Source organism: Chryseobacterium indologenes, assembly GCA_016025055.1.
Lineage (GTDB): Bacteria > Bacteroidota > Bacteroidia > Flavobacteriales > Weeksellaceae > Chryseobacterium > Chryseobacterium indologenes.
The window spans coordinates 57672-115342 of the sequence record CP065590.1; the positions used below are offsets into that span (position 1 = coordinate 57672).

Consider the following 57671-nt stretch of genomic DNA (forward strand, 5'->3'; position numbering starts at 1 on the left):
TAGACGCAGTTGTTATTGCTACTCCATGGGAATGGCACCTTCCTCAGGGTGTAGAAGCCATGCGTGCTAAAAAAATTGTGGGAATGGAAGTCTCAGGAGCTATAAAACTTCAGGACTGCTGGGAGTTTGTAAAAGTATATGAAGAAACTAAGGTTCCTATTTTCATGATGGAAAATGTATGCTACCGCAGAGATATCATGGCTATCCTGAATATGGTTCGCAAAGGAATGTTCGGCGAGCTGGTACATGGAAGAGGTGGTTATCAGCATGATTTAAGAGGTGTACTTTTCAATGACGGAGTAACCCCTTACAATTCCGGAGCTGAATTTGGAGAGAAAGGCTTCAGCGAGGCTAAATGGAGAACGGAACATTATGTAAAGCGCAACGGAGAACTTTATCCTACCCACGGATTAGGACCGGTAGCCATGATGATGGACATCAACCGTGGAAACCGTCTGACCAGACTTTCATCCTTCTCTTCCAAGTCTGTAGGACTCCATAAGTATATTGTTGAACATGCTAAAGGTGGAGAAAATCACCCGAATGCCAAAGTAAAATTCAATCAGGGAGATATTGTTACGACCCAGATTGCCTGTGAAAATGGAGAAACCATTCTCCTTACCCATGATACCAGCTTACAAAGACCTTATGATTTAGGATTCAGAGTACAAGGTACAGAAGGGCTGTGGCAGGACTTCGGATGGGGAGATTTCAACCAGGGGCATATTTATTTTGAAAAAACAATGAACCATACCCATCGTTGGGACAATACCGAAAAATGGATGAAAGAGCACGACCATCCCATGTGGAAAAAATTCGAAAATACAGCTGCAGGAGCAGGACATGGAGGAATGGATTTCTTTGTGATGAATACTTTCATTGAATGTATCAAACGAAACATAGAATTCCCGATGGATGTATATGACCTTGCTCTATGGTATTCAATCACCCCATTAAGTGAAGAATCTATTGCTAAAGGTGGTCAGGTTGTTGATATTCCTGATTTTACCAATGGAAAATGGAAAACCCGCAAACCTGTATTTGGTATGACCGATGAGTTCTAAAAAGACCTTACTTATATTAGCCGGTGGATTAGGAAGCCGTTATAAAGGATTAAAGCAAATAGACGGAATACTCGACAACGGATCCCCGATTTTGGAGTATTCTGTTTATGATGCTCTGGAAGCGGGATTCCAGAAGATTGTTGTTATCATCAACAAACTGATTCCTCAAAGTTATATTGAAAGACTGAACGCTATATCCCAGGCAAAAGGTTTTGAACTTCACTGGATTTATCAGGAAGTCAACAGTATCCGGTTACAAGGTTTTGATTATCCTGAACGTGAAAAACCATGGGGAACCGCACATGCCGTCCTTTGTGCTAAATATGCAATACAGGAACCTTTTGTCATGATTAATGCTGATGATTTTTATGGTAAAGAAGCCTATCTTCTTGCTGCCGACGAAATTGACCATCACCGTATTTCCGAGTCACAGTTTGGTATGGTAGCCTACCCCGTTGAAAGTACGCTGAGCAGCTATGGGACAGTGGCAAGGGGAATCTGTACTTTAGATCCTGAAAACTACCTGATCAAAGTTGAGGAACAGACTTCGATTCAAAAAATAAACGGTTCTATCATTTATACAGAAGACGGAAAATATATTCCGATATCCCCCGACACTCTGGTATCGATGAACTTCTTTATTTTCCATCCGCATATTTTCTGTTCTCTGGAGGCGTATTTCTATGATTTCATTGAATCTGATCCTGCGCCTAAACAGGAGTTTTATATTCCTTCTGCGGTACAGAGAATGATGGACGATGAACAGGTAAAAGTATTGGTAAAAGCGTCAAATTCTCCATGGATGGGAGTTACCTATGCAGATGATAAAAAGAACATCAAGGATTTCCTGAAATCGCAGATTCAAAAAAACAGCTATCCGGAAGATTTATGGAAATAAAAGATATTGTTACTCAATTTATCCATACAGAAAATTACAGTCTTTCTCCTATTACAGATGGACTGATCAATACAACTTACCTTTTGGAAGACAGGGATCGGAGAGAAAAGTTTATCCTGCAAAAGATCAATGACAATGTTTTCAAACAGCCGCAGGTTGTTGTGAAAAATCATTTACTTATTAATGAACTTCTCCAATCCAATAATTATCAATTTCAGATTATAGAGATTATTCCTTCTCTTGACGGTAAACTTTTGGTAAAAGATTCAAATGGTCAGCCATGGCGTATGTTAAGTTATGTTGAAAACAGTATTACCTTTCTTACTGCTCCATCCTTACAAACTGCTTTTGAAGCAGCTAAAACTTTCAGCTATTTCCTTGCTACCATAAATACTGAAAAATTACCTGATATTGAAGATCCGCTTCCTGATTTTCTCAATTTTGAAAAAAGGATTACAGATTATAGAAATTCATTAAAAAATGCTGCTCCTCATTTAAAAGAAAACGCAAAGGCTGAAATTGAAATGACCAACCAGTTTCTTTCGTTGCCTGAACAATGGAAAGAAATGGAAAGAAGTAAGCAGGTGCCCAAAAGAATTATCCATGCAGATGTAAAAATCAGCAATATCCTTTTCGATCAACATCATAATCCTCTGGCTGTGATTGATTTGGACACCATGATGATTTCTACCATTTTATATGATTTTGGAACCATGGTCCAGTCTTATACCAATAAAACCAAAGAAGATGACGGAAGTGCCAGAAACAATTTCAACCCTGAAATGTATGAAGCCGTAAAGGAAGGATTTTTATTCCATCTGAAAGATAAATTAACTCCAAAAGAATCTGAAAACCTGGACTATGCGGCACAGGTTGCCATTTATATCCAGGAAGTTCGTTTTTTAACCGATTATCTGAACGGAAGCACCTATTACTCTATCACACATCCTGAGCACAATCTGGATAGAACCAGGAATCAACTGGAACTGTTGAAAGGGTTGAGGGAATATTTAGAGGTTGAATAAATCACAAAAGTTTTTTGAACACTTAAGTTATTTAAGTGACAAGTTTACGCATAAAAAGTGCACTAAAGTTTCTTGAAAATCTCAGATTTTCTCTGGAATGAACTAAAGTATTTAAAAGAAATATGTATTATCAGTATTACTCTCTGGAAAATTAAAAACAAAATTCTGTAGTACCAGTTCAATCTCCAAGAGTTTATCATTTCAGAAAATCAAGAATCTTTGCCCAACCTTCAAGTTTTTTTCAAACGGAATGGTATATGCCGGGCTTGTTGATGGCAGTAAAAAAACCGGTAAGTTATTTTTCTTTCCTAACAGTTTGATCAGATTTTTATACGATTTCCCGCCATTACAAAACAGCGCTTTGATATTCGGATGTTTTTCAAGCAATTCAGCAATCTGGTTGGCTTCTTCATTTTTGATTTCCGAATCAAGGCTTCCTTTTCGTTCACAGGAATCAATAACGTCCCAAAGAGCGATGTGATGTTTCTTTATTGTTTCAATTCTCTGAGTATAGTCTTCTGTAAATTCTTCTTCCATCAATTCAAAGATAATCCGCCAGAATTTGTTCTGAGGATGGGCATAATATTGTTGTTTTTCCAGTGATTTACCGCCAGGAATGGAGCCCAGGATCAATATTTCAGACTGAGAATCAATAATGGGAGGAAAAGAAAAAATACGGTTTTGCATCATCAAATATATACATTTTGGCTAAAGCCATTGGAATTTTTTATAATAAAAAAGCGGGCTAAAGCCCGCTTCTATTGATATTTTTTATAATGTTTCTTTCAACCAGTCAAAGAATTCTCTCTGCCATACCAATCCGTTTTGTGGATGAAGTACCCAGTGATTCTCATTCGGGAAGTATACCAGTTTTGATTTTAAACCTCTTAGTTTTGCAGCCTGAAAAGCTTCCTGTCCTTGTTCGTAAGGCACACGGAAATCGATTCCTCCCTGAACAATCATGATAGGTTTATTCCATTTTTCCACGAAATTGCTTGGGTTGAATTCTGTATATGCTTTGGGTTGTGGCTTGTCCCAAGGAGAACCGATATCCCAGTTCGCAAACCAAAGCTCTTCAGTAGTCAGGTACCATGATTTCATATCAAATAATCCATCGTGGGCAATAAATGTTTTGAATCTGTTTTCGTGAATTCCTGCCAGCATAAATACACTATAACCTCCATAGCTGGCCCCTACTGCTGCTACTCTGTCACCGTCTACATAAGGTAATGTTTTAGCATAATCTGTAGCGGCAAGATAATCTCTCATCGGCTGTCCGCCCCAGTCTTTTGAAATATCTTCGTTCCATTTGGTGCCCCATCCCGGCATACCTCTTCTGTTTGGAGCAACTACGATATAGTCATTGGCTGTCATTAAAGCGAAGTTCCATCTTACACTGAAATATTGTGTCAGTGCAGATTGTGGACCTCCCTGGCAGTAAACCAATGTAGGATATTTTTTATTTGGATCGAAATTAGGCGGATAATGGAACCAAACTCCCATTTCTTTACCGTCGGAAGTTTTCACCATTTTAAGTTCAGATTTTCCTTGAGCCAGCTTAGCATAAGTATCCTTATTGGCTTCAGTCACCTGCTTCATTTCTCCGTTTTTTAGGTTTACAGAGAATAATTCCGTAGCATGGTTTACGTCTGTTCTTCCTACTAAAAGAGAGGTCTTATTGTCGGTAAAAATTTCGTTAACATCGAAATCTCCTTTTGTAATCTGCTGCACTTTTGCTGATTTTGAATCAAGAGAAAAAAGTTGCTTTGTACCTCTGTGCGCTGCCGTAAAATAAATAGTTTTTGAATCTGCTCCCCAAAGAACATCTCCTGAAACGCTGTCATCCCAGCCTGCGGTAAGGTTGGTTGTCTTTCCGGTTTTCCAATCCATGATTTTCACATCATTCTTATCCGCTTCATAGCCGTCTCTGGCCATACTCTGCCAGATCAGTGATTTACCATCCGGGCTGAACTTAGGATTGATATCGTACCCTTTATTCGGCTCAGTTAAGTTTTTGGTAACCCCTGAAGCCATATCATAGGCAAAAATATCCGTATTGGTACTTGTTGCATATTCTTTACCACTTTTAGGCTTTGTCACATACAGAAGCTGTGAGGAATCCGGACTCCAGATAAAGTCTTCTGCTCCACCGAAAGGTCTTTGAGGGGAATCCCATGTTTTTCCTTCCAGCAGATCTTTTGCAGCCTCAACTTTATCGGATGTATTGACTACAAACACGTGATTGTATTTCCCTTCGTTGAAGTAATCCCAGTGTCTGTGGTTCAGATCTGTGTATACCTGTGCCGTTGTTTTAGGTGTATCGGCATATTTATCTTTGCCCATTAACTTTTCAACCAAGACCTGCCTGCTGAAAGCAATTCTTTTACCATCCGGAGAAATAACTATATTGTCAACTTCACCGATCGTGTAAAACTCAGTCCATGTTTTCCCTGCATCTTTGGAAAGATAAATTTTGTCTCCTTCCTGGGCATAAATTCCGTTTTTATCCCATTGGATCAGAGATTTTTTACCTAAATCAATTTTTGCAGACTGATTATTAAGAACATTCAGAAAATAGTTTTCACTTTTTGTTTTTTCTGTTTTCAGATCTACCTGTCCTACTTTGTAAATAAGGGAAGCCTGATCCGGTGAAACTGCCTGTACTCCCACTTTTTTCAAAGTCCAAAGAATTTCAGGCGTCATTACTTGTTGTGCATTCATTAAAAGCGGAGCTGCCAGCGCCAGCAGACTGTACTTAAGTTTCATATGTTACTATTCATTTTTAGCGGAATGAGAGAATCCGCAGATTCCTTCATCCCTTTATTACATTCAAAGATTGCCAAAGTTAATATTTAAAATAAAAACAGCCGAAAGAATTAACATTTAAGTTTCCTAAAATTGAAATAAATATCATATTGATGGGTATATTTCAGTAATTTTATAAAAAACTAAATTCCATTGACCATGAAAAAAAATCTACTTTTAGCGTCTTGCTTTGTATCATCTTTTCTTTTTTCTCAAATCACAATGCTCCCCGCGGGAACTCATTATTATGATCCTTACCAGGCTACTGTTTCGGGAAACGGAACGATTTATTATACTACAGACGGAAGTACACCAACACTCAATTCAAATTCAGCAATCAACACCGTACAAGTTTCTATTGATCAGAATAAGGAAATCAAAGCATTCCTTGTTGACGGCCAGGGAAATTCTTCAGCTGTCATCGCTAAAAAATATCACACGGGAGCTATTCCCGCCTCGGCTATTTATTTTAAAGCTCCTTCCACATGGACCTCGGGAAGTTGTGTCATGATTGATATGGTTCGTCCCAATTCCATTAACGGATTTGCTATTGACACTTTCTGGCCAGGACTACCGATGCAGCCCACAGGATGTGAAACCTGGTACAAGATCAGCAGGAATTTTGAAAATGCCAATGTACGCTTCAATAATTGCTCTCCTTTTGAGAATATTCCACAAACCGTCAGTACTCATCTGATTCCAATGGGAAGTACTTTGTATTATGATTTTACAGATGGAGAGATCACCAATCCGCCTTCATGCTTGTTTCTGGGAACCAGTGAGGCCTTGCTAAACTGCAAAGATGTCTTAATCAAAGTATATCCGAATCCTGTTTCCGATATTTTAAAGATCAATACCCAAAGGGATTTCCTGGAGTATGAAATTATAGACATTAATGGAAAAACCGTCTCAAGGAATGGATATAAAAAGGAAATTTCTATTAGGCATCTGATTTCGGGAAATTATTTTTTAAAGCTAAAGGATCACCGGGGAAGTTTAGTCGTACTGAAGTTTATAAAGAAATAAAAAATCCGCTCATTGAGCGGATTTATATTTTGATCTGAATTTTCATTCTTTAGTCTCCATCTGAGAACATTGAGTTTGCCAGAGAGGTTACGATTGATAACAGGATACTGAATACAAATGCCCACCAGAAGCCATCTACAAACATACTGTCTATAAAATAGTCGGCAATCAGGATAATGGCCGCGTTGATGACCAAGGAAAAGAATCCCAGGGTAAGAATAGTCAGCGGAAGTCCGAAAAGGCTTAAAATTGGTTTTACAAAGATATTCAGTACTCCGAGTACAAGAGCAAAAATAATGGCTGATGAAAATCCTTCAAACTGTACTCCCGGTAAAATTTTGGTTAAAAGATAGGCAACTATGGCCGTCACAAACAATCTGATAATTAAGTTCATTTCGTTATTTTTTTAATGTTTATGGGGTGTATGGAGCAAAAGCTATTCCATTTTCATGAAAAATTTTCAATAAAATTGATCGTTTAAAGGATATTTTAATTCCTTATTTTATTTTCATCATGGTTACCAATGAAGTAGCCGCATGACTTTCTGATCCTGACCCTTCCTGTACCACATAAATTTCTGTTCTTACCACACTAATTTTTGTCCCACCTTTTATCACATATGATTTAGAAACTAAAGCATCTCCCAGTGCCGGACGAAGATAGTTAACTTTCAACTCTACTGTCACCACATAGCAATCCTCCTCATAATGGCTTACTGCGGCATATCCTGAAGAAACATCTACCAGGGAAGCGATCATAGCCCCGTTGAACATACCTGCTTTTCTGGTCATCATTTCCATTTTAGGAATTTTCATGGAAATAAAATCGGTTTCCACTTCCAGTAATTCTGCACGGTAAAATTTCAATGTTTCTGAACGGTTGAAGCTGTCTGTGATGAGTTTTCTTTTTTCTGGTGTCATGAATTTATTTTTAACAAAGGTAAGTGCTGTAATGTTTTAATCCTTATTCAATTTTAAATTTCATCAAAAAAGCCGTTCCATCTGAGATGAAACAGCTTCTTTTTGAGTGTAACTCTATTTATACGAACGATAACTTTCCTGATGAATTTTCTGTTTTCAGCTGATGATCTTCTTCGATCATATCTGCGGCTTTCTCTCCGATCATTATGGTAGGCGCATTGGTATTTCCGGAAACAACGTCCGGCATAACGGAAGCATCGGCAACCCTGAGTCCCTTTATGCCGTAAACTTTTAACCTCGGATCGACAACAGAAAGACTGTCGATACCCATTTTACAGGTTCCGGTCATATGGTGGTAGGTAGAACATGATTTTTTGATATAATCGATTACTTCTTCTTTGGTTTTGCCTTCACCCGGATAAATTTCACCATCATTCCATTCTTTCATGGCTTCAGTTTTCCCCATTTCACGGCATATTTCCACACATCTGTACAATGCTTCGAGATCTGATTCTTCGGAAAGGTACATCGGATTTATTTCTGCAGGCGCTGCAGGATCGGAAGAGGTCAATTTAATATAACCTCTACTCGCGGGTCTGATAAATCCGGCACAAAATGTAAATGCATTTTCCGGCCCTGTGAATCCGGGACTGTAATAAGGAAGCCCCATAAATAGAGGCTGCAAATCAGGAAAAACCATTTCGTCCTTGCTTTTCCAGAATAACTGTGCTTCCAGTAAATTGGCTTCCGGAGCAGGAATTTCTTTTTTCGCTTTAAAAATAACACTGGTCAACAGGTGATCCTGAAGGTTTTTACCCACTCCTTTCAAATCTTTTACCACCGAAACTCCCACTGATTCCAATTCTGCCTTATCCCCGATTCCTGAAACCATCAGTAACTTGGCCGATTCAATCGTCCCACAGGAAACAATTACTTCTCTTTCTGCTCTTGCTTCTACCAGCTTACCATTCTGAAGGTATTGAACGCCTACGCAACAGTCGCCTTCAAAAATTAATTTCTGTACCAGTGCCCCGGTTTGTACAGTAAGATTGCTTCGGGAAATTACAGGATCTAAAAAGGCTTTTGACGTAGAACATCTCTTACCGTCTTTTCCTACGCTCAGATGATTCAATCCGGCACCCCAGATCTCCTTATTAAAATCATCTGTTAAAGGATATCCCAACTCTTTACATGCTTCAATAGCGCTTATCGAAATGGCATTCGGGTTTTTAATCCGGCTTACAAATAAAGGCCCCTCTCCGCCGTGTATCTGATCTTCACCGTCTTCGTGGGTTTCGGACTTCTTAAAATAAGGCAACACACTTTTCCAGTCCCATCCCGTACATCCGTTATAAGCCCAATGGTCATAATCCTGCTGATGTCCTCTGATGTAGATCATTCCGTTGATAGAGCTGGATCCTCCCAGCGTTTTACCACGAGGCCAGTATCTTGTATTTCCTCCGGCATGTTCCTGAGGAACGGTATGATACGCCCAGTCCCTTTCTGTATTCCATATGGCGGGCCATCCGGCCTGTTCCTGCACTTCAGTCACTTTATCATCGGGACCAGCTTCCAGCAGGAGTACATTTATATTTTCAGTTTCACTGAGCCTGTTGGCTATGACAGCTCCTGCCGAACCGGATCCGACAATTATAAAATCGTATTTCATGAGTTTTTATTTTATTTTTACTTTTTAATGCTGATTACTTTAGGAACTGTCACAGCTTTTAACCCTTCAATTCCAAATTCCACTCCATAGCCGGATTGTTTGGCCCCTCCAAATGGTACAAACGGATGAATAGCGCCATGCTGGTTGATCCAAACGGTTCCGGCTTCCAACTGTGTTGCCACTTTCTGTGCCTGACCGACATCATCGCTCCACACTGAAGCTCCCAGCCCGTTATCTGAGTCGTTGGCTTTCTCAATTGCTTCTTCTACAGTTTTATATTTAATAATTGGCAACACGGGTCCAAATTGTTCTTCATCCACAATTCTGTCTCCGTTATCAACATTTCCAACCAGCGTTACCGGAATAAAATATCCTTCAAGATCCGGTTTCTGTCCTCTGAATATAAAATCGGCTCCTGTATTTTCAGTATCACGGATCAGATCCTGAATTTTATCGTACTGCATTTTATTTTGTATCGGTCCCAATACCGCATTCTCATCGGCTCCATTGCCCATGGGAATCCTGGAAGAATAATCAGCCAGAGCCTGTACTGTTTTTTCATAATCATCTTCATGAACATATAATCTTTTTAAGCAGGCACAGGTTTGTCCCATATTCAGGAAAGCTCCCCAGAAAATATTTTCTATGTGTTTTGCAAGATCAAGTCCGGGCAGAATAATTCCCGCATCATTTCCGCCGCACTCCAGCGTTAAACGCGCCATATTGTTAGCAGATGCTTCAACCACTTTTTTCCGGTGGCGATAGAACCTGTAAACATAATTTTTCCGATTTCCGGATGGCTTGTAAGATATCCGCCTACCTCTCCCCTACCGGTTACCACCTGTAAAAGATCTGCGGGAAGTACGGTATTGATCAGATTGATCATTTCTATACTACAGTACGTTGTATACTCAGAAGGTTTGATGATCACGGCATTTCCCATTCTGAGGGAAGGTATAATCTGCCATATGGCGATCATTAAAGGCCAGTTCCAGGGAGCAATTGCTGCGACAATTCCAATCGGATTTCTATATAAAACATCTTTTCTTGTATCATCTTCGAATACCACTTCCTCAGGTAAATCTAGGGAGGCGGGAACCTGTGTCCAGCCTACACAAGCCTGCATTTCAAATTGGGAGCCAGGTCCGTTGAGGGGTTTTCCCTGCTCGCGGGTAATCCATTCTGCGAGGTGTTTTGAATGAGTCTGCAATACATCAGCTACCTTCAACAAAATATCTTTTCTTTCCGCATCCGGCCTGGCTGCCCATTGCTTTTGGGCTTTTTTTGCTTTTTCAATTCTGGCATCTATTTCTTCCCTGGAAGTGTTAACAACCTCACCGATAACCTCTAATGTAGAAGGATTTAAGGATAGAAAAGCAGTATCTGTAGTATGGGTTTCTTTTGCAAATGACATATTTTCCATTGTTTTAAATTATTTTGTATTTTACGTAGTTCTAAAATGGCAAAAACATGATGTAAATCATTTACCTATTCTCTATTTTTTTTAACCTAAACTCTACCTCTATGGAAAAGATCGAAGAAAGAACTGTTTTCAGCATTCCTTTTGGTGAATTGAATATATTTGAAACAAATGTCGTTTGCCATGGTTTTCCTTTCTTTTTTGAACAGCCAGTCATCACGCTAATGCTGAGTGGCAGTAAAATCATTCGCAGTGAAGACGACACTTTTGAGTTTAAGGAAAGGAGTGTATTTATTCCTCCATGCCATAAGGAACTGAGTATAGATATTCATCCTTCGTTCCGTGAACCTACGAAATGTCTGGTGTTGAATATAGAGCAGGAATATATTGACAGCGTATTCTCTGAAGTGATTGAAAACTGGCATCCTGACTGGGAAAGAACGGGTATTATGATGAAGGAAAATGCTGTAAAAAAATTTTTAAGCTCTGATGAATCTTTATGGAAAAGTCTTACCAACCTTTATAACAGGAGAATTGACGGAAATTATCATGGATCCTCAGATTTTCTCTTAAGCTTAAGTCTTAAGGAACTGATCTATGAATTGATGAAAACGAATGCAAAAAATCTGCTGCTTCATTCTGATAAAACTGAGAATATGCAAAACGGTCTGGAGGACGTAGTGCAGTTCATCAGACAAAATTACAGAGAGCCTATTACCATAAAAAAACTGGCTTTAGTAGCGGGAATGAGTGAAGCGAATTTGTTTAAAAAGTTTAAGCATTCCTATACCTGTACGCCGGTTGAATACATCATTCAGCTAAGGATAGAACATGCCAAAGAACTGCTGATCAGTCATCCTGAAATGGGGATTAAAAATATCTGTTTTGAATCCGGTTTCAATACGTTGGAATATTTTTACAGAAAATTCACCCAAATCACGGGAAAATCACCGAAGAGATTTACAATAAACTAAGAGATATGGCTTTCAAAAAAACGTTTTTATTTTTATGCTTTTTAATGACCGGTATTGTTCAGGCACAAACACTGCATTTGTACGGTGGTGCTGACCAGGACCAATATCTGGGGTGTCTTAATTGTGATACTTTTGATAAAGATTCTGTGTGGAACGAGTTCAGTGATTACGGAAATGTATTCAGTTCCAAATCCATATGGAATACAAACGGAAACTATGGAAGCATCTACAGCACTTATTCTCCCTGGAGTACATATGCATCCTATCCTCCGGCTATTCGTGATCAGGATGGCAATTTTTATGGTTTCCTGACTTTAAATCCTTATAAATCTGAAAGGTCTGAACTGGAGCTGGCTGTGATCCTGTATACGCATCATGAAGATATTAAAGCTGATATCGGAGGATGGTATGATAAACTATTCCGGTATTGATCCCTGAAGAAAAGATGAATCCCTTACTAAATCTTTGATTTGTCAGGTCAAAGAGTGAACTTATATTATGCTTAAAAAGGCAGTGCGTTAGACTGGCAGTCAAAAGATCACGGGTTCAATCCCGTATTATCCGCTTTTTATTTCATACCAGTCTGCTCTTTTCTATATTTTGCCTTCAACCATCGGTTTGTCTGAAATTTCTTTGATTCTTGCTTTTCAATGCCACCAATTCTCATAAATCCTAATAAAAATCAGGTTTCTCAGGTGAAATAAAGCTTTATCATTGTTTAGAATTACTATAAATAAAGGTATATTTGCTACTTCTTTATTTTTAATAAGACTAAATAATAATAAAATGCAACAAGCTGGTAAAAAGAGATCTAAAGGTACCTTCAAAAAATATATTCTGAAAGCTCATTTGTGGCTGGGATTACTTTCCGGTATTATTGTCTTGATAGTTTCTTTATCAGGGGCATTTTTTGTTTTTAATGAAGATATCACTGCTGCATTGCGTAAAGAACATATATTTCATGGGGAGAAAGATATTCAGCATAAAAAACCTATCCCTTTACGTGAGTTAAAAGACCTTGTAAATGCTCAGCTGAAAAATGAAATCGTAAAAACAGATGAAGTCACCATTCCTATAGACCCATCCCGCTCTTATCAATTCGGACTGATTAAAGGGAACCCTGATGGCTGGAATCATTTCAATAGCATTCTTGTTTATAAAAACGTTTATGTGAACCAATATACCGGCAAGGTACTCTCTATATATGATGTCAAATACAATCCTTTTTTTATATGTATGGCTCTGCATCGATCACTGTTGCTAACGGACAAAGTGGGAGGTACTATTGTTGGAGTGTCCAGCATTATCTTTGTGATCATGCTAATCACGGGTATTATCTTGTGGTGGCCGAAGAATAAAAAAATGCGCAAACAGCGTCTATGGTTCCAATGGGAAAAAGTGAAAGGCTGGCGACGCAAGAACTACGATATGCACAATATCCTTGGCTTTTATGCATCTTTTATTGCTATTATTGTAGCGATTACGGGGATTATGTATTCGTTCCGCATTACTCAGATGTGGGTTTATTTTGTACTCAATGGATTTTCCTCTGCTACACCTGATTACAGTCAATACAAAACCACTGCTCCGGAGTCAGTTGAAACAGCAACTACGATAGACCGCATTATAGATCAGGTCAAAATATATTATCCAAAAGCCAATTCTTTTGGTGTTGATCTTGAAGACCATTCTGAAGCAGACCATAAACACGATAATTTGAGCATCCGGATCAAAGAAAAAGAATTCACTTATGGAGAATCTTCGCTGATGATCTTTGATGAACATTCAGGGAAACTTCTGTTTAATCGACCTCATGAACACAAACTGATGGCTCAAAGAGCGACAGATGCTACTTATGATTTGCACGTAGGAGCCTTCTTCGGAATGCCCGGAAAAATACTTGCATTGATCATAAGCCTGTTTTGCGCTTCATTACCAGTAACCGGTTTTATGATCTGGTGGGGAAGAAAAAAAAAAAGAAAACAACAATCTAAACTATTATCATGAAGAAACACTACATATGGCTCCCTTTAATGGCGAGCCTGAATGTCTACGGACAAACAGAGAGCCTGAATGATTCTTTACAAACAGAAAAAGTTTCAGAAATCAGTGGTATCGTAGTAAAAGGAAACAAAGCAATCTTTCAGCAGAAAGCTGACAAAATGATTTTTAATGTAGAAAATAGTGTATTGTCTGATGGTACAACTGTGCTCGAAATCCTAGGTCAGACGCCAGGTGTAGTTGTTTCTCAGGAAGGCGAACTCTCTTTACGTGGAAAGAAAGGAGTAAGTATAATGATTAACGGGAAATTAAGTTCTCTCTCCACCAAGGAACTGGCCAACCTATTGCGTTCTACCAACTCTACCTTGGTAAAGAATATTGAAATTATCGCTAATCCTTCTTCAAAATATGATGCTGCAGGAAATGCCGGTATCATTAACATCGTGCTTATAAAGAGTTCACTCGAAGGCATTAGTGGTAACTACTATCTGAATGGCGGAAGAGGCCGAAAAAACAGGATTAATACCGGTATGAGCCTGAACTATACCCATAAAAGACTATCCTTGCACGGTGATTATAGTTATACCTTCCGTGGCGAGGAAGAAAGGCGGGAATTCAGTCAGGTATTCTTTGATGAAAAACAACCTCAACTCATAACGAGAAAAACGGATCAGAACTCAACAACCAATGAGCCCTTAACCTCCAATAATTTTAAATTCGGAGCAGATTATACGATCAGTGATAAAACGACTATCGGTGCTTTATTCGATGCCAAAATAGGTCGGTATGAAGATTTTTCGAAAGGAGAAAACAGAATATTTCAGCCTGCAGACCATCTTTTTGCTCATGTTCTTTCAGATAATGGCAGCAAAGAAAACTGGTATGATTATACCTATAGCCTAAAAGGGACACACCTTTTTAACGACAAGGATTATAAACTAGATGTAGATCTGGAATACGAAACTTCTCGTTTCAGCTCCCGCCAGAATCAGTTTTCAAATGCCTTAGTCAATCTTGGAACGGAGCAATTTAACAACAGAAGAGGTACCATTGCTTCCCGTCTGAAAGTTTTCAATGCCAAGGTAGACTTTACACTACCGTTTAGTGAGATGCATAGTCTGGAAACAGGGCTGAAATCTACCATAAAGTCTAATAATAACCCTTCGGAATATCTTATACAGCAAGATCAGGAATGGATTAACGATGATAAAGCAAGCAATGAATATGCATACAAGGAACAAATACATGCATTGTATGCCAATTACAAATTAAATCTGACAAAGTGGACATTCCAGCTTGGATTAAGATCGGAAATGACTCATACAGACATTAACCAGAAAACATCCAATGAGCAGCGAAGAAGGGATTATACCAACATATTCCCAAGTGCATCGATCAAATATCAGATGAATGATCAGCATGGATTTTATGCCTCTTATAGTAAAAGGATCAACAGACCAAGCCACTTTGACCTGAATCCTTTCCGTTTCTACGATGATCCTTTCAACTATTGGCAAGGAAACCCTAATCTGAATCCGGAGTTTACCCATGCAACAGAATTAGGATATACCTGGGGGAAATACATTATTGCATCGGCTTACTTTAGTGTAACAAACGATGTCATCACAGAAGTCTACAACTACCAGCCGGACACCGGAATTCTGGTTAAGACTCAGGACAACCTGAACAAATCTTATGTATATGGTGCCAATATAACAGCCACTACAAAACTTTTCAGTTTCTGGTCGCTTACTTCTATGTTTAATGTATTTAATACCGAGTATAAGGGCAATTACCAGAACTATTCCGTCAACAATTCACAACTGGCATTTACGCTCAATGCTCAAAACAGTTTCACCATTGCCAAAGGTATAAAAGCGGAAGCGAATGCACAGTATTTTTCAAAATCAAATATTGGTTTGTTTATCCGCGATGCCTACTTTGACCTGACGATTGGAGTTTCAAAAACAGTATTGAAAGATAAAGCTACTGTAAAACTAGCCGTGACGGACTTACTTAAAACCAACAATTACCGGGTAACGGGAAATAACTTCAGCTCTGCCATCCGACAAAAGTATAATCTGGACAGCCGTGTGGTAACGTTGTCATTTAATTACAAACTTTAGTCTGGGAGCCTTGTCAAGTTTTAAAACCTTGACAAGGCTCTAAGTAGATAAAAAAAGCTGTTCTCAAAATTTGAGAACAGCTTTTTATGAAGTGAATACACTGATTAATCATAGAACTTTTCAAAGCGGGCAAAACCGGAAATATTATCAGGAAGCTTCATTCCTTTGGTAATCTTATCCGTTTGCAGATCATATATCCACACATAGTTTCCTCCCTTGCTGGCATTTAAGGCAATGTACAGCTTTTTATTCTGAACAAAAGCCCCTTGTTCGTAAGGTTCATCACCAGGCAACTCTTCCAATACTCTAACCAATTGTCTGGTTTCAATATCTATAATAGCATAACGACCATTATAGCTGTTTCCTAATGCAGGGTCACGATATAAAACCACCATCTTGTTATTACCGATGTAATCGATCATCGTTTCCAGCGTTTTGTTTCCTACCATATCAGTAAGATTGATCTGATATCCCGGATCCGGTGAGGTAGCTCCTTTCAAAACTCTGAGGAGACTAATTTTACTAGTTCCGGCTCCCACACGCGGAAAACACGCATAATAAAAAGCTTCGTTATCTTTTCTGAAAGCAGTTTTAAAATAAGGAGAACCATTAGCCACACCCGAGCTGCGGTTATCACCTGCGGAGTGCTTTACTTTAAATGTTTTATAATCTATTACTGCGAAATTGTAATATTCGGGAGTAAGCCACTTCCCGTTGCGGAAGCTGTACTGCAAATAAATATCTCCGTCCATATAGGTCACAGCGCCTACTGTATAGAAATTATAAGCATTGGGGAAAGGTTCGAATCCTTCTATTTCTCCCTGACGGATAATGCTAAGATCGGATCCATTGAAAACCGTATAACGGATATGCTGACCATCTCCTGTTTCTCCAATCAATACCAAAGTATTGTCATCTATCCATACATAACTGGAAATATCACTGATATAGGTAAAAGGAACTTCTTTAACAGTAGTCAGCCTGTCTTGAGTATATTTAAACTTTTTGAAAATTCCCTGATCGGTTTTATAATTATAAATAAACCCATTTTTTACAATGTAGGAGTAGGTTCCTTTAGAATTAATTTCATCCCCTTCTTTGGTAATATCCATTTCGCCTTTTGAAAGGTCGTTAGTGGCCGTCATATAATGAACAGTATTAGGCCAGCTTCCTAAAGCGGAAAGAAGAAAATATTTATAATCTTTTTCACCACTTCCTGAGTCGCCGTACCCCGGCTCCCTTTCACAGCTCACAATGATTAGACATGTGAGTACTAGAAATATACTGTTTCTGAAATATTGTGTCATAGTCATTTACTTAAATAGATATCTGAATTTTACATAGAAAGCGCGTCCTTGCTTCTGAAGTTTAAAATTATCATATGCCAGAGCGTCGGTAAGATTAGTTACGTCGAATGCGAGATTATACCTTCCATTCTTCATTGAATAACTTATTCCTATATTGTGGAGGGTCTGTCTCGGAATGATCGGAATATTTCTTGGGTTTCCATAGGTTTTCCAGTTTTTATAAAACCACTCAGTCATTTGAAGTCCATAATATAGCTCTACGCGGCTATCTTTCTGAAACCAGTCGTCTTTACCAATGCTTACATTCACATTTCCAAATAGCCAGGGTTGGTTAGGAACATCTTTTTTGTAAGTTGCCGAGATTACATCTTCGCTATTGTTGGCAAATTTTGTATTGTCATAAGCTTTATTGTAGCTCACATTCATTAACACATTCAGGAGCCTTTTGTACTGGTAACTCACCTCTCCCTCCAGCCCACGGGTAAAGATATTGGATAGGTTTTCATATTTGAAAGTACTGTTATACAAATTAGGAACGGTAAAAATAAAGTCCTTTGTATCACGGATGTATCCGGCACCTTCAATGCGAAAAGCATGTTGTCCCCAATGATGGTTGTAGTAAAAACCAACATTTATATTATTGCTTGTTTCAGGTTTCAGATTCATGTTACTGGTTACTGCAACGCCATCCCCGAAGATTTCCTGCGGTTCTACCAAGCGGTAAGAACGTTCAAATGATCCTTTCAGACCAAGGTTTCTGGAAATTTTCACGGTAGTGGCAAAGCCATATCCCCAGCTACTGAAATTATCTTTTACAGGATTATCAGTTCTGGTTACCTGATCGAAAACCATCTTCTGAAGTCCTACCTTGTAATATTTAGCAAAGAAAATATTGGTCCAGTGTTTATTAAAAAAGTCCTGTTGATAAGCCATAGATAAGATCTGTTTAGTCATCTTTGCCGGAACTACATCATCTTTTTCCTCTTCCAGTTTATTGAATGTAGTATTTTTAAGATAATCGAGAACATAATTAAATATAAGCTTATGATGGTCAATGATTTTGTACGTAGCCCCTAGCTGTGAATAGAGGCGGTCTTCATGCTGCATGATGATACTTCGAGCTCCTTTTTCACTGGTGGCAGAAGGTTCAAAAGTACCATCCCAGCTGTATTTACGCATAAGAGTATCGGTTGCTTTCTGGACACTTCTGGAAAAACCGACATAAAGATTCACGTCCAGGTGGTCATTAAAGAGATTGGCTTTTTTGTACTTCATCAAGTAATTCTGAGCTTCTCCGCTTTGTTTTACCCCACCATATACTACATCCTGGTTGGAACCGGTCTGTATCTGTTTGTTAAACACTGATTGTGAAGCCCCTATAAAAAAAGAATCTGCCCAGCTTTTGTTTTCAATACCAAGTTCGGCCATGCCAAAAACAGATTGATACCGGTCATTAAAACGTTTAAGATTTCTTAGTTCATACTCGTTTTTAGCAGAATTCCAAATTTTCATATCCTTCATCAGATAATTATTATCCGAGTGGTTGTAAAAACTGTTGACGCGCAGGATAAGTCCTGTTTTATCATCTTTAAACTGTCCGTTCAGGTTGATACGCTGCGTATTAAAAGACCCTAAACTGATCCCTGCATCCAGATAATTTTTGCTGCTTCCGGGAGTAATAATATTTACCGCACCTCCCATGGCATCCGTACTTAGATGGATAGGAACGACCCCTTTATAAATCTCCACACGCTCAGCCATATTTACAGGCAATGTACTCAGGTCTACCCCTTTTCCAAGCATTTCCAGAGGCACACCATCGATAAAGAATTTTACCGCTTTGCCGGACATTCCGTTGATAGAGAAGTTGTAATCAGAGCCTATACCACCTTGCTGGCGAACTTTAATCCCTGTGGTTCTGTTCAGAACCTGATTAAGATCAGCAGTAGTATTGGCCAACTTAGCTACGTCTATGGCATTAACAGTAAAAGCTCCATCCTGCAGTGTCTTCACCTTACTTTTTCCATGTACGATAACTTCTTTTACGACTGATTGATCTTCTGTTAACTGGATAATCACGTCTGGGCTTTCGCTACCAAAGTTCATTTTCTTTCTGACTTTTTTATAGCCATCCAGACTGAACACCACGGTTGCTTCTCCTTTTTTGTAACTGATTTTAAAATTTCCGTTTTGATCAGTTTGCGTTTTTATTTTTGTATTTTCGACAAAAACAGCAACTCCTTTTACTCCCTGTTTTGCGTGGTTCTGCACAATCCCCTGAATCAGAAAATCATTATCCTGTGCAGTAATGAGAGAAATGGATAGCGTAAAAATGAGAAAAATAAAAATACGTTGATATAATTTCATTATTTATAATTATTATAGATAGCAAAATTAAAGGGTTCTTATGAATGATCAAAGAAAATGGCTTAATTATTTTTAATTATTCTAATTATAATTAATATTTTTCATCATATGTCTTAAGTCAAACGCTTTAAAGTGCTCAGGTTCATCTACAAGCATTTAAAAAATTACAATAGCTTATCTATTGAACATGAAAAATATCATCCGATCGATCAAGCCTCATCAATTGGATTTTTCAGTTTTTTAAAGAATTATTAATAAAAACAAACAAGTTTCACCATTTATCAACTCAGGTAATACTTATTGTTGAGCTGACTACATTTTTGTAGGAGACAGATTTTATTCTCTATAGTGTATGAGGATTGAACAGACTTTTTATAGCACTTTACTTCACTTCAGAAAGTTTATAATGATACTGAAAAATTAGTAAGTTCACTTTACAGAAAATCGGAGATTTTCAAAAACTTTAGTGCACTTTTTATGCGTAAAGCTTGTCACTTAAAATAATTTAAGTGTTTAAAAAACTTTTATGACTTTTGTGGTTTAATTTCCCACATATTTCAAGGATTTGCACAGGGTTTCATACATAATGAAAAGCATTCGTGCATTAGTGGGAAATAAGGTTAGAAGGGCAGCTCCAAGAAAAAGTCTTCATTTTTAAGCTTAAGTGATCTTCTCTATATTTTAGTTTTTGACTTTCAAAAAAGGAATGTTTAAGAGCTTTTCTGTGGCTTTTGGGGATAAAACAATTGCCTTGAGGTCATCAGCTAAGCTGTACCTGGAAGTCATCACCAAGCGTCAGAACACCTTCTGCTATACTTTCCGGGTGTGTGCTGAATCCTTTCAGTTTTGAGCTTTTGCCTTTCAATACAAGGTCCATCAATTGCTTATCCGTTAATTTTTTACCGAAGATTTCAAAGCTAATTTTAAAACCGCAATTTTTGAAATCGGAGCAGCCTACGGCCGTTTTTCCTTTAATCAGATTGTGTTCTTTACACTTCGGACATTTTGTTTCTGCCCAGGACTGAAGTTCTTTTTTCTGAGCAGGCTCTCTTTTTTCTTTTCTTTCACCTCTTCTTTTACTTCTTCCTGAAGGGTAATTACTTTTCCTTTTCCGTAGACTACTTTATCAGTCAGTTCAGTCACCATCTGAATCAATTCTTCTTTGAAAAGGTTGGCTTCATACTCGCCTTTCTCAATTTTACGAAGTTTTGATTCCCATTCACCGGTCAGTTCCGGGCTTTTTAACAGTTCGTCCTCGATAGTATCGATCAGCTGAATTCCGGTTTGGGTAGCAATAAGATTTTTCCGTTTTTTTTCGATGTACTTCCTTTTGAAAAGAGTTTCTATAATGTTGGCACGGGTAGATGGCCTTCCGATACCGTTGTTTTTCAACATCTCACGCAGCTCTTCGTCTTCTACCTGCTTTCCGGCAGTTTCCATTGCTCTCAGCAAAGTCGCTTCCGTGTAAGGTTTCGGAGGAGTGGTTTTCCCCTGGTGAATCATCGGATCATGAGGTCCGGTTTCTCCCACCACAAATTCGGGAATGGTCTGTTCTTCCTCTTTCTCCTTTTCTTTGTCCTTATCCGTAGATTCTTCTTTGGGCTCTTTGGCGTATACCGTCCTCCATCCCGGTTCCAGAACCTGTCTTCCGCTGGTTTTGAAAGGAATTGTTCCTACTTTTCCTTCTACCAAAGTATTGGAAATTTTACATTCCGGATAGAATACGGCAATAAATCGTTTGGCAATCAGGTCATAAATCAGTTTTTCCTCCCTGCTCAGATTTTGAGAAGGCGGTACTTCTGTAGGAATGATGGCGTGGTGATCGGTTACTTTTGAATCATCAAAAACAGCTTTTGATTTTGGAATCGGAGCCTCCAGTAAAGGGGCGATCAATTCCTGATAAGGATACATTTTCTGAAGAATACCTCCTATTTTCGGGTATAAACTTTCGGATAGATAGGTAGTATCAACACGTGGATAGGTCACATGTTTCTTTTCGTAAAGACTTTGAATATAATTTAATGTATTCTCGGCAGAATATCCATATTTTTTGTTGGCCTCCACCTGAAGACCGGTAAGGTCAAAAAGTCGCGGATTTTTTTTCTTTTCCTTCTTTAATTTCAAAAGAAACGATTTCAAAAGGGTTTACTTTAAGATATTCAAGTCCTTTTTCGGCACGTTCAAGGGTTTTTAAACGATCAATTGCGGCATTAAAAATAACGTCACGGTATTTTGTTTTCAATTCCCAATATTCTTCTGTGGTAAAAGCGTCGATTTCTTTCTGGCGCTGAACAAGCATAGCCAATGTAGGCGTCTGCACTCTTCCAATCGAAAGAACGGCTTTATTTCCTCCGAATTTCTTGGTAAAAAGACGTGTTGCATTGATTCCCAACAGCCAGTCTCCAATCGCTCTTGCATTTCCTGCCAGGTAAAGATTTTTGTAATCATCAGCGGGTTTTAAAGTGGCAAAACCCTCTTTAATGGCTTCTTCCGTTAATGAAGAAATCCATAAACGCTGGATAGGTTTGTTGCATTTTGCTTTCTGCAAGACCCAACGCTGGATCAATTCTCCCTCCTGCCCGGCATCCCCGCAGTTGATGACCTCATCACATTCTTCGACCAATTTTTCAATTACTTTAAACTGATTTTCAACGCCTTTATTCGGGATCAGCTTGATACCAAAACTGTTGGGAATGATCGGCAGTGAAAATAAATTCCAGGATTTAAACTGAGGACCGTAATCGTGAGGTTCTTTCAGCGTACAAAGGTGCCCGAACGTCCATGTCACGCAATAGCCGTTCCCTTCCATATAGCCTTGTTTAGGCGTGGTAGCGCCCAAGACTTTAGCAATATCTCTGGCAACACTTGGTTTTTCGGCAATACATAATTTCATGAACTCGGGTTTATTGAAAGATTGCAAAAATCGGGATTTTTTTGACTTTTCAAATTGAGATGATTTTGTACGGGTGAAACTTGAAAACGAACGTAATTAGGTTCTGTTTTCTACCTATTTACATTCATGATGTATGCTGTAGCAAAATAATTAAACGCAAAGGTCTATAAGGTTATGTTTATTTTTAGGGAAACAATAGTAGAATCATTTTCATTGATTCTTTTTAAGCGAGCAGTAATATTACAGATTGATCCTTGTCACTTTATTTATAATTTATTTTTTAAAAATCAAAAGCCCCCTATGAAAAGGAGGCTCAATCAACAATATTAATGAAACCGGTTCATTATTTCTTTACTTCTGAAATTATTTACATTGTCATAGGAACTTCCATGAGAAGAATTTCAGTGTTTTCCTGTTTTGCTTTTATATGTAAGTCTTTGATATCCCAAACTCCGAAGCCATCTCTTTCTTCAACAATCTGACCTCCGATTTCCGCACTTCCCTTAATCATGAACACATACACTCCGTTTCCTTTTTTCTTAATGCTGTAAGGAGTTTCTATATCTTTATCAAAAGTTCCAAGGTGAAACCACGCATCCTGATGAATCCAGACCCCTTCATCATTGGCATTAGGGGAAAGAATTTGTTGAAATTGATTTTGTCTTTTGCTTTTGTCTAAAGTAATCTGGTCATATCTCGGACTGACATTTCTTTTGTTCGGATACACCCAGATTTGAAGGAATTTCACCAGCTGGTCACTGTTTTTATTAAATTCACTATGCATAATTCCTGTTCCCGCACTCATCACCTGAATATCTCCACTCTTAATAATAGCCGTATTCCCCATGCTGTCTTTATGTTCAAGATCTCCTTCCAGGGGAATACTGATGATTTCCATATTATCATGAGGATGGGTTCCGAAACCTCTTCCCGCTTCCACTTTATCATTGTTCAGGACTCTCAGCACCCCGAAGTGCATTCTGTCAGGATTATAATAGTTGGCAAAACTGAAAGTATGATTGCTTACTAACCATCCGTGGTCTGCCTTCCCTCTCGAATCGGCCTTATGAAGGACAGAATTTTCCTTAATCTTTGATTCTGTGTTCGGTAAATGATTGTATCCGATCGGTTCTAAAGGTTCAATCTCGTCGATTTCATTTTTCATCGCACTTGCCAGGGAAGCTGATGCTACAAACATTCCTGTTCCCAATAAACCCTTTTTTAAAAAATCTTTTCTGTCCATATCAAGTTATTATTTGTTTGATTTTGATATGACAAATGTAGAGATACCGAAAACGTTGTGCATTTAACTAGTTTAATAAATGACTGTGGGGAAAAAAATATCGGATATATTTTTGTTGCCGATTGGTGTATTTTTGATCGGAATGGGATGGAAAACACTAAAGCTCTAATGATCTTCTACTAAGCACTTATAAAGGCGTAAGGATTTTATCCGATAAAATTAATTTTGCAGATTTTTATAACTATGTTATTTCTCACGCAGATTTTGCTGATAACGCAGAGGTACTCCAAAGAAAATCTTTACACAAAAAGTCTGTGAAAACGCATATCATCCGGGAAAAAATTATTTTTCTTTGGAAGCAAGTCTTTTCCTGATGGTACTTACAAATTCTTTGGAAACACCAAGATAAGAAGCGATGTAATATTGTGCTACCCTTTGTGGAATAGAAGGATAGACTTTAATAAATTCAAGATAGCGGTCTGACGCCGATCGGGAAATGGTATTAACCAAACGCTTCTGAACGGTAGCAAGATTTCTCTGTACAAGCATCCTGAAAACTCTTTCAAATTTTGGAATCTCATGTAAGAGTTTTTCTTTGGTAGTCGGATTCAGCATATAAATTTCTGTGTCTTCCAAAGTTTCAATGAATACATTTGATGGCTTTTGTTCCTGAAAAGATGCTATATCGCTTATCCACCAGTCTTCGATAGCAAACAGAAGAGTCACTTCTGAACCGTTATCATCCAGACAATACATTCTGACACATCCTTTATGAATATATCCCTCAAACTGGCAGATCTCCCCTTCTCTTAATAAAATGGTCTTCTTAGGAAATGACTGACATACTAATAAGTCAGTAAAAAATTTTTCTTCTTCAGAGGTAATGGTGATGAATCTGCTGATGTTTCTGATGATATTTTCAAACATAAAATTAAGTTTACTCCCGCAAATTAGGAAAAAGACTGTAAACTTCATTCTTCAGAAGCCCACTTCCTCCTCCATAATGGTCGATAACTTTAACTTCTTTATCTAAACCGTTACAGAATATTTTAATTTCCTTCTCAAATTCATCCTCTAAACCAGAGCTTAACAGGACAATATCTACCTTGTTTTGTCGGATGTATTCATAGCAGAAATTTTCATCGGTCTGCACATCGGCAGTCCAGCCTTCATTATTCTCGATTACTCTTTTTAAAACATCAAGTATTTCCTGATTTTTTCCGATTACTAAAAAATGTAGTATACTCATAAGATTGCTAGGTATTGATTGTTAGATGTCAGTTCCCGGTTGAGTGTATGTAGAATTAAGTTGCTTAAAGATGACAAGAAATTCAACTCCTCACCTGGATTCATTTTCAATTTTCAACTCTCAATTTTCAACTTTATATTGCTGTTTTTAGAATTAAGTTGCTTAAAGATGATAAGAAGTTCAACTTCTCACCTAGATTCATTTTCAATTTTCAACTCTCAATTTTCAACTTTATATTGCTGGTTTTAGAATTAAGTTGCTTAAAGATGACAAGAAATTCAACTCCTCACCTGGATTCATTTTCAATTTTCAACTCTCAATTTTCAACTTTATATTGCTGGTTTTAGAATTAAGTTGCTTAAAGATGACAAGAAATTCAACTCCTCACCTGGATTCATTTTCAATTTTCAACTCTCAATTTTCAACTTTTAAAGATGTTTATTTCCAGTTATTTTCAATTCATTCAGGTCGAGCTGGGATTCTGCTTTTCGGATCTCATCATCGCTGTACTGTTTTTCGCGTTTCATTATGAACAATTCTTTTCTTTGTAAGGCAAAAATATCGAGCATGATCTGATGGTATTCTTTCATATCATTCTGCCTGTTGGTACACATTTCTATTGATGCTAAATGATTCTGATGAAGATGAATGTCATTTTCCAGCATCTTTTTAAGATTTCCTACCAGACTATTGGTATCTAAGCTTTCTTTATACTCATGGTTCAGCTTATCAACCGCCAGTTTGTCCAGTCTCATCTGAATTCCCGCCTGCTGCTCATGAGATGGGAGGATGTGATCAATTTCTCCGATTTTAGTTAGTTTAATAATCAGAGGCAATGTTAATCCCTGAAAAACCAAGGTTACAAAAATTACGACAAAAGTGATAAATATAATTAAATTTCGCATCGGAAATTCTGCCTGTGAATTCATCATCACCGGAATTGACAAGGCTGTTGCCAGCGACACGACTCCTCTCATGCCTGCCCAGCCAATGATTAAAGGATTTTTCCATCCCGGGCTCGGATCACGGCGTGCTTTTTCGCTCAGCCATCTTGGAATATGAGCTACCGGATAAATCCATAACAGACGAACAATAATAACGATACAACTGATGATCAGTCCATATTCAATTCCTTTCACTACGGAGATTTCGCCTAATCCGTTCACAATATCAGGAAGTTCCAGACCTATTAAGACGAAAACCAAAGCATTCATCACAAAAATGAGGGTATTCCAGACTCCTGTCATATTGATTCTTGTAGTTCCGGTTTTAAACATTTCATGAGCCCGGAAAGACATAAACAATCCACCGCTTACTACTGCCATTACGCCTGAAAAATGAAAATGTTCCGCTGATAAAAATAAAATATAAGGTGTCATTACGGTAAGAGCGGCATCAATAGCCGGAGTCGTGGGTAAAAACCGGTGAATAGCATAGAAAATATGAGCTCCTAAAATCCCTACCACAATTCCCATTCCTGCTACCAGAAAAAATTGTCCCGTCGCCTCCTGCATAGAAAATATTCCTGTCATTACTGCAGCCAGGGCAAATCTGAAAACAATCAGTGATGAAGCATCATTGATAAGGCTTTCTCCTTCTAAAATGGCGATGGTACGTTTTGGTACCTTCAAGCCTTTTAATACGGTAGTCGCTGCTACAGCATCCGGTGGTGAAACGATACCTCCCAACAAAAAACCTAAAGCCAGCGTAAAACCGGGAATCAGCGCCTGGGAAGCATATGCCACAACCAGGGATGTTAAAAACACCAACCCGAAAGCCAGTAAACTTATAGGACGTTTCCATTTCCAGAAATCATTCCATGAGGTATACCAGGCGGCTTCATAGAGCAATGGCGGTAAAAAAATCAGGAATATGATATCTGGATCCAGTTTAAGAACAGGAACTCCCGGAATAAAACTGATGCCCAATCCGGCCAATACGAGAAAGATAGGATAGGCAATTTTGATCTTTTGTGCCAGCATTACCAGCAGCATGACAATTAAAAGAAGTCCAAGGATGAGAAGGAAATTTTCGTGCATAGTTTTTTAGTTGAAAATTGAGAGTTGAAAGTTGGAAATGATGGGTTAGTGTTTTATCTTTTACATATAAATAAACAGTGACAATCGTTCCTTTTTTTGAAGGTTTTTTGTTTTATGTCCTTTGCCGGCGGTATCTTCTACCAGAAGGATTTCTCCTGTCTGGAATTGTCTTTTTTCCCTAGTGAGGTTTTTATTTCCACTCCGCCATCCAAAAGAACAATATATTGCTTTTGAGGAGCACAGTGAAAGTCATAATCGTAGTCTGCAGACACTTTTCTGAACTGTAATTTTTTAACGTCAACGGCATCAGAAAGGAATCCTATTTCTCCCTGATCAACAAGAGGAATATAAATATCTTCAAAATAAGAATCTCCGTTTTCATCACTGTAAATGCGTGTAATCTTCATTGTTTATCAAATTAAAAAAATTTTTACATTAACCAAGTCCTTGTTCTTGCATATGGAGCAGATGAAGCAGATGTCATTTTAAACACTTAAGTTCACTTTAGAAAAAAATCAGAGATTGTCAAGACTTTTGTGTACTCATATGCGTAAAGCTTGTAACTTAAATAACTTACATGTTCTAAAAGCTTTTGTGACTTTTGGGGTTTTATATTTCCCACAGATAACACAGGTTTACGTAGAGATTGTATTAAGATTTTTTGCCACTAATGCACGAACGCATTGTATTCATGTATTAGTGGCCATAAACCTTTTTCTAATAATACTATATTTTCAAAAAAATCTTCGATTTTTAAACTTAAGTGTTTATAAATCTTCGGTGGTTCAAATTATTTATTTAAATATAATTGTATTGGCCAGTTCCATTTCCTCCTGATTGATCGAATGTCCAAAATTCGCATATACTTTTTCAGTAACATCGGCATTCATTTCCCTGAAGATATTGGCTGTTGCATATACTCTTTCTACCGGAACATGAAAATCCGGGTTACTGGTTCCAAGGAAAACAGGAGTTCCTGCAAAGTCACCTTTGTAATTTTCACGATTAATTTTATCACCGATGACGCCACCGATAATTGCCGTCGCTCCGCCAAATCTCCGGGCATTCCGGGCTAAGAATTCCAAGGTAAGACAAGCGCCTTGGGAGAATCCGAAAAAATACATATTTTCCGGTTTAATTCCCGCATCCAGAGCAGCTTTTACAGTCTCTCCCACCATTTCAAGTGCTGAAGACAACCAGGGTTCATTTTGATCTACCGGGGCCATAAATGATAAAGGATACCAGGTATGATTCAAAGCCTGTGGAGCTAATAAAGCGTAATCCTTCACATTCAAATGCTGGGAAAGACTCAGAATATCCTGGGCACTTCCTCCTCTTCCATGAATCATAATCAAGGCTTTTTCAGCCTGTTTCAAAGGTATTCCTGCTGTTTTTATATTTAACGTGTGACTCATTGTATTTTATCTGAATTTTTCTGTTGGATAATTTATTTTCGGAAGAACTTCAAGTAAATGTTGCCTTTGCTCTTCAAACTGTTGAGGCAGCTGCAGATCTTCACCAAGAAATGCCAGCTCTTCATCTGCATCGAATCCCGGGCCTGAAGTCGCAATTTCAAATAATACTCCTCCCGGTTCTTTAAAGTATACTGAGGTAAAATATTTACGGTCTTTTACTTCGGTATGCTCCAGTCCGTAAGCGTTTAATCTTTCTACCATCTCAAGTTGTGTAGCGGCATCCGGAGTTGCAAAAGCCACATGATGCACCGTACCTCTTCCTGCAAGTCCTTTCAATGCATTTGGAGTGCTTAGTAAATCAACATATTTTCCCGGAAGATTTTCAGTTCCCAATCGAAGTCTGTCAGGTGTTTCACTGATTACTTTATGATCCATCCGGGTTGTCAAAAGCGCTGCACTTCTTTCGTACGAATCAAGCCAGATTTCCACATGATGAATTCCTTTAAGACTGTAATCTTTAGGAATATATCCGTTGAAATATCCTTTTCTCTCATCTTTATTGTTAAAAACAAGCTCAAGACCTAATCCGTCAAAATCTTCGAGATAAATAAATACTTCATCTGACAATCTTTGCTGAGGCTGTTTGTAATGAACATTAAACTGATCCAGACGATTCATCCAATAATCCAGAGCATCTATTGAAACTGAGAAGGCCGTTGTATTCAGCATTCCTTTTCCATGTCTTCCATTGATAAGATCTTTACCGTAAGGAAAGGTAGTCATGATGGTTCCCGGAGTTCCGAATTCATCCCCGAAATAAAAATGGTATACTTCTGAATAATCAAAATTAACAGTTTTCTTTACCAAACGAAGTCCCAATACTGCTGTGTAAAAATCTATATTTTCCTGTGCATTGCCGGTGATAGCCGTAACGTGATGCAGCCCTGTGATAAGTTTCATTGTGTTGATTGTTATTAATTGGTTACTGTGACAGACAAAGAAGGTAAGAGGCAAAATTGCTCAAAACACTCATTTTCTCAAACTCTCCTATCCTCTAGCATATCTCTACTCTCCCTTCATCCAGACATCATTGTATTCTTCCGGATGACGCTTGAATTGTGCGTGAACGTAAGGGCACAACGGTACAATTTTCAGGTCATTTTCCCTTGCGTAGGAAACCAGCCTTTCTAGTAAAATTTTAGCAAAACCTTTTCCTTCATATTCGGGATTCACTTCGGTATGGTACACAGTAAGTTTATTCCCGATTACTGAAATATCCATTTTCCCTGCTTTATGATCATCTGAGAAAAGTTGAATCTCTCCTCTTCTTCCTTCTAATACAATTTCTGTTCTTTCCATTTTATTTTTTATTTGGAGTTATCTGTTGATGTTGTTTTTAACGTAAAGCATTTTAAAAACTTTGCGTTAAAAATTATTATTCAAATGTAGTCTCTTTATCAGATCTTGTGAATGATCTATGATAAGTTCGGTAGTACTCCTTCAATTTTATTGCGCATTCCTTCATACTGTGCAGGAAGTTTAAGGTGGCTACCAAGTTCTTCCAAAGGTTCATCCACAGTAAATCCCGGATTATCAGTAGCAATTTCAAATAATACACCTCCCGGTTCACGGAAATACAGTGAGTAAAAATAGTCTCTGTTGATTTTCGGGGTGATACTTAAGCCTGCAGATAATACTTTTTCACGATATTCCATCAGTATATTGTCATCTTTTACTCTGAAAGCAATATGGTGATTGGTTCCCGCTGCATTTCTTCCGGCCGGAATTTTGTCGTTTTCAATGATATCGATCAGATTGGCCGTATCGATAGCATCTGTCGCCAATCTGTATCTTTCTCCTTCCTGCTTTTGAAGATCATATCCAAGAATGTCGGTTAATACTTTCATTGTGGGATCTGCATCTCTCAATGTTAAAGTGACATTATGAAAGCCTTTTAAAGCCTGCCCGTCTTTGATATCATCTGTTGTCCATACTTTTCTGCTGTCATCACCGGATGGTTCTATCAATTGTAGCTGAAGGCCATCAGGATCTCTAAAGGAAATCAGTTTTTCGCCAAAAATCTCTGCTTCTTCCACTTTTATCTGTACACTTTCCAAACGATTTTTCCAGAATGCAAGGCTTCCTTTTGGTACGGCATATCCAATATGAGTAGCCATACCGCTTCCGTTAGTTCCCTGCCCAATTCCTTCCCATGGGAAGAAAGTAAGAATAGTTCCCGGAGTTCCTGTTTCATTTCCAAAGTAAAAGTGATAGGTTCCCGGATCATCAAAGTTGACTGTTTTTTTCACCAGTCTTACCCCTAATACCTGAGTATAAAAATCTAAATTTCTTTTTGCATTGTCCGCTATTGCTGTAATATGATGCAGACCCAATATTCTGTTGTCCATGTCTTTAATTTTAATGCTAAATTACAACGTATTGAAGTCCCGGACATTTAACTAGTTTAATAAATCATTAAAGTTAGCTAAAAGAAGTTGCCTTGATCCGACTTTACACAATTCTTAAAAAATCGGACTTATTTTACCTTTTCAACAAAGACATTTGAGCTTCAATTCAATAACCATTGAATTAAAAAACATAAAAAAAGACTTATTATAGCAAAATACTCAAAATAAAAATACAAATTATAAATTGAAAATCAATACATTAAATTCATTAACGATAAATTAATATTTAAATTCCCTACTTTTTTAGTGGACTAATAAAAATTATATTATATATTTGCACCGTATTCAGGAAAAAAAATAAAATGACGGCAGAATTAAATAATAATTCAATAAAGAAACATAGCATCAAAAAAATGATGATGGCTACGTGTATGCCTATGCATCATGAATACTGTGGGTGACCTTACTTTTTATATGACATATTTTTAAAGGCCCTACCAAGTTGTAGGGCCTTTTTTGTTAAAAAAACACGAAACACAACAACATTAAAAAAATAAAAATGAGCAATTCTAAAAACAAATGGCTGGTTCCATTGGCGTTTACAAACATTTATGTAATATGGGGAATTACGTTTTTAGCTATTTCATTTGGCTTAAAAGGTTTTCCGCCATTCATTCTTTCGGGATTGAGATTTCTCGTAGCAGGAATTCTGATGATCGGATATCTCCTTTCAAAAGGAGAAAGAGCAAATTCTCTGACCAACTGGAAGAAAAATGCCATCACCGGAGTGCTTATTCTTACAGGAGGAACAGGTCTGGTAGCCTGGGGAGAACAATATGTAACAGCTTCTGAAGCTGCCATTTCTATTGCGACAGGTCCTTTTTGGTTCATTGCCATCGACAGAAAAAACTGGAAATATTATTTTTCAGACAAATTTATTCCGATAGGGCTGGCCATCGGGTTTGTAGGATTGGTATTCTTCTTAAAAGGAAGTGTACATTCCAATGCAGCCCATGCTATGGTTGACGGAAATCTTAGAATTACAGCATTTATAGTCTTAGGGCTGAGTTCTATTGCGTGGGTGCTGGGTTCTTTATATTCGAAAAAAAATCCGGCCTCTCATTCTACATTCATGAATATTGCCCAACAATTAATTGTAGCGGGGGTAGCAGCCTTTCTGATTGCTTTTATCAGAGGAGAATGGACGCATTTTTCGGTTTCTGCAGTTCCTTTGCCGGCATGGTTTGGTGTTCTGTTTTTGATTTTCTTTGGATCAATAGTCGCTTATTTGTCGTACATTTGGCTCTTGTCCGTGAAACCCGCAGCCCTTGTAAGCACCCATACCTACATCAATCCTATTGTAACCGTGATTGCAGGCTGGATTGTTGCCAACCAGAGCATCAATGGAAGCCAGTTGTATGGTTTGGCCACTATATTGCTGGGAGTACTGTTGACGAATGTCACCAAGTACTTTAAACTTTCAAAACGGTCAAAAGTTAAATTAAGAAGAGTAAGAAGATTTTTTAATAGGACAAATAAGCGATACCAGCCTATTTAATAGTATAAAATATCAGAATGATAGAAATTAAAAACATTTCAAAAACTTTTCACCAGAAGAAACAGTCGTTTAAAGCGCTGGATCAGGTGAGTCTCAATATAGAAAAAGGAGATATTGTAGGAATTATAGGGTTTTCCGGTGCCGGAAAGAGTACCCTGATCCGTACGGTAAATCTTTTGGAAAGACCGGATGAAGGACAGATTATCATTAATGGAAAAGATTTTACCAGATTAAGCTCAAAGCAGCTGGCTGAAGAGCGTAAAAAAATCGGAATGATCTTTCAGCACTTCAATCTTCTTTCTTCGAGAACGGTTTTTGATAATGTAGCGCTTCCTTTGGAGCTGGATCACCTTAGTAAAGAGCAAATCAGTAAAAAAGTATATGAACTCCTGAAAATCGTAGGCCTTGAAAATAAAGCCCATGATTACCCAAAAAGTCTTTCGGGGGCCAGAAACAGAGAGTAGCAATTGCAAGAGCATTGGCAAATGATCCGCATCTTCTGCTTTGTGATGAAGCTACCAGCGCCCTTGATCCGGTGACCACACAATCTATTTTACAGCTTTTGAAGGATATCAATGAGCGACTGGGTATTACCATTCTTTTAATTACCCATGAAATGGAGGTTATCAAAGCGGTTTGCAACCACGTTGCCGTGATAGACCACGGAAAGTTATTAAAAAAAGGAACTTTAAGTGAGATTATTTCGGACAGAGAAAATCCGGTAATCCGACAATTTATAAATTCAGATGTCATGACCCTGCCACAGGAATTCAACAGCAGACTACAGAAAGAACCGAAGGAAGGTTTATTTCCGCTGGTCGAAATCGAACTCAATGAAAATTTTAGTGTTGAACAGATTCTTTCAGCATTATACAACCAACATAAAATCCCTTACAAACTTTTGAAAGCTGATGTGGAATACTTCGGAAATTCAAATGTCGGAAAACTGTTGCTTCAGCTTCAGGGAGAAGAGGAAGCCAACCAACAGGCCATCTCTTATTTTAATCAGAACAAAATTCAAAATACAGTAAAAGGATATGCTTAGTGATGCGGTAATTGCCCTTTTGGCAAAAGGAACCTGGGAAACGGTTTACATGACATTTGTATCCGGCTTTTTTGGATTTGTTTTAGGACTTCCGGTCGGAATTTTTTTATTTTTAACAAGAAAAGGGCAACTATTGGAAAATGCACTGTATCACAGAATATTGTCCATAGTAGTGAATATTTTCCGGGCCATTCCTTTTATTATCTTAATTGTTTGGATGATTCCTTTTACCAGGATTCTGGCAGGAACTTCCATCGGAGTGAATGCCGCTTTGGTTCCTTTAAGTGTGGGGGCTGCACCATTTATTGCAAGACTGGTAGAAAACAGTTTACTCGAAGTTCCTCACGGATTGATAGAAACAGCAAGAGCTCTAGGCGCTTCACCTTTTCAAATTATCAGAAAAGTATTGCTTCCCGAAGCATTACCTTCCTTAATCAATAATGCAACCATTACGTTAATTACCCTTGTCGGATATTCTGCGATGGGAGGTGCTGTAGGTGCAGGAGGTTTAGGCCAGGTGGGATACCAGTACGGATATATCGGCTATGATATTGTGATTATGAACACCGTCCTGATATTGCTTGTGCTGCTGGTATTCATTATCCAGTTTGCAGGAGACCGATTTTCAAAGCATTTTGACCACAGATAGTTGGAGAGTTGAGTTGGAGAGTTTAAGAGTCTTAGTGTACATTTAAAATTTACTTTTTCAATTTCTTTGCCTCTTTGCTTAATAATAAATAAAAAAGAATGAAAAAAATAAAAATCTTAGGATTACTGGCTGCCGGAGTTCTTCTCTTTACTGCTTGTTCGGGAAGGAAAGATGACCCCAACTTTATCAGAGTGGGAATAACCTATGGACCAGAGCAGGAAATTGCTGAAGTCGCCAAAAAAGTAGCGAAAGAAAAATATAATCTGGAAGTGGAACTTATCCCTTTCAATGATTATGTAGTTCCGAATGAAGCCCTGACCAACGGTGATATTGATGCCAATGCTTTCCAGCATGTTCCTTATTTAACGGAACAATCCAAGCAGAGAGGGTATAACCTGGCGGTTGTGGGTAATACTTTTGTCTATCCTATTATTGCGTATTCAAAAAAGATCAGCAACATCAGCCAACTGCAGAACGGAAGTACGATTGTGATTCCTAATGACCCTACCAACGGCGGGCGTTCCTTGCTTCTCTTACAGAAAAATGGTTTATTAAAACTGAAAGACGGCGTTGGTCTTCTTCCTAAAGTTACCGATATTACAGAAAATCCAAAGCAACTTAATATCATGGAAATTGAGGGTGCTCAGATTCCAAGAGTGCTGGACGACAGGGATGTTGTGGTAGGAATCATCAATAATAATTTTGCGGCACAGGCCGGTCTGGATTCCGAAAAACAAGGTATCATTAAAGAAGATAAAGATTCTCCTTATGTGAATGTAGTTGTTGCAAGACAGGACAACAAAAACAGCCAGAAGGTAAAAAACTTCGTCAAAGCGTATGAATCCGATGAAGTGGAAAAGAAAGCAAAAGAAATTTTCAAAGGAGGTGCGGTGAAAGGATGGTAGTAGGTGGAGAGTTTGAGGGTTTTAAAGTGAATCTTCTTTACCTGATAGCCAACCAACTTATCCATCAATAGTATTTGATATAAAATAATTCTTTACCTTTCCCGTTTCACCATTTCGATATAAAACTGCTCATCCATTTGGAGGCAGTTTTTTTACTAATTTATTTTTATTTTCTCAATTTGAGATAATAAAGAAAATTTTCTTTACTTTTGTTTTTAATCAAAATAAAAAGGCATTATGTTAAAGAAGACCGCCATCGTAAGTTTATTCACCCTTATTTCTGTTTCTTATATGGCTCAGAACACTACTCTACCCGTTTATTTAGATGAATCAAAACCTGTGGAACAACGTATTCAGGACGCACTTTCCAGAATGACTTTGGAAGAAAAAGTTGCTATGCTTCATGCACAGTCCAAGTTCAGCTCACCGGGAGTGCCAAGATTAGGAATCCCTGAATTCTGGACAACCGACGGACCACACGGAGTACGCCCGGAAGTAATGTGGGACGAATGGGATCAAGCGGGATGGACCAATGACTCCATCATCGCCTATCCTGCCCTTACAGCATTATCAGCAACCTGGAACAAAAAGATGTCATGGAACTATGGTAAAGCTTTAGGCGAAGAGGCACGTTATAGAAAAAAGATATTCTTCTCGGACCGGGCGTCAACATTTACAGAACTCCCCTCAATGGACGAAATTTTGAATACATGGGTGAAGATCCTTATCTGACTTCAAAAATGGTGGTTCCTTACATCCAAGGGGTACAGTCTAACGGGGTAGCAACTTCTGTAAAACATTTTGCATTGAACAATCAGGAAATGTTCCGCCATACCAGTAATGTGAACGTTGACGACAGAGCTCTTTACGAAATTTATCTTCCTCCTTTCAAAGCAGCGGTTACAGAAGGAGATTCATGGACGATCATGGGGGCATATGACATGTACAAAGGTCAGTATGCCAGCCAGAATAAGTACCTTTTAAATGATATTCTGAAAAAGGAATGGAAATATAAAGGTGTAGTCGTTTCCGACTGGGGTGCCGTAAACAATACCGAACAGGCCATTCACAACGGGCTCGATCTGGAATTCGGCTCCTGGACCAACGGACTTTCTGCGGGAACTAAAAATGCCTATGATAATTATTATCTGGCTAAACCTTACTTAGACCTTATCAAATCAGGAAAAGTGGGTACTAAAGAACTTGATGACAAAGTAACGAGACTCCTTCGTCTGGCCTATAAAACAACCATGAACCGAAATAAGCCTTTCGGAAATATTGCTTCTGAAGAACATAAAGCAGTTGCTAAAGAAATCGGAGCTGAAGGGATAGTTTTATTAAAAAACGACAGGAATGTTCTCCCTATCGATATTTCAAAAGCTAAAAAGATAGCCGTCATCGGAGAAAATGCTATCAAAATTATGACAGTCGGAGGAGGTTCTTCTTCATTAAAAGTAAAATATGAAACTCTTCCCTTAGACGGAATCAAATCCCGGTTTGGAAAACAGGCAGATGTGCAATATGCAAGAGGGTATGTAGGAGACATCGGCGGTGAATATAACGGAGTAAAATCCGGACAGGATCTGAAAGATTCCCGTTCTGAAACTGAACTGCTGAACGAAGCAGTAGAATTAGCCAAAAAATCAGACTATGTCATTTTTGTAGGCGGATTAAACAAAGCGGACTTTCAGGACAGTGAAGGAAACGACAGAAAAAGCTATGGACTGCCTTATAATCAGGATCATCTTATTTCTGCTTTGGCAAAAGCAAACAAAAACCTGGCTGTGATATTGGTTTCAGGAAATGCAGTGGCAATGCCCTGGATCAAAGAAGTTCCAACCATCGTTCAGGCCTGGTATCTTGGATCGGAAGCAGGAAATTCTATAGCTTCTGTTTTAGCCGGTGATTCCAATCCTTCAGGGAAGCTGCCGTTTACTTTCCCGGTTAAGCTCGAAGATAATTCAGCGCATCAGCTTGGAGAATATCCCGGGCAAAAGGATGAGTTGGCTGCAGGAAAAGGAAAAGACCAGAAAAACCCGATCAATATTACATACAATGAAGGAATCTTTGTAGGTTACCGCTGGCACGATACAAAGAATATTAAACCTTTATTCAGTTTCGGTCATGGTTTAAGCTATACTAGTTTTGAATTTGGAAAAGCTAAAGCAGATAAGACAAAAATGTCACAGAATGACACGATCACTTTTACGGTAACCGTTAAAAATACAGGTAAAAAAGCAGGAGCTGAAGTCGCTCAGCTGTACATCAGTGACTTAAAATCATCTGTTCCCCGTCCTGCAAAGGAACTAAAAGGTTTTGAAAAGGTATATTTAAATCCGGGTGAACAGAAGGATGTCTCTTTTACTATAGATAAAACGGCATTAAGTTATTTTGATCCTCAAAAACACGACTGGGTCGCTGAGCCGGGAGATTTTGAAGCACAGATCGGTAATTCTTCTGATGCCATCAAGACGAAACTGAAGTTTACACTACAATAAAAGTTGAAAATCGAGAGTTGAAAGTTGAAAATTTATATGAGGCGTTCCCTATCTCTTGGTTTCCTTATAAAGATAAAACAGGTTCCTGCTTGGGGATCTGTTTTTTGTTGGTGCTTATATGTTTTATTCTATCTGATATATTCCCTCTAGTGGATTTCGCAAATTGATCAGATCTTGTTTCCATCTGCAGAACCTGTGTAACCTGCGGTAGATAAATTGATATGCAAAGTTTTTCTATTAATACAAAAAAGCGGACTTCCGAAGAAGATCCGCTCACATTTAACAAAATAATTTTATTTAGCACCCCCGGAATTTTTCTCTACATCCGTTTTGGTATTTTCTTTTACTTTTTGGTTTCCGAAACGTTTTACAAACGTCAGGGATACTCCGTACCAGTCCCATTTCGAATATTCTCTGAAGGTTCCGTCCGGGCTATACGTTGTATTATCGGCATACGGTCTTTTAAAGATATTCATCAACTGCATACTGAGCTCCATTTGTGTTTTAGGGAAAATTTTAGTTACTGAAATATTGTGAAACACATTGGTATTATTGGCGTATGAATTTCCGTTATTCTGATTGGCAATTTCCATCCACGCACTTATATTGATATTCTTGTTAAAAAGGTTGGTATAAGAAGCGTTAAGAGAACCGCCCCAATAGCTGATATAATTTTTACCACCCAATTGGTTTTTCTCATTAAAATCCTTGTTATTAATATAGTACCAACCAAATCCAACATTAACATTCAGTTTGTTTTTCAGGAAATTCTGATTGGTATTGGCAAAAAGGTAATATTTCTGGACCTTTCCATCGAAATTCCCCGGTAATGATACCGTTCTTCCGTTTTCAGTAACATAAGTTGTCCAGTAATCCTGGTTCGTGTACATATATCTTGCAGAGATAAAGTATTTCTTTAAAATTCCAAATTTCAGATAAAGCCGGTCATTGGGATTGGGATTCAAATACAAATTCCCTCTGGAATAGGTTCCGTTGATATCAGGTACCAGAAAAGGGTTAAATTCTGAGTACCAGGGTCTCCAGATACTTCTGTTGTACGTAAAGCTTACGTCATATTTATCTGAGAAAGAATATTTTAGCAGCACATTAGGAAGAAAAGTTCCGTAGGAATCTCTTCTTTCTGTACCAGCCACCTCCTGACGTACTTTGAGATCAATATATTCATATCTTAATCCTACCCTGGCCTCTAATTTTTTGAAAAATGTTTTGCTATAATTGGCATAAAGGGAACCGATATTATCTTCGTAGTGAAACTTATCATTTCTAGGAAGATTAAAATATTCTGATTGGGAATCACTGATGCTCGCCCCATAAAGACTGTTCGGAATCACATGATTGTTAGCTTCTATTTTACCTCCGACCTCGAAAGTTCCTCCTGTCTTTCCAAATGGCTGGGTGTAATCCACCTTCAGGTAATAATTCCGCATTTGATTATTACTGATAACGCCAAGTTCCTGAGTCTTAGCTCCGACTTTATTGATCAGGTTGTCGTTGTCATTTCCGGTATAGTTTGTTCCTACGTTAATATCTAAGATTTTGCTTTTTTCTTTATCGTAGTATTTATAGAACAAATTGGTTCCCAGGGTCCGGCTAAACCCCCAGGTATTCTGTGTCTGATGAAAAGAATCAGTCAAGACTCCATTCATAGAATCTGTTCCACTGGATTCACCGAAAGACAGGTTCCGGTTCTGGAAATATTCAAGAACAAGTCCCACATTATTCTTATCATTAATTTCAAACTCTGAAGTTGAAGAAAGAGACGGACTTTCATTTCTCATTTCAGATTCCAGGCTTAGTTGGGAAACCCTGTTATTTTCGTAGCGGGTGTTTAAAATTTCATTCTTTTGAACATAATCGCCATTATTATAGCTTCCTATAAAGGTCTGGGTAAACTTCTTCTTATGATAGTTCAGATTAAAATTGGTGTATTGAGAATTTTTGGTACTCTGTCTGTTATTTAAGGAAATACTTCCCTTTATTCCTTCGTCATCTCTCTTTTTAAGAACAATATTAATAACAGATCCGGAGGTTTCGTAGCGGGAAGAAGGGCTGGTGATAACTTCAATTTTCATCAGGTTATCGGCCGGAATGGTTTTAAGATATTCTTTTAATTCTTTCCCTGTAAAAACTGATTTCCTGTCATTGATGTAAACTGTAACAGTTTGTCCTTCAGCTTTTACATCGTCATTATTATCAATACTTACCAGCGGGGTCATTCTGAGCACATCCCAGGTTGTGTTTCCAGCTAAGATCGAGCTGTTTGACACGTTAAAAACAGTTCTGTCTACCTTGGATTCTACGGTCGGCTTTCTTGCAACAAGTGTAACACCTTCAATTTCTTTCGCTTCTGCCTTTACAGTATCATTCACAGTCTTGGTCTGGGCAAAAGTAAAGGTGCCCATTAATACCGCGATTGGAAATAAAATTATTTTCATGTGAGATTATAGTTTATTCTATAAGACCATTATCGCTCAGTATTTGTTACATGGAAAATTAAAAAAAATGAAATAAATATTTAATTTTCAACTATATAACGCTCCTATTACTTAAGAATAAATCAATAATAAAATGAAAACCACAACAATAACGCAACAAAACAAATAACAATAAATTGTCTTCATGTTAAATTATCAAAAAATGGCATTTTTTTATTAATTTAATAAAACTATAGACATAAGTGAATGTTTTAACTTAATTTTTTATCAATCAACAAAAATGCCCGGATCTCCCCCGGGCACGTAGCAATAGCAAATTTACAAGGATTAAAAAATATACTAGTTTATATTTTCAAAATAGTGAATCATGCCCACCTCTTCCTGGTGAACTTCACCTTCATGATCATCAATATCATGCTTTTTACTGTTCTCAAGAAAAGAATGGGTGTATAATGCATACGAAGGATGTTCCGCCACTTCGTTTTTCAGGAGCTGATGAGCTTCCACTATGGTTTTTCCATATAATTTTCTGAAGTTTCCGATGTTATACTGAGAAAATGTTCCGTAATGCACAATAAATTTCAGTGATAAATCAATGGTAGTACTCAGGCTTTTGCTTAATTCTTCAATTTTATTATTGAAAGCATCCCTCATTTTCCGAAGCATCACTGAAATATTATGATAAGATGGCTGTTCATCATAACGATAAAACAAAATAGCATCCCCTTCAATTTCCGAAATATCAAAATAGGTATCGTTCACATCAATCAATGTAGAGAGCAATTCTCTTACAATATACTCACCAGTATACAATTTTGTATTGAACACAAACTCTGTGAATCCGCTGAAATCCGGAATAAGAATGATGCCCTCCGATATATTTGTCTTCATAATAGTATGGATTAAAAACCTGCTGCATCATTACAGACGAAGCAGGTTCAGTTTTACTTTATTGGCATCCTCCGCCAACAGAGCGATAGAGCGCAGTACATAGGTTACCGGTTTGTTGGGTATTTTAGTTTTAATCCATTCAACACCATTTATTCCCAGGTTCATATCTCCCGTAAAAACAACTGCATCAGAATGATCAAAGCATAATTCCGTTTGCCCAAACTCCCGGTGAAGATCACTGATAATTTGTATTTTCATGATAAAAGTAGTGTAGAAGGGATAAAAATATAAAAAAGAACCGACACCTAAGCACCGATTCTTTCGTCATATAGTTTGTGTAATTTTAAGGCCGCTTATGATGAAACAGCCATTTTTGTTTGTTTCACTTTTAAGCTTGTTACGATAAAATAAATTAACATTCCCAGTGCTAAAAGAGCATAGCCAATCAGAATGATAAGATTAAGGCTGCCTACTGCAAATTCTGAAGGAAAGACCTGACTCATTAAAGTCATGAATGACAATCCAATTCCAGCGCCAAGGAAGTAACTTGTAGAACTCAAACTTGATGCCAATCCGTAATTGGAAGATTCCACATCCTGAATTCCCATTACTGAAAGAGCTGTAAAGCAAAAGGTCATTCCGATCCCGGAGATACATGCCGCGCCCAGAAGCACTACAGCTAATGGATGTCCGGTGTACAACGATGTCAGCAACAATATTCCGCCCATCAGCATAAAGAGCCAACCTAAAACTCCCATTTGAGAAGAACTCAAGCGCTTTGATACATGCGGCAAAATGAATTTTGCAGTCAGAGCCGAAATCACACTGAAAGGTACAAGCATCAAACCTGCAGATGCAGCGCTATACCCCATATCTTTCTGAAGCATTAAAGAAATAAGGAATAAGAAACCTATAAAAAATGCTCCCAGCGTAAAGAAAGCGGCATTAGAAACTACCAGCGATCTGTGTTTAAACAATTTTAAATCAAATAAGGGTTCAGAAACAGACTTTAACCGATAGAAGACCATCGTTAAAAGCAATACTGCCGTAAACAGAGAACCTACTACCAGGAATGGATGATCTTTAATGTGAAGCAATTCATGAGTTCCATAGGTCAGGCTTAAAAGCCCCAATACTAAGAGCATTCCGGAAATAATATCAGTTTTCTGCGCGTTTTCATTTTTCTCATCTGCCGGCAGATAATAGTAAGACAGCACTAATGTTATTAAAAGGATCGGAACATTGATTAAAAATACCCAATGCCAGCTCAGGTATGTACTGATGATTCCTCCTACTGAAAGCCCGCTTCCAGATCCGATGGCAGCAAAAGAGCTAAAAATTCCGATCGCCCGGTTTCTTTCCTGCTCTTCCATGAAGGTATTCGTAACGATAGATAAAGCTGCCGGCATCACAAACGCTGCACCCAATCCCTGCAAAGCACGGAATACAGCTAACATATCAAAACTTTGAGAAAGCCCAGCTCCCAGTGACGTCAGCATAAAAATAAGAGCACCTGTTAAAAAGATTTTCTTTCTTCCTATCTGATCCGAAAGCTTTCCGCCAATAATCAGAAAGCCACCGAAAAATAATACATAAAGGGTCTGCAGCCACTGAACTTTTTCTGCCCCAATATGAAACTGCTCCTGAATAGAAGGAATTGTTAAATTAATAATGGCAATATCCAAAGCCTCCACAAACGTTCCTACCGATGCTAAAATTAATATTACATTTTTCCTTGTACTCATATATTCAAATTTCCTGCAAAATTAAAATTAACAGGACGTATATAAAAATTTAATCATAAATTTGGAACAATATTATCGTAATAAAACATTTAAAAGAACAAAAATACTGTTTCGATAAACAGCAACCTTAAAAAACAGAACAAATGGCAGCAGAACATTATACTCTGGATGAAAAAGACTTTTCTATCCTCAGACTTCTTCAAAAAGATGCTAAAATGAGTGTCCGAGATATTTCCGCAAGAATCAATCTGAGCCCCACTCCTACGCATGAACGTGTCAAGCGAATGGAAAAATCCGGTGTGATCAAAGAATACACAGCAGTAGTGGACCGTAAAAAAGTAAATAAAGGAATGATGGTCATCTGTATGATTGCTTTGAATGTTCACAATAAAAAAACTGCAGGAAAATTCATTGAAGAAGTGAGTAGACTCAAAGAGGTGGTAGAGTTTTATAACATCAGCGGGGATTTTGATTTTATGCTAAAAATTCTCGCTCCCAATATGGATGAATTTCATGAATTTTTCATCGGCAAACTTTCAGAAATTGAAGGGATCGGTCAGACAAAAAGTATTTTTGTGATGAGCAGTATTAAAGAAAGTGCCCAGATCCTTTAAAAATGAGAAGTGAAGATTAAGAACAGTAGATATCAGTTCAAGGTCTTCGAACCTTGTTTTTTTAAACTTCAAAACACAATTCCGTTGGAGCATTATATACCACGCTCCTATGAAGGCTCTTGGAGTATTGTGCTTTTTTTACTAATTTAGGAGTATATATTTGTCAACCTATATCAGATGACAGATTTTATTAAATAACAAAGGAGATGATGACCTATAAATTTATTAATGCAGGCAGCTGTTACCAGCTGTCAATACTTTATTGCAGGCCCCCTTACATAAAAATCAAAAATTTATGCATCCATGTAGTTCATGAAAAACTACACCAACAGATCTCTGAAAACTAATTGATTTAGAGAAGGGAATCAAATTGAAATGATGTACATGATTATAAAATCAAAAAATCAATGAATTGCATAAATGATACTTTCTTAAAAAATTGCAAAATACTAGTACTTCTTTTTATTGCAATTTCTTTGTGCAGTTGCAACAAAAAGGTTGACATCAATGAAATCAATACCGCCTTATCAAAGAAAAATGAAAAATTGAGGCTGGAGGGTAAAGATACTGAGCTTATAGCCCTGAATAATAAAATAATCAAACAGTCAAAAGAAAGCGGATACCAGAAAGGGATAGCCTGGGGATATATTAACCTTGCCAATATGTATGGCACTATGGGGAGATATAAGGTCAGCCATAATTATCTGAAATCCGCCATGGCTATTATCAAGAATCTCGACGACGATTTTCTGTATGCCAAATTATATCATGAGTACGGACAGCTCAATTATGTAACCGGATTAGCTCGTACTGCTCTAAGCTATAATGCTAAAGCAATTTATTATGAAAAAAAATTGCATAATAAAGGTTGGCTGCTGGGAAATATGTATATGCAAAGAGCGGAATTTATCGATCAAACCAACAAAGATTCTGTGCTGATCTATTTTCATAAAGGATTTGATGCAGATCCTTCAGCAATCAACTCTTCCCTTCTCGGTAATTATCATTTGTGGCAATCCAAAAATATGGATTCTGCAGCTCTCTATACCAACAATGCCCTTAAGCTTCTTAAAAAATCAGAGTATGGTACGGTAAGGCAAGGAATCGTCTATTCTTTTTATGCCACGTTACTTTTTGAAAAGAAAGACTATGAAATGGCGCTTGGATTTTATAAGAAGGCTGCAGACATTTTAGTAAAAACCAAAAGGGTCAATAAACTGCCTGGACTTTATCAACAGATTGCTTTAACCTATGGGAAACTCAACAATAAAGAACGAGAGTCCGAATATTTTGCCAAAGCCGAGCAATTACGTAAAACCCTGGAACAATCGGGCACCGAAGCTATAGATCTTTCACTGACGGAAGCCATTGAACAAAAAGACAATGAGGATCTCAGTATTATTTTTATTGGTATAGGAGCAATTATCCTGATCATAAGTATATCTGTTTTTCTATATATTAAAAATAAAAAACATAAAAAAGTAAATATTTCCCTACATCAAGAGAATAGTCTCGAATCACTCACAAAGGAAAAGATTTCGAAAGAAAATTTCACTGAATTGCTGGACCTTGCCAAAAGCAATGATGCCAAATTCATCAAAAGATTTGAAGAAGTAAATCCCGGATTATTCTTAAGTCTTTTAAAAATCAATTCACAACTTACCAAATCAGAATTATCGTTATGCGCTATGATCTGGCTGGGTTTTTCATCAAAAGATATTGCTGACTACACCTTCATCCAGCATCGATCGGTACAGACTAAAAAGGGAAGACTTCGCAAAAAGCTCCATATTTCATCAGAAACAGATCTTTACAGCTTCTTTACCTCTTTATAACAACTTATTTAAACTCAACTTTCATACATCCTGCCCGACAGCACAATTTTTCAATATAGTAAGAAACCGGCAATGAGTAAAAGCTCGAAGTCTCGAAAAAGGCCTATTTTCACTCTCACACTATTGATGCAGGAATACATAGAAATACTCTTAAAATTTAGTTTCAATTAAGATTTACTCTTATTTTTTCTCATTATTCTATTCAACGCGAGAACCAATCTACAAAATAAACTCCTAATAATAAATCAATTAGCAGATGTGATGTATGTGTAGAGTAGCTATGTCGTACGTAGTTTTTTGGAAAATTTTAGAATTATTGAATATGTTTGCCATGTAAAATATAAACCTATAAAAATAGTCATGAAGACAAACAGAAACTAAACCTAATTTCAATACATATAATCTCTCTCCTCTCAATTAACACTTTATAATCTAGTAAAAAGTAAGAACACAAATGATAAACACAAATGATGAAGCCAGAGAGGGGGAGATTTTTAAAACATGAACAAATAATATCATTAAAAACACAAACAAAAAAGAGAAGCCTAATTAACACAATGAGCTAAGATGATCAATATCTCTAAAACTTATTATGGCAAAGCTTAACAGATTAGTTTTATTTTCGTCATAAGAAGCTATAGAATATTAAAACACATGTTATTTGTTTACCATCGGGAGATTACATTTTTTCCACTCTCTGTAATCTCTCGTTTTTCTCACACAGCAGAAAACAAGCGGCTTCACTCCCTGTCTCAAGCCAAAAACTTCTACCTGTCCAGAAATACCTCAGTCTGATATAAGACTAAAAAATCAGCCATATATTTTCTATATAGCTGTTTGTAAAATATGTTGATTTCGCCTACCGTAAATGTAACAAAAATTATTTCCAGTAGTTCCAGACTGAGCCATCAAAGATCGCCAGAGTTTTACTTGTAGTATCATAGCATATCATCCCCGGATAAGGACTTTTCACATTAATATGAGGTGTTGCTATCTTAGGAAGAATCATTGCTTTATTTTGAGACTCTAAGACCAACACACCATCTGCAGTACTTGAAGAATCCCCCATAACAACTCCCTTCCCTACTTCAGCAGTATTATTCGCTACAACGGCACTTGAGCTACCCGCATCTGACAAAGGCTTCCATGCATCATTTTCATACACCTTGACAATATTATCTGTAACATCAAAAACAAATGTTCCATTCACAAGTGATCCGGAAGGAAGTCCGGAAGTTGCAGGAAGAATGATCCCTTTTGTATTGCCTGTTACATTATCAAAATCCAATACAGTACTGTTTCCATCTACAGTTTGCTTACCTATCGCTACCTGCGCAAAGAAGGAGTTGAAGGCCATAAAGGCAACTGCAATACTTATATTTTTTATATTTTTCATAATTGTATTTCCATTAGATTAATCATTACAGCTTCTTTGAATACAATTCCATTCTGTACCGTTATAAAGCTTTACACACTTGTCCTGAATATCATAAAGAAGCATTCCTTCTTTCGGATCAGCAATAAGCGTCTCCCGGTTGCGGTGTCTGATTCACATGCTGAACTCTCGTAATTACAAATCCTTTATCTTTTGCTTCCATAGCAACAAAACCGTTTGGAATATTTTCCGGCCATGCATTAGTTTTTTGCTGTACCGTGATTCCGAATTTGGTAAATCCGTCCGGTGTTCCTGAGGTAGGTAGTTTTGTACAATATCCATCAAGATCATCAATAATTACAGGTGCATTACCACAACTTGTTTTATCATCAGATAATCCCTGAGGCCATAGAGAAGGGCATGTCGTGTGGGTTGCATTAGGACCACAAAAACTCGATCCTCCGGCACCTAGACTTGTAACTGAACCCATCGCAATGGCGACAATCTGGCTGTCGTTACTGATGACAGATGTGGGTCCTCCCCCACTTACATCTGCTTTTGCTATACAGTAAGCCTTGCCGTTTGCAGGGCCAACATAGTTAACAGAAGGGTAAGTTGTCGATTGCTGACTAAAGGTTCCGCATATTTCTACTACACTTCCTGCATCCATTTCCATTACAGAGGTTGTTCCGGGAAATGCTCCCATAAAAGAAGGATCTCCTTGTGAAACAGATCCCGTAAGGGAAAGGTAAGATTTTTTTCCAAGTTTGACCTTCGAATTCACCTGGGATCCAAATGTTCCGATAATAATGGAACCGGTAGACCTTACACTCGCTCCGTCTTTAATATCCAACAATCCGTTCACCTGAATATCAACGGACTGCAACTGACCCGACTGGATAATAAGAGTTGCTCCGTTAGGAATACTGATACTTGTTCCTACTGTAAGATTTCCGTTAAGACAATAGGTATTGCCTACCAAAATCGGCTGTCCCGTATAAGCAATACACTGTGCATTTACAGCGCTGTAGAGGGCAGTCATTAATAAAAAAATGAATTTCTTATTAATATTAAAAAAATTTAAACTATTCATATGCGTTTATAATAAATTAACAAATTTTTCATATTCTAATGTCAAAAAAATAACTTTTCAACATCACTGCCTGCCTTATAACAATTAACATACCAAACAAGCGTTTAATAAAAAATTAACAGGATAAATTTGTGTCAAAATTTATCTTTATTTAGTAACAACATCCAATAGCATTCATTTCAGATCAACACAAAACTAATAAACAATTCATTAGAACGAAACCAACGATTTATTTACAGTAATATGTTCTATTAAATATAAACTATTATTTTCATAAATATTATGTTATCATTAAAAAAAACAAATTTCTTTTTAATATTTTTATAATAACAAGGTAAATTCCCTATTGTATTAAATTCATATCAAAAATTACCTGTAAACTCCTTACTACAATTTGATTCTACATTCATTCTTTCTTTTTCATTACTTATTTGTTCAGAACCTTCTTTTGTTTTAGTAATAATTCCCGTTTCATTTTTCCACTATGGAACACTTAAATAATTAAGTCCATATACTCTTGTTTCTCTGCTATCTAGAGTGCTTACCGGTTTGCTTAAAAGTAAAAAGCTGGATTTTAGTATTGACAAGAATAGATCATGTATATGATTTGTATTTATAAAAATTAGTATTTAAATTGTAAATTTGCCGCATGAATAACGATACCATATGTGCTCTGGCTACAGCCAATGGAATAGGAGCTTTAGGCATTATCAGAGTTTCAGGAAATGAGGCTTTACCCATAGTTCAGAAAAGTTTTCCCGCTAAAAAGCTTGAAAAACAAAAATCTCACACCATTCATTACGGATTTTTTATGGATGGTGAGGAAGCTATTGATGAAGTAATGCTTTCAATATTTTTGGCACCGAAAAGTTTCACAACAGAAAATTCTGTAGAAATAGCTTTTCACGGATCACCACATATCGGAAAACGTATTCTTGAAACTCTTATTAAAAACGGGGCGAGAATGGCTAAAGCCGGAGAGTTTACGCTTCGTGCTTTTATCAATGGAAGAATTGACCTTTCGCAGGCCGAAGCGATTGCAGATGTAATCGCCTCTGAAAATGAAGCTTCGAGAAAAGTGGCCATCAACCAATTAAAGGGTGGAATTACCAACGAAATATCATTATTAAGAACGGACCTTCTAAATTTTGTTTCTCTTATTGAATTAGAGCTTGATTTCGCTGAAGAAGATGTGGAATTTGCAGACAGAACGGCATTAAGCGGTTTATTAGATAAGATTGATGTGAAATTAGTATCCCTTATTGAGAGTTTCCAATACGGAAATGCAATCAAAAACGGTACTGCTGTTGCGATCATCGGGAAACCTAATGCAGGTAAGTCTACCTTGCTTAATGCCTTATTGAAAGAAGAAAGAGCTATTGTAAGTAATATTGCCGGAACCACAAGAGATACTATTGAAGAGGTTCTTCACATTAAAGGTCATGCTTTCCGTTTGATTGATACGGCCGGCTTGCGTGAAACCGTGGATGAAATTGAAGCTATTGGAGTAAAAAAGGCAAAAGAAAAGGTTGAAAATGCCAATATTTTAGTGTATCTGGCAGATGCGGCTACTGAAGATTTCTCTGAGGATATAGACATGATCCAGTCTTTATTAAGAGAAGATCTGAAATTAATCATTTGTGCTACAAAGATAGACGAAGTTAGTCCTGCAAAATATGAAACAGTAGAAGATATTTTCAGAAATGCGATTTCTCACGAGTTTGATTTCATCAAAATCTCTGCTGTGGAAAATCAAAACATGCAGGATCTTAAAAATGAGCTATCTTCTTATGTTGAGCAATTAAAATCAGAGGAAAACAATGTGGTTATTACCAACCAACGTCACTTCGAAGCTTTACAAAAGTCTTTAGATGCTGTAAACAAGGTAAAAGAAGCTATATCTTTCCAGATTTCTACAGAATTGCTGGCGTATGAGTTGAGAAATGCTCTGGAACATCTTGGAGAAATTTCTGGTGAAGTAACAAATGATGAAGTGTTGGGGAATATATTTTCTAAGTTTTGCATTGGCAAATAAGTACGACAAATAAAACAAACTAAAACAAACCAAACGATTGATTATTAGCTATTTACAAAAATATTGATTTTGTATGAGTTTTTCAAAGTTTGGTTAGTTTTGTTCAGTTTTGTCCCCCAGTTGTCCCTCAAACCAATAATATTTTATTTTTTTTAACTCGGGAGAGTTAGTGTCACTTAAGGTAATTTATTGTACCTAATTGTACTTAAATGTACCATAATGTACCTTAAGCCAAATTATCTCTTCCACAAATAAAATATTATGAAAATCAAGAAGATTTGCGAACATTGTGGACTTGAATTTATTGCCCAAACAACAGTAACCAGATACTGTTGCAAAACCTGTAATTCCAGAGCTTACAAGATTAATGTTAGGGAACTTAGAGAAAAATTGACTGAAGCAACTCAGGAAGTTTCCAAACCTCAATCAAAACCTAAAGAAGATCCTAACTCTTATTTTGCCCTCAAAACCCTTGATTACTTAACAGTCAAGGAAGCTTCTATTTTATTGAAATGTGATAAGAGAACAGTCTATCGAATGGTTAAAAATGGCAGTATTCCTGCAGCTAATTTATCCATCAGAAAGATTCGTCTATTAAAGAAAGATATTGATGCATTATTTGAAGTCAAGCCAAAAGTAATCCAAAATCCAACAGAAGATTTGGAAAAGATTGAATGGACACCTTTAAAGGATTGCTTCACAATGGGTCAAATTCAAAAAGAGTATAATATCTCTCCGACTTCCTTAAAAAATCTTATAGAAAGACATAATATCCCAAAATTTCAGAAGGGCAAATTTGTATATGTACCAAGAGTTAAAATTGAGCATATTTTAAAGAGGATTGAGTTGGGTATTTATTCAGGATAACACCAATTTATTTGGCATTCTGACGCCAAATTTCCCCTAAGAGAGCCATAAAATCTGGCTTACACTATCAATTTTTAATATTACTCAAAAATCCAAAATTATGTCAAAAGTAACATTAAGGAAAAAACCTATATCAAAAGGCAGACAATCTTTATTTCTGGACATATGGCCTCCCATTTATAATCCAGAAACAGGAAAAATGGAACGAAAACACTATCTAAAATTATATATCTATAATCGTCCCAAAAACGAAACTGAAAGGAAGTTCAATAAAGAAACTTTAGCTTTAGGAGAATATGTAAGAGCTCAAAGGCATATAGAATTACAAAGCAAGAGGTTTGATTTTATTTCTGAAGAAAAGATGAAATCAAACTTTATTGAATTCTTTGAAGCTGAAGCTAAAAAAAGAAACAACTGTTATAACTGGGTAATGTCTGTTAGATATTTTAAGACTTTTGTTGGGCCCGAAATTCCATTTAATGAATTGAATGAAACGCTATGTGAGGAATATGCAGATTATTTGTTAACATGCCCCGCATTGGGACGCAGAAAAACCATAAAAAGAATACTGCCGTAGCTTATTTTGGAAGATTTAAGCTGACATTAAAGGAGGCTTTTAAAAAGCGCTTTTTACCCACAGACCTAGGTTCAATAATTGACAGTATTGCACCGCAGGAAACTCATCGTCCATTTTTATTCATGGAGGAATTAGAAAGAATGGCAAATTCTGAGTGTCGAAATCCAATAGTAAAAAAGGCAGGACTTTTCTCTGCTATGACCGGTTTCAGATATTCAGATGTTGAAAAGCTATTATGGAGTGAAATTCATGGAACCGAAGGCAATTATTATATAGTATATAATCAGGAAAAAACAGAGAATGCAGAATATCATCCAGTATCTGATCAAACTATAAAATTGTTAGGTCCAAGAGGAAATTCTGATTCAAGAGTATTTGAAGGATTAAATTATCATAACACAGTAGCAGAGTTGAAAAAGTGGTTGGCAAATGCTGGTATAGAAAAACATTTCACCTTCCACGGTTTCAGACATACCTTTGCGACCTTACAAATAGCTGCTGGAACATCTATATATACAGTTTCAAAACTATTGGGACATAAAGATATCAAAACAACAGAGATATATGCGAAAATAGTTGACAGTTTAAAAAAAGAAGCCTCTGAAAAAATTAAAATTAATTTATTTGATATAGGTAAGAACATCGTAAATATCGACCAGATTGATCCTCCAACAGATAATTTAAATATCTAGTAATTTTGAGATTTTATGAAATAGTTAGTAAGCTATAAATACCTTCAAAAGACAAATTACGACAGATCAAGTCATTATCAAGAACGTTTTTCAAGGTCTTATTAACTTGAAAAAAAAAAATGGAATATACATTTGATCAAATACCAAATATTCTTAGAAGAATTGAAGAAAGATTGGAAAGTTTAGAAGAAATTTTATTGGATCGTATCCAAAATGAAATGCCAGAACTTGAATTTATTGATGCGAAAGAGGCTTGCAAAATTTTAAAATTATCATTACCAACATTATATTCTAAAGTTTGTCTACGCGAAATACCGTTTTATAAAAAGGGAAATAGATTGCATTTTTCTAAAATGGAACTATTAGAATGGATTCAAGAGGGTAAAGAAAAATCCTTAAATGAATTAAGTAGTGATGGTAATGCTATCTTAAAAAGAATAACAAAAAAAAGATGGCATTAGAAATCATACAAGCATTTTAAACCTTCCAACTTTATTTTGGAAGGTTTTTATTTACAATAGTTTAGACCATATATAAAGGAGATCTATCTCTTAGCACGTAAGTCGCCTATTAGAACAAATTTTGTCAATTAGTTCCTGTTATATCAAACATCACACAACGAATATTTGCTAATCACACTCAAATATTAAACAGCAAATAATTTCACCTTACATTAATTTAAATTGCTTATGAATCAAATTATGAACGAATAAAATATTTCAATAAAAATTTAAAAATGTAATAAAGGTTATTAGCAAAATAATATATAATTAATTGATAAATTAAATAAATCGCCACAAAGGGAAAAATATTATATTTTTAGGACTGCTGATCACTGGACCTGATAATGAGAACCTTTCAAATATATTTTTACCATGACAAAATCAATTTATGATACAATAGTAAAACGTATTGAAATTCAAGAATGCAAAATTACGCTAACTAAAGAAAAGGTTATAAAAGAAGCCTATCAAATGGCGACCTCTCTCCGAGAATTATTGAATGAAACAAAAAAGCTTGTATCAGACAAAGGTTTCATTGATAAAGATCAGGAGATCAATTTTTTTAAATACGTAAAACCACAACTTCTAGGAAAGCTTATTTATTATAATAAGGTATATAGAATTGAAACATCTTGTCCAACAAAAGCTGGTGAACTTTATAAGATATATTTCGAAAATGAACTTGAAAAATTAAACAAAGAATTTCAGGAGCATTTTGTAGATTCAGATTTTTATCGATATATAAAATCAGATCGTAAAGATCTGGATAAGAAATATTTTGCTTTAGGAAATATTGATATAATAGAAGGACTAAATAGTTTTGTCTTTGAAATCGATCCAAATTTTTCAACATATTATGACTATAAAGTCGCTCATATCATTGCAGATGAACTATTATATACTTATATAAGAAATAGGTTGAGCCCTGACAATGAATATGATTCACCATCGCTAACATATACCAATTACGATGATATGTTCTGGACCGATTCTAAGAACGCTCTAATAGAGTTAATATATGCATTATATGCTGCCAGGTCTTTATCCAATGGTCGATTGGCAATATCAAAAATCAGTACCATAATTGAAACACTTTTCCAGATAGAACTAGGCGATTTCCACCATGCTTTCCACCGAATGAAAGTCAGGTCCGGAAGTAAAACAGCTTTTCTTGACCATCTTAAAGTAAGTTTAGAAGAATACATGAGCAGGAACCTATAACATTATTTGATTAAGACAGCCAATAGGTTGTCTTTTTTTACCAAGTTATGCCAAGATATGCCAAGTTGACCTAATAAACCAACAAAATAGAAACCTTTCATTCGTGAGAATTGGAGCATCTGAAGAATAAAAATTACAAAAAAAAATTTTCAATTTCTCTTGGCAGCTCTTGATTAAACTTGGGTTACTGAGCTATTTTACTCTAAGAAATTTGTCTGTGAACAAAAATTTTAAACAGATGAATATTGACAGATTAGAATTTATTGCTTGGATGGAAAGAATCATGGATCGATTCGATTTGATTTCCGAGAGCGTAAGAGAAATGAAGAAAACTAACAATGCAATTGATGGAGAAGAATTGCTAGACAATCAGGATTTGCTTCAAATGCTAAAAATTAGTAATCGTTCATTACAGAGATACAGGTCTGATGGTAAATTACTCTATTACACTATTAGTGGTAAGCTTTATTACAAATTATCAGATGTCCACCAATTTATTCGTGATAGTTTTAACACTCCCACTAAGCGTAAGAGGAAATTGAAAGCCGAATAATACCATAAAATTCCAACTTAGTTATTGCTATTGATTTATAAAATACCTTGATCTGAGATTTACAAAAATTTAGAGTTATGAGTACTAATCAATCCAAAAATCAGAAATCTGATCAAGTAAATGATCTAACAGATACATTGCTTGTCCATGATACAGAAACCAATAAAATTCTCGCGGTTAAAGGAATAAAGAAAAAATCCGGCAAAAAACCTGGTGAAAAAGATGAGCTTGAAACGGTTGATCCAACTAAAAGAAAAGAAAATTCTTTTTTGAAACTCAACAAAAATGAAGATATGCTTTCCAATTTTTTAAAGAATTTTTTTAGTCAGATCGGCAATCCCACACGCTTCAATTTTTTTAAAGTTCCTATTGAAACTGCTGTCATGATAGCGAAAAAAATGCAGCAATTTATTGATACAGCAAAACTTGAAGGTAAAGAGCTTCTGGAAGGACTAAAAGATATTTTGAGTAAAAACAATAATAAAAATACTATGGCGAAACAACAAAACAAAACGGAAAATAGTAATGGTAATCACTATTCCATTGAAAAAATCGACTGGAAAAGCCTTGAAAATCTTGGATACAGCCGCGAGGAATTTGAGAAATTCAATCTTTTGGACTCTCTTTTAAAAGGTTATAAAACAAATGACATGCTTACAGTATCGTTAAAAGTTGGAAATCAAGAAATTGAAACCCAAGCTAAGTTATGGCTTGAACAGGGAAAGGATGGTCTAGCGGTATTTAACATGCTTCCCAAAAAAAATGAAATTGAATTAGATAAAAAATTTCAAGGACATGAATTTACCGAAGAGGATAAAACCAACCTATTAGAAAGAGGAAATATGGGAAGAGCTGTAGAACTAATTACAGATAATAATACGAAGGCTTTCCATGTGATAACGCTAGATAAGGATACAAATCAATTAGTTTCTTTTCCGGTTGAAAAGATGCGTATTGATGATATTATCAAAGGAGTGACCCTTACTCCCGATCAAAAAAATCTTTTATTGGAAGGTAAGCCTGTATATCTTGAAGGGATGCTTTCTAAAAGAGATACTTTATTTAATGGTGAAATCCAATTTAATGCTTTCAAAGGTCATATTGAATTTCAATTTGATAAAGGAAATTCCAAAATTCAAAAACAGGATAACTCTCAAAACCAATCTGCAGAAATACCAAAAACTTTTAGAAGGAAAGAATTTACATTCGACCAGTATAATAAACTTAGCAAGGGTGAAACAGTATATATTACCGATTTTAAGGATGGTGCTGGGAAGGAATATCCGGGATATGTATGGCTAAATAAAGAAAAAGGAGAATTGGATTTTAATTTTAAAAACCCCAATAAACTTAAACAAAATGCAACCACAGCTGAAACTCATAAACCCAGGTCGCTGTTAATTCCGATGGAAAAACAAATGAAGCTACTAAAAATATCAAGGAGCCATTAAAATCAGGTCAAAGTACGCCTGCTAATAAAAGGCAGCAGAACACGCAAAAAGAAACCAACAATGCGCCTAAAAAAAGAGGTCGAAGAGTATCCTAAAATAAATTAATATGAAAGCAGTAATAGCTGAAAAACCAAGCGTTGCGCGAGAAATTGCAGCACTTTTGGGAGCAACAGAAAAAAATGAAGGTTTTTTAAAAGGTAATGGCTATATCGTTACCTGGGCAATAGGTCATTTAATTTCTTTGGGAATGCCTTCGGAATATGGTATTACCGGATTTCAAAAAGACAACTTACCAATATTGCCAGATCCATTCTTACTTACAGTAAGAAAAGTCAAAAAAGAAAAAGGTTATCTTGACGATCCCAGTGCAGTTAGGCAATTAAAAATAATAGAAACTATTTTTGAACAATGTGACAGCATAATTGTTGCAACTGACGCTGGTAGAGAAGGTGAACTAATATTTAGATATATCTATAATTATTTGAATTGTAAAAAACCTTTTGAGCGACTATGGATTAGCTCATTAACAGAAAAAGCTATTGACCAAGGTTTTGCCAATCTAAAGCCAGGAACCGATTTCGATGGATTATTTTTTGCTGCCCAAGCCAGAAGCCGTGCGGATTGGCTTGTGGGAATAAATTCAACTCAGGCATTATCTTTACAAGCTGGAAATGGAATTTATTCTCTAGGAAGAGTGCAAACACCAACTCTGAGCTTAATTTGTAAGAGGTACATTGACAATAAAAATTTTAAAATTGAAACCTATTGGCAATTGGAACTCAAATATTTAAAAGATGGACTCTATTTCTCCAGTATATCGAAGGAAAAATGGGATGATAAAGAAAAAGCTACCGAAGTATTAAAATCGATTGAGCGTTTAGGAAGTTCTATTGTTAATTCAGTCGATAAACGTAATTCAAACGAACAGCCACCTCTACTATTCGATTTAACTTCTTTACAAAAAGAAGCTAATAGGAAATTAGATCTTACTGCCGAAGAGACTTTATCAATTGCACAAAGCTTATATGAGCAGAAATTCATTACATATCCCCGAACAGGCAGTAAATATATATCTAATGACATTTGGCCGGAGATCCCTGATCTAGTCAGAGCTTTGGAGAATCGCGTTGGTTATAAAGAGCGGATAAACAATGTAAAATGGGGCCGATTCAATAAAAGAATTGTGAATGACCTTAAAGTTACAGATCATCATGCATTATTGATAACAGATAAAATTCCTTCAGCCCTATCGAGTAAGGAAAATGCTATCTATGATATGATTGCTATTAGGCTTCTTGAATCAATATGCTACCAATGTACAAAAGAAATTACTGAAGTTAAGCTGGAATCACTGCACTTTGAATTTATTCTGAAAGGAGCCCGTGTGATTGATCCGGGATGGAGATCTATACAAAACCTCTTTAAAAATGAGGACAATGATGAAGAGGTATTATTGGATATACCAACATTAAAAGAGGGTGATTCACTCAGCGTTAATGAGGCAAATATATTAGAAAAAAGACCCGTCCGCCAGTTCTTTACACTGAGGCAGGTCTCCTATCGGCAATGGAAAATGCAGGGAAGCAAATTGAAAATGAAGAAGAGCGTAAATCACTTAATAATATTGGGATTGGAACGCCAGCCACTCGCGCAGCTATCATTGAAGTTTTGTTTGATCGAAATTATATTGTCCGGGAGAAAAAAAATCTAGTTCCAACCAAAAAGGGAATTCAGGTTTATGAACTCGTAAAAGAAAAGAAAATAGCCGATGTCGCTATGACTGCGCAATGGGAGCTTGCTCTTCAGAAGATAGAAAATAATGAGTTAAATGCTAATCTATTTCAAAATGAAATGGAAGCCTATGCTAAAGAAATTACCACAGAACTTCTATCTACTGAGTTTGTACCAAATACATTGCAATTAAAATGTCCAAAATGCAAAACTCATAATTTAATCTTTAATGAACATGTAGTAAAATGTCCAGATAAGAACTGTGAATGGATTCAGTTTAAGAAGGTCTGTGAGGTTGCCCTAAGTGATAAGGAAATGGAAAACTTAATTACCAAAAAAAGGACATCACTTTTGAAAGGCATGAAAAGTAGATCAGGAAATAAGTTTGATGCATACATTATACTTGACGAAAATGGTAAAACTTCATTTGAATTTGATAAAAAAAAAAAAAAAAATAAGTGATTTATAAGAATGGCGCTTCCAAAGACCGTCATTTTTGTTATTATTCTAGAATTATTACAATATGAA

Annotated in this window: 42 protein-coding genes and 6 pseudogenes (1 of these 48 only partly in view); 24 read left to right on the plus strand and 24 right to left on the minus strand. The window is 36.8% G+C overall.

Annotation, left to right across the window (positions count from 1 at the left end; all coding sequences use genetic code 11):
- The 3 genes in view from H3Z85_00235 to H3Z85_00245 are tightly spaced (each overlapping or abutting the next) and all read left to right on the plus strand, a layout consistent with a single transcriptional unit that may run on beyond the window.
- Nucleotides 1–1064 carry the 3' portion of a Gfo/Idh/MocA family oxidoreductase gene (locus H3Z85_00235; GenBank protein ID QPQ51997.1) on the plus strand. 334 nt of this gene lie to the left of the window's left edge, so only the last 1064 of its 1398 coding nucleotides appear in the window; its start codon lies off the left edge, out of view; it ends in the stop codon at nucleotides 1062–1064.
- Nucleotides 1054–1962, plus strand: a complete 909-nt coding sequence (locus H3Z85_00240) for a nucleotidyltransferase (protein QPQ51998.1) — start codon at nucleotides 1054–1056, stop codon at nucleotides 1960–1962. The genes H3Z85_00235 and H3Z85_00240 overlap by 11 nt, the downstream gene beginning before the upstream one ends.
- Nucleotides 1953–2987, plus strand: coding sequence for an aminoglycoside phosphotransferase family protein (locus H3Z85_00245; GenBank protein QPQ51999.1), 1035 nt, complete (start codon nucleotides 1953–1955; stop codon nucleotides 2985–2987). The genes H3Z85_00240 and H3Z85_00245 overlap by 10 nt, the downstream gene beginning before the upstream one ends.
- Nucleotides 2988–3188: 201 nt before the next feature.
- On the opposite strand, the gene H3Z85_00250 is transcribed toward H3Z85_00245, so the two are convergent.
- Both H3Z85_00250 and H3Z85_00255 read right to left on the minus strand, forming a co-directional pair.
- Entirely contained in the window at nucleotides 3189–3674 is a 486-nt protein-coding gene (locus H3Z85_00250) for a DNA-deoxyinosine glycosylase (protein ID QPQ53812.1), read from the minus strand.
- A gap of 84 nt (nucleotides 3675–3758) precedes the next feature.
- On the minus strand, nucleotides 3759–5753 hold the full coding sequence (locus H3Z85_00255; protein QPQ52000.1) for a S9 family peptidase: 1995 nt from the start codon (nucleotides 5751–5753) through the stop codon (nucleotides 3759–3761).
- 198 nt (nucleotides 5754–5951) lie between these two features.
- Between H3Z85_00255 and H3Z85_00260 the strand changes: the two genes are divergently transcribed.
- Nucleotides 5952–6818, plus strand: coding sequence for a chitobiase/beta-hexosaminidase C-terminal domain-containing protein (locus H3Z85_00260; GenBank protein ID QPQ52001.1), 867 nt, complete (start codon nucleotides 5952–5954; stop codon nucleotides 6816–6818).
- Nucleotides 6819–6867: 49 nt separating this feature from the next.
- Here H3Z85_00260 and H3Z85_00265 read toward each other — a convergent pair whose 3' ends face one another.
- From H3Z85_00265 to H3Z85_00280, 4 genes and pseudogenes are all read right to left on the minus strand, one after another.
- On the minus strand, nucleotides 6868–7212 hold the full coding sequence (locus H3Z85_00265) for a phage holin family protein (GenBank protein ID QPQ52002.1): 345 nt from the start codon (nucleotides 7210–7212) through the stop codon (nucleotides 6868–6870).
- Between the two features lie 103 nt (nucleotides 7213–7315).
- Nucleotides 7316–7738 carry a PaaI family thioesterase gene (locus H3Z85_00270; protein QPQ52003.1) on the minus strand — a complete coding sequence of 141 codons (423 nt, stop codon included), beginning with the start codon at nucleotides 7736–7738 and terminating at the stop codon, nucleotides 7316–7318.
- A 118-nt stretch (nucleotides 7739–7856) separates the two neighbouring features.
- On the minus strand, nucleotides 7857–9407 hold the full coding sequence (locus tag H3Z85_00275; GenBank protein QPQ52004.1) for a GMC family oxidoreductase N-terminal domain-containing protein: 1551 nt from the start codon (nucleotides 9405–9407) through the stop codon (nucleotides 7857–7859).
- 17 nt (nucleotides 9408–9424) lie between these two features.
- Nucleotides 9425–10830: pseudogene (locus tag H3Z85_00280) on the minus strand (aldehyde dehydrogenase family protein).
- Between the two features lie 101 nt (nucleotides 10831–10931).
- On the opposite strand from H3Z85_00280, the gene H3Z85_00285 reads away from it, so the two are divergent.
- The 4 genes from H3Z85_00285 to H3Z85_00300 all read left to right on the plus strand — a co-directional run bounded on the left by H3Z85_00285 (nucleotide 10932) and on the right by H3Z85_00300 (nucleotide 15928).
- Nucleotides 10932–11801, plus strand: coding sequence for a helix-turn-helix domain-containing protein (locus H3Z85_00285; GenBank protein ID QPQ52005.1), 870 nt, complete (start codon nucleotides 10932–10934; stop codon nucleotides 11799–11801).
- Nucleotides 11802–11806: 5 nt separating this feature from the next.
- Nucleotides 11807–12232, plus strand: a complete 426-nt coding sequence (locus tag H3Z85_00290) for a hypothetical protein (protein ID QPQ52006.1) — start codon at nucleotides 11807–11809, stop codon at nucleotides 12230–12232.
- A gap of 355 nt (nucleotides 12233–12587) precedes the next feature.
- A complete protein-coding gene (locus H3Z85_00295; protein ID QPQ52007.1) occupies nucleotides 12588–13808 on the plus strand; it encodes a PepSY domain-containing protein in 1221 nt (406 codons plus the stop codon).
- Nucleotides 13805–15928, plus strand: a complete 2124-nt coding sequence (locus tag H3Z85_00300) for a TonB-dependent receptor family protein (GenBank protein ID QPQ52008.1) — start codon at nucleotides 13805–13807, stop codon at nucleotides 15926–15928. The genes H3Z85_00295 and H3Z85_00300 overlap by 4 nt, the downstream gene beginning before the upstream one ends.
- A gap of 104 nt (nucleotides 15929–16032) precedes the next feature.
- Here the strand turns inward: H3Z85_00300 and H3Z85_00305 are convergent, their stop codons facing one another.
- The 12 genes and pseudogenes from H3Z85_00305 to H3Z85_00360 form a co-directional block, all read right to left on the minus strand.
- A complete protein-coding gene (locus H3Z85_00305; GenBank protein QPQ52009.1) occupies nucleotides 16033–17235 on the minus strand; it encodes a hypothetical protein in 1203 nt (400 codons plus the stop codon).
- Nucleotides 17236–17241: 6 nt separating this feature from the next.
- On the minus strand, nucleotides 17242–19602 hold the full coding sequence (locus H3Z85_00310; GenBank protein QPQ52010.1) for a TonB-dependent receptor plug domain-containing protein: 2361 nt from the start codon (nucleotides 19600–19602) through the stop codon (nucleotides 17242–17244).
- A 760-nt stretch (nucleotides 19603–20362) separates the two neighbouring features.
- Nucleotides 20363–22495, minus strand: a pseudogene (locus tag H3Z85_00315) (DNA topoisomerase 3).
- Nucleotides 22496–22862: 367 nt separating this feature from the next.
- Nucleotides 22863–23738, minus strand: a complete 876-nt coding sequence (locus H3Z85_00320; protein ID QPQ52011.1) for a pirin family protein — start codon at nucleotides 23736–23738, stop codon at nucleotides 22863–22865.
- Nucleotides 23739–24080: 342 nt separating this feature from the next.
- A complete protein-coding gene (locus tag H3Z85_00325; GenBank protein QPQ52012.1) occupies nucleotides 24081–24665 on the minus strand; it encodes a Crp/Fnr family transcriptional regulator in 585 nt (194 codons plus the stop codon).
- A 10-nt stretch (nucleotides 24666–24675) separates the two neighbouring features.
- The gene (locus H3Z85_00330) at nucleotides 24676–24987 is read right to left on the minus strand and encodes a hypothetical protein (GenBank protein ID QPQ52013.1); all 312 of its coding nucleotides are present in this window, start codon (nucleotides 24985–24987) and stop codon (nucleotides 24676–24678) included.
- A 428-nt stretch (nucleotides 24988–25415) separates the two neighbouring features.
- On the minus strand, nucleotides 25416–27026 hold the full coding sequence (locus tag H3Z85_00335) for a Na+/H+ antiporter (protein ID QPQ52014.1): 1611 nt from the start codon (nucleotides 27024–27026) through the stop codon (nucleotides 25416–25418).
- 60 nt (nucleotides 27027–27086) lie between these two features.
- Nucleotides 27087–27433: pseudogene (locus H3Z85_00340) on the minus strand (hypothetical protein).
- Between the two features lie 387 nt (nucleotides 27434–27820).
- Nucleotides 27821–28441, minus strand: coding sequence for a dienelactone hydrolase family protein (locus H3Z85_00345; protein QPQ52015.1), 621 nt, complete (start codon nucleotides 28439–28441; stop codon nucleotides 27821–27823).
- A gap of 6 nt (nucleotides 28442–28447) precedes the next feature.
- Nucleotides 28448–29401, minus strand: coding sequence for a ring-cleaving dioxygenase (locus H3Z85_00350; GenBank protein QPQ52016.1), 954 nt, complete (start codon nucleotides 29399–29401; stop codon nucleotides 28448–28450).
- Nucleotides 29402–29506: 105 nt separating this feature from the next.
- The gene (locus H3Z85_00355) at nucleotides 29507–29800 is read right to left on the minus strand and encodes an N-acetyltransferase (protein QPQ52017.1); all 294 of its coding nucleotides are present in this window, start codon (nucleotides 29798–29800) and stop codon (nucleotides 29507–29509) included.
- Nucleotides 29801–29916: 116 nt separating this feature from the next.
- The gene (locus H3Z85_00360) at nucleotides 29917–30849 is read right to left on the minus strand and encodes a ring-cleaving dioxygenase (protein QPQ52018.1); all 933 of its coding nucleotides are present in this window, start codon (nucleotides 30847–30849) and stop codon (nucleotides 29917–29919) included.
- A 559-nt stretch (nucleotides 30850–31408) separates the two neighbouring features.
- On the opposite strand from H3Z85_00360, the gene H3Z85_00365 reads away from it, so the two are divergent.
- The 5 genes and pseudogenes from H3Z85_00365 to H3Z85_00385 all read left to right on the plus strand — a co-directional run bounded on the left by H3Z85_00365 (nucleotide 31409) and on the right by H3Z85_00385 (nucleotide 37504).
- Nucleotides 31409–32407: an EamA family transporter gene (locus tag H3Z85_00365; protein ID QPQ52019.1), complete on the plus strand. Its 999-nt coding sequence runs from the start codon at nucleotides 31409–31411 to the stop codon at nucleotides 32405–32407.
- 17 nt (nucleotides 32408–32424) lie between these two features.
- A pseudogene (locus H3Z85_00370) lies at nucleotides 32425–33452 on the plus strand (ATP-binding cassette domain-containing protein).
- Nucleotides 33445–34101: a methionine ABC transporter permease MetI gene (metI, locus tag H3Z85_00375; protein ID QPQ52020.1), complete on the plus strand. Its 657-nt coding sequence runs from the start codon at nucleotides 33445–33447 to the stop codon at nucleotides 34099–34101. The pseudogene H3Z85_00370 and the gene metI overlap by 8 nt, the downstream one beginning before the upstream one ends.
- A gap of 98 nt (nucleotides 34102–34199) precedes the next feature.
- The gene (gene metQ / locus H3Z85_00380) at nucleotides 34200–35006 is read left to right on the plus strand and encodes a methionine ABC transporter substrate-binding lipoprotein MetQ (GenBank protein QPQ52021.1); all 807 of its coding nucleotides are present in this window, start codon (nucleotides 34200–34202) and stop codon (nucleotides 35004–35006) included.
- 237 nt (nucleotides 35007–35243) lie between these two features.
- Nucleotides 35244–37504, plus strand: a pseudogene (locus tag H3Z85_00385) (glycoside hydrolase family 3 C-terminal domain-containing protein).
- Nucleotides 37505–37797: 293 nt separating this feature from the next.
- Here the strand turns inward: H3Z85_00385 and H3Z85_00390 are convergent.
- From H3Z85_00390 to H3Z85_00405, 4 genes are all read right to left on the minus strand, one after another.
- Nucleotides 37798–39960 carry an outer membrane beta-barrel protein gene (locus H3Z85_00390; protein QPQ52022.1) on the minus strand — a complete coding sequence of 721 codons (2163 nt, stop codon included), beginning with the start codon at nucleotides 39958–39960 and terminating at the stop codon, nucleotides 37798–37800.
- Between the two features lie 339 nt (nucleotides 39961–40299).
- Nucleotides 40300–40851, minus strand: a complete 552-nt coding sequence (locus H3Z85_00395; GenBank protein ID QPQ52023.1) for a DUF2652 domain-containing protein — start codon at nucleotides 40849–40851, stop codon at nucleotides 40300–40302.
- A gap of 30 nt (nucleotides 40852–40881) precedes the next feature.
- Nucleotides 40882–41109, minus strand: coding sequence for a hypothetical protein (locus tag H3Z85_00400; protein ID QPQ52024.1), 228 nt, complete (start codon nucleotides 41107–41109; stop codon nucleotides 40882–40884).
- Nucleotides 41110–41204: 95 nt separating this feature from the next.
- Complete coding sequence (locus H3Z85_00405; GenBank protein ID QPQ52025.1) at nucleotides 41205–42596, minus strand: MFS transporter; 1392 nt, start codon at nucleotides 42594–42596, stop codon at nucleotides 41205–41207.
- Between the two features lie 143 nt (nucleotides 42597–42739).
- Here H3Z85_00405 and H3Z85_00410 point away from each other — a divergent pair, with 143 nt between their 5' ends.
- The gene (locus H3Z85_00410) at nucleotides 42740–43210 is read left to right on the plus strand and encodes an Lrp/AsnC family transcriptional regulator (GenBank protein ID QPQ52026.1); all 471 of its coding nucleotides are present in this window, start codon (nucleotides 42740–42742) and stop codon (nucleotides 43208–43210) included.
- Between the two features lie 407 nt (nucleotides 43211–43617).
- Nucleotides 43618–45045 (plus strand): hypothetical protein, encoded by a 1428-nt coding sequence (locus H3Z85_00415; GenBank protein QPQ52027.1) that lies wholly within the window; start codon nucleotides 43618–43620, stop codon nucleotides 45043–45045.
- An 880-nt stretch (nucleotides 45046–45925) separates the two neighbouring features.
- Here H3Z85_00415 and H3Z85_00420 read toward each other — a convergent pair.
- Both H3Z85_00420 and H3Z85_00425 read right to left on the minus strand, forming a co-directional pair.
- The gene (locus H3Z85_00420; protein QPQ52028.1) at nucleotides 45926–46441 is read right to left on the minus strand and encodes a hypothetical protein; all 516 of its coding nucleotides are present in this window, start codon (nucleotides 46439–46441) and stop codon (nucleotides 45926–45928) included.
- Nucleotides 46442–46559: 118 nt separating this feature from the next.
- Complete coding sequence (locus H3Z85_00425) at nucleotides 46560–47462, minus strand: hypothetical protein (GenBank protein ID QPQ52029.1); 903 nt, start codon at nucleotides 47460–47462, stop codon at nucleotides 46560–46562.
- A gap of 700 nt (nucleotides 47463–48162) precedes the next feature.
- On the opposite strand from H3Z85_00425, the gene mnmE reads away from it, so the two are divergent.
- The 9 genes and pseudogenes from mnmE (at nucleotide 48163) to H3Z85_00470 (ending at nucleotide 57605) form a co-directional block, all read left to right on the plus strand.
- On the plus strand, nucleotides 48163–49548 hold the full coding sequence (gene mnmE / locus H3Z85_00430) for a tRNA uridine-5-carboxymethylaminomethyl(34) synthesis GTPase MnmE (GenBank protein QPQ52030.1): 1386 nt from the start codon (nucleotides 48163–48165) through the stop codon (nucleotides 49546–49548).
- Between the two features lie 261 nt (nucleotides 49549–49809).
- A complete protein-coding gene (locus H3Z85_00435; GenBank protein ID QPQ52031.1) occupies nucleotides 49810–50415 on the plus strand; it encodes a helix-turn-helix domain-containing protein in 606 nt (201 codons plus the stop codon).
- 100 nt (nucleotides 50416–50515) lie between these two features.
- Nucleotides 50516–50992 (plus strand): phage integrase SAM-like domain-containing protein, encoded by a 477-nt coding sequence (locus tag H3Z85_00440; GenBank protein ID QPQ52032.1) that lies wholly within the window; start codon nucleotides 50516–50518, stop codon nucleotides 50990–50992.
- Nucleotides 50944–51684 carry an integrase catalytic domain-containing protein gene (locus H3Z85_00445; protein QPQ52033.1) on the plus strand — a complete coding sequence of 247 codons (741 nt, stop codon included), beginning with the start codon at nucleotides 50944–50946 and terminating at the stop codon, nucleotides 51682–51684. Before H3Z85_00440 ends, H3Z85_00445 begins: the two co-directional genes overlap by 49 nt.
- Nucleotides 51685–51803: 119 nt before the next feature.
- Entirely contained in the window at nucleotides 51804–52145 is a 342-nt protein-coding gene (locus H3Z85_00450) for a helix-turn-helix domain-containing protein (protein QPQ52034.1), read from the plus strand.
- A gap of 414 nt (nucleotides 52146–52559) precedes the next feature.
- On the plus strand, nucleotides 52560–53408 hold the full coding sequence (locus H3Z85_00455) for an RteC domain-containing protein (protein ID QPQ52035.1): 849 nt from the start codon (nucleotides 52560–52562) through the stop codon (nucleotides 53406–53408).
- A 238-nt stretch (nucleotides 53409–53646) separates the two neighbouring features.
- Nucleotides 53647–53961, plus strand: coding sequence for a helix-turn-helix domain-containing protein (locus H3Z85_00460; protein QPQ52036.1), 315 nt, complete (start codon nucleotides 53647–53649; stop codon nucleotides 53959–53961).
- Between the two features lie 77 nt (nucleotides 53962–54038).
- Entirely contained in the window at nucleotides 54039–55412 is a 1374-nt protein-coding gene (locus tag H3Z85_00465; GenBank protein ID QPQ52037.1) for a DUF3945 domain-containing protein, read from the plus strand.
- Between the two features lie 106 nt (nucleotides 55413–55518).
- Nucleotides 55519–57605, plus strand: a pseudogene (locus H3Z85_00470) (topoisomerase C-terminal repeat-containing protein).
- Nucleotides 57606–57671 lie beyond the last annotated feature (66 nt).

What these genes read in the sequence shown, in the direction of transcription:
- H3Z85_00240 (QPQ51998.1), top strand. Translation starts at nt 1,054, where the DNA reads ATGAGTTCTAAAAAGACCTTACTTATATTAGCCGGTGGATTAGGAAGC.
- H3Z85_00245 (QPQ51999.1), top strand. Translation starts at nt 1,953, where the DNA reads ATGGAAATAAAAGATATTGTTACTCAATTTATCCATACAGAAAATTAC.
- H3Z85_00250 (QPQ53812.1), bottom strand. Translation starts at nt 3,674, where the DNA reads ATGCAAAACCGTATTTTTTCTTTTCCTCCCATTATTGATTCTCAGTCT.
- H3Z85_00255 (QPQ52000.1), bottom strand. Translation starts at nt 5,753, where the DNA reads ATGAAACTTAAGTACAGTCTGCTGGCGCTGGCAGCTCCGCTTTTAATG.
- H3Z85_00260 (QPQ52001.1), top strand. Translation starts at nt 5,952, where the DNA reads ATGAAAAAAAATCTACTTTTAGCGTCTTGCTTTGTATCATCTTTTCTT.
- H3Z85_00265 (QPQ52002.1), bottom strand. Translation starts at nt 7,212, where the DNA reads ATGAACTTAATTATCAGATTGTTTGTGACGGCCATAGTTGCCTATCTT.
- H3Z85_00270 (QPQ52003.1), bottom strand. Translation starts at nt 7,738, where the DNA reads ATGACACCAGAAAAAAGAAAACTCATCACAGACAGCTTCAACCGTTCA.
- H3Z85_00275 (QPQ52004.1), bottom strand. Translation starts at nt 9,407, where the DNA reads ATGAAATACGATTTTATAATTGTCGGATCCGGTTCGGCAGGAGCTGTC.
- H3Z85_00285 (QPQ52005.1), top strand. Translation starts at nt 10,932, where the DNA reads ATGGAAAAGATCGAAGAAAGAACTGTTTTCAGCATTCCTTTTGGTGAA.
- H3Z85_00290 (QPQ52006.1), top strand. Translation starts at nt 11,807, where the DNA reads ATGGCTTTCAAAAAAACGTTTTTATTTTTATGCTTTTTAATGACCGGT.
- H3Z85_00295 (QPQ52007.1), top strand. Translation starts at nt 12,588, where the DNA reads ATGCAACAAGCTGGTAAAAAGAGATCTAAAGGTACCTTCAAAAAATAT.
- H3Z85_00300 (QPQ52008.1), top strand. Translation starts at nt 13,805, where the DNA reads ATGAAGAAACACTACATATGGCTCCCTTTAATGGCGAGCCTGAATGTC.
- H3Z85_00305 (QPQ52009.1), bottom strand. Translation starts at nt 17,235, where the DNA reads ATGACACAATATTTCAGAAACAGTATATTTCTAGTACTCACATGTCTA.
- H3Z85_00310 (QPQ52010.1), bottom strand. Translation starts at nt 19,602, where the DNA reads ATGAAATTATATCAACGTATTTTTATTTTTCTCATTTTTACGCTATCC.
- H3Z85_00320 (QPQ52011.1), bottom strand. Translation starts at nt 23,738, where the DNA reads ATGGACAGAAAAGATTTTTTAAAAAAGGGTTTATTGGGAACAGGAATG.
- H3Z85_00325 (QPQ52012.1), bottom strand. Translation starts at nt 24,665, where the DNA reads ATGTTTGAAAATATCATCAGAAACATCAGCAGATTCATCACCATTACC.
- H3Z85_00330 (QPQ52013.1), bottom strand. Translation starts at nt 24,987, where the DNA reads ATGAGTATACTACATTTTTTAGTAATCGGAAAAAATCAGGAAATACTT.
- H3Z85_00335 (QPQ52014.1), bottom strand. Translation starts at nt 27,026, where the DNA reads ATGCACGAAAATTTCCTTCTCATCCTTGGACTTCTTTTAATTGTCATG.
- H3Z85_00345 (QPQ52015.1), bottom strand. Translation starts at nt 28,441, where the DNA reads ATGAGTCACACGTTAAATATAAAAACAGCAGGAATACCTTTGAAACAG.
- H3Z85_00350 (QPQ52016.1), bottom strand. Translation starts at nt 29,401, where the DNA reads ATGAAACTTATCACAGGGCTGCATCACGTTACGGCTATCACCGGCAAT.
- H3Z85_00355 (QPQ52017.1), bottom strand. Translation starts at nt 29,800, where the DNA reads ATGGAAAGAACAGAAATTGTATTAGAAGGAAGAAGAGGAGAGATTCAA.
- H3Z85_00360 (QPQ52018.1), bottom strand. Translation starts at nt 30,849, where the DNA reads ATGGACAACAGAATATTGGGTCTGCATCATATTACAGCAATAGCGGAC.
- H3Z85_00365 (QPQ52019.1), top strand. Translation starts at nt 31,409, where the DNA reads ATGAGCAATTCTAAAAACAAATGGCTGGTTCCATTGGCGTTTACAAAC.
- metI (QPQ52020.1), top strand. Translation starts at nt 33,445, where the DNA reads ATGCTTAGTGATGCGGTAATTGCCCTTTTGGCAAAAGGAACCTGGGAA.
- metQ (QPQ52021.1), top strand. Translation starts at nt 34,200, where the DNA reads ATGAAAAAAATAAAAATCTTAGGATTACTGGCTGCCGGAGTTCTTCTC.
- H3Z85_00390 (QPQ52022.1), bottom strand. Translation starts at nt 39,960, where the DNA reads ATGAAAATAATTTTATTTCCAATCGCGGTATTAATGGGCACCTTTACT.
- H3Z85_00395 (QPQ52023.1), bottom strand. Translation starts at nt 40,851, where the DNA reads ATGAAGACAAATATATCGGAGGGCATCATTCTTATTCCGGATTTCAGC.
- H3Z85_00400 (QPQ52024.1), bottom strand. Translation starts at nt 41,109, where the DNA reads ATGAAAATACAAATTATCAGTGATCTTCACCGGGAGTTTGGGCAAACG.
- H3Z85_00405 (QPQ52025.1), bottom strand. Translation starts at nt 42,596, where the DNA reads ATGAGTACAAGGAAAAATGTAATATTAATTTTAGCATCGGTAGGAACG.
- H3Z85_00410 (QPQ52026.1), top strand. Translation starts at nt 42,740, where the DNA reads ATGGCAGCAGAACATTATACTCTGGATGAAAAAGACTTTTCTATCCTC.
- H3Z85_00415 (QPQ52027.1), top strand. Translation starts at nt 43,618, where the DNA reads ATGAATTGCATAAATGATACTTTCTTAAAAAATTGCAAAATACTAGTA.
- H3Z85_00420 (QPQ52028.1), bottom strand. Translation starts at nt 46,441, where the DNA reads ATGAAAAATATAAAAAATATAAGTATTGCAGTTGCCTTTATGGCCTTC.
- H3Z85_00425 (QPQ52029.1), bottom strand. Translation starts at nt 47,462, where the DNA reads ATGACTGCCCTCTACAGCGCTGTAAATGCACAGTGTATTGCTTATACG.
- mnmE (QPQ52030.1), top strand. Translation starts at nt 48,163, where the DNA reads ATGAATAACGATACCATATGTGCTCTGGCTACAGCCAATGGAATAGGA.
- H3Z85_00435 (QPQ52031.1), top strand. Translation starts at nt 49,810, where the DNA reads ATGAAAATCAAGAAGATTTGCGAACATTGTGGACTTGAATTTATTGCC.
- H3Z85_00440 (QPQ52032.1), top strand. Translation starts at nt 50,516, where the DNA reads ATGTCAAAAGTAACATTAAGGAAAAAACCTATATCAAAAGGCAGACAA.
- H3Z85_00445 (QPQ52033.1), top strand. Translation starts at nt 50,944, where the DNA reads ATGCCCCGCATTGGGACGCAGAAAAACCATAAAAAGAATACTGCCGTA.
- H3Z85_00450 (QPQ52034.1), top strand. Translation starts at nt 51,804, where the DNA reads ATGGAATATACATTTGATCAAATACCAAATATTCTTAGAAGAATTGAA.
- H3Z85_00455 (QPQ52035.1), top strand. Translation starts at nt 52,560, where the DNA reads ATGACAAAATCAATTTATGATACAATAGTAAAACGTATTGAAATTCAA.
- H3Z85_00460 (QPQ52036.1), top strand. Translation starts at nt 53,647, where the DNA reads ATGAATATTGACAGATTAGAATTTATTGCTTGGATGGAAAGAATCATG.
- H3Z85_00465 (QPQ52037.1), top strand. Translation starts at nt 54,039, where the DNA reads ATGAGTACTAATCAATCCAAAAATCAGAAATCTGATCAAGTAAATGAT.